Origin of the sequence: Streptomyces africanus (assembly GCF_002150735.1) — a bacterium.
Lineage (GTDB): Bacteria > Actinomycetota > Actinomycetes > Streptomycetales > Streptomycetaceae > Streptomyces > Streptomyces africanus.
In genome coordinates, this window is record NZ_MUKA01000054.1 from 1 (window position 1) to 57,671 (window position 57,671).

The window sequence follows — 57,671 nt, forward strand, 5'->3', positions numbered from 1 at the left end:
CGGAACGCCGGGGGCGCCCGAGCCGAGCCCGGCGAGGAAGCCGGTGAGGTACTGGCGTTCCTGGGCGGACAGGACCGGGGGAGGGGAGGGCTGGAGGCCGAACGGGTCGGTCCCGGCGGGGGTGACGGCCGTGGGCGTCAGCGTCCCGGCCGGTTCCTCGCCCACGGAGCCCGCCGCCTCGTGCCCGGACGCCTCTCGCACGGGCGTCGCCACCTTCGCCAGCGACACCGCGCACACCTTGAACTCCGGCTGGAACGACAGCGGATCCACCGCGTCGCTCGTCACCGCGTTGATGCTCAGGTACTCGCCGAACAGGTCGTTCCAGTGGAAGGGCGCGAAACAGCAGCCCGGCCGCACCCGGTCCGTCACCACCGCCGGCAGCACGGCCCGCCCGCGCCGCGAGGCGACCTCGACCAGATCGCCCTCGGCGACCCCGAGCGCGTCCGCGTCCCGCGGGTGGAGCTCCACGAACGGACCGGGGTTCAGCTTGTTGAGCTTGGCGACCTTCCCGGTCTTGGTGAGCGTGTGCCACTGGTGCTGCACCCGCCCGGTGTTGAGGACGAAGGGATAGTCGTCGTCCGGCAGCTCCGCGGCGGGCAGATGTGGCCGGGCGAAGAAGACGGCACGACCGCTCGCCGTCGGGAAGCGCAGCCCCTCGTCACCCACGTACCGGACGGGATTGCGCTCCGGCCCGTCCTCCCGCGCCGCCGGCCACTGCACGGGCGTCCGGCGCAACCGCTCGTAGGAGACACCGCGCAGATCCCACTGCGTCTTCGGGTTGTAAAACCGCCGGATCTCCTCGAAGACCTGCTCGGCGCTGTCGTACGAGAACCCCTTCTCGTACCCCATCGCGCACGCGACCTCCGCGATGATCCGCCAGTCGGCCATCGCCTCCCCGGGCGGATCCGCGGCGGCCCGGGTCAGGGTGAGGTTGCGCTCGCTGTTGACGAAGACGCCCTCCGCCTCGGTCCACATGGCGCCGGGCAGGACCACATCGGCGTACGCGTTCGTCTCGGTGTCCGCGAACACGTCCTGCGTGACGACGAACTCGGCGGCCTCCAGGCCCTCGATGACCGTACGGCGGTTGGCGACCGAGGCGACGGGGTTGGTGCAGATGATCCAGCAGGCCTTGATCTCCCCGTCGGCCATCTTCCGGAACATCTCGACGGTGCCCTGCCCGACCCCGTCGGCCCGCAGCGTCCCCGGCGGCAGCTCCCACACGTCCTCGGTGAACGCCCGCTCCTCCGGCACGAGCACCGACCGCTGCCCCGGCAGCCCCGGGCCCATGTAGCCCATCTCGCGCCCGCCCATGGCGTTGGGCTGGCCGGTGAGCGAGAACGGCCCGGCGCCCGGACGGCAGATCGCGCCCGTCGCCAGATGCAGGTTGACCAGGGCGTTGGTGTTCCAGGTGCCGTGCGTGGACTGGTTCAGCCCCATCGTCCAGCAGCTCATCCACTGCCGGCCGGCCTCGCCGATCAGCCGGGCGGCCCGGCGGATGTCGTCCTCGGCGAGCCCGGTGATCTCCGCGACCGCCGCCGGGGCGTAGTCGGCGAGGAACCCGGGCAGGTCCTCCCAGCCCTCGGTGTGGGCCGCGACGAACTCCGGGTCGGTGTGCCCGTCCTCGTGCAGCAGGTGCAGCAGGCCGTTCAGCAGCGCGAGGTCGGTCCCCGGCCGGATCTGGAGGAACAGGTCCGCCTTGGCCGCGGTCGCGGTCCGCCGCGGATCGACGACGATCAGCCTGGCGCCCGCCTTGACCCGCTCCATCATCCGCAGGAAGAGGATCGGATGGCAGTCGGCCATGTTCGAGCCGATGACGAGGAAGACGTCCGCCTGATCGAAGTCCTCGTACGAGCCGGGCGGCCCGTCCGCGCCCAGCGACAGCTTGTAGCCGGTGCCCGCGCTCGCCATGCACAGCCGCGAGTTCGACTCGATCGCGTTCGTCCCCACGAACCCCTTGGCCAGCTTGTTCGCCAGGTACTGCGCCTCCAGGCTCATCTGCCCGGACACATAGAAGGCGACCGCGTCCGGCCCGTGCGTGTCGACGATCGCCCGTAGCCGCGCGGCGGTCTCGGCGATCGCGTCGGAGACGGGCGAGGGCACCGGCTCCTCGCCCCGGTCGTCCCGGACCAGCGCGCTGGTCAGCCGGCCGGGGGCGGCGAGCAGGTCGGCCGTGGTCGCGCCCTTGGTGCACAGCCGGCCCGCGTTCGCCGGGTGAGCCTTGTCACCGGACGCCTTCAGGACCGTGCGCCGCCCGTCCGGCCCCATGGCGACATCGAGCACGAGACCGCAGCCCACCCCGCAGTACGAGCAGACGGTGCGCACCGCTTGCGTCTCCTGCTGGGGACGGGGCGTCGTGGTCATGCCGTCGACGGTACGAACGCCCCGTTACGCAGGTGTCACATCGCTTGATCACGAGGAGTTACGCCCGTCACACAGCCGTCTTCCGGCCGTTGTGAGGTGCATCGAGGTGGCGGAGCGTGTCGCAGTTGGGCCGAACGGGTGACCGTACGCAAGAATTGGCCGATGGAGACAGCCAGCGCGAGCCAGGACGGAGCATGCCGGTGAACAGCCACGATGTCACCGACGAACAGTGGGAGGGGCTCGCCCAGGTCGTGCCGCTGCGGGGCCGGGACGCCTGGCCGTCGTCCGTCGGCCACCGGTCCATGCCCGAGGCCGAGACGGAGGCGCGACGCCGCTTCGTCCTGTTGCGGGTGAACGTCTTCGCCGACGCCCGTGACGTCGCCGAGACCCTGATGGCGGGCGTGCCGGTGCTGCTCGACCTGACCGGCGCGGAGACGGAGGTCGCCAAGCGCGTCCTCGACTTCAGTACCGGTGTCGTCTTCGGCCTGGCGAGCGGAATGCACCGGGTGGACCGCAACGTGTTCCTGCTGACGCCGGCGGGGACCGAGGTGACGGGACTGATGGAGGGGGTCGGGGTTCCCGGGGTGTGACGCCCGTCGGGGGCCGGGTCGCCCGATCGTAGGAAGCCCCAGGAGACGGAACGGTTCGTCCCGCGGGCGGAGTCCTACGGTCCGGACATGACCCAGCCCCCCGCTCCCACGCCTCCGGCCTCGCTCGTACGGCCGCGCATCACCGAACTGCGGCTCTCCGCCTTCGCCGGCCACCGGCGCGCCGCTCTCCCGCTCGGGCCGCTCACGCTCCTCGCTGGTGCCAGCGGCTGCGGCAAGTCGACCGCGCTGCGGGCGTACGAGGCGCTCGCCCGGCTCGGGGGAGGCGCGGCGCTCGGCGAGGCGTTCCCGGACCCCGTCGCCTGTGTACCGGAGCGGGCCCGGCCCGACGCGCAGCGCCGCCGCGGCTTCCGTATCGGCTGTACGGCCGACGGGCCCGCCGGCCCGGTCCGGCTCGATGTCGCCGTGCAGGCCGAGCCTCAACTGCGCGTCGTGGGCGAGCGGTTGACGGCCGACGGGCTGGTGCTGCTGGAGACGGCCCTGCGCGACCCCGGGAAGCGGGCCGTGCAGGCCGCCTGGCACACGGCCGGACCGACGCCGGTGACCCGTGGCCCGCTGCCGGACGACCGGCTCGGCACCGCCCTGCTGCCGCTGCGCGTGGCAGGCCGGACGCCCGGGCAGCGCAGGGTGCTGTCCGCAGCCGAGCAGATGGTCGTCGCCCTGCGCTCCGCCTTCGCCTGCGATCCCGACCCCGGCCGGATGCGCGGCCCCGTGCCGGCCGGTTCCGGGCGGCTCCTGCGTGGCTGCGGCAACCTCGCCGACGTCCTGCTGCGCACGCGCTCCGAGTGCGGACACCGGCACACGCAGTTCGTCGCCGCGGTCCGGGCCGGCTGCGCGGGGCCGGTGGCGGACGTGCTCGCCGAGCCACTGGACGACGGGACGGTGCGGGCGGTGCTCGACCGGGGCGACGGCGTCCGGACCGGGCTGCGGCGGCTCGGTGACGGTGAACTGCGGTACACGGCCCTGGCCTTGGTGCTGCTCACCGGCCCCGGGGTGCTGGAGGTCGACCCGGCCAGTGAGGTGCCCGCCGCCCTCCAGACGCTCACCGTCCTCGCCGACGGCTTCGACCGGGGACTCGACCCCGGCCAGCGGGGCGAACTGCTGCGGCTCGCGGTCCGGATGTGCGAGCGCGGTCACGTCCGGCTGGTCGGCGCGGTGAGCGACCCGTCGTGGGCCGCCGGGACCGACGGGGTCACGGTGGTACACCTGAAGCCGTGACAGAACCTCTCGACGTGGCGAAACTGCAGCGCCGGCTGGCCGAGTTCGCGGCCGCGCGGAACTGGCAGCCCTACCACACCCCCAAGAACCTGGTCGCCGCGCTCAGCGTGGAGGCGTCCGAACTGGTCGAGATCTTCCAGTGGCTGACGCCCGAGGAGTCGGCCCGTGTCATGAGCGATCCGGACACCGCGCACCGGGTCACGGACGAGGTCGCCGACGTGCTCGCGTATCTGCTCCAGCTGTGCCAGGTGCTCGGCATCGACCCGCTGGCCGCACTGGACGCGAAGATCGACCGGAACGAACGGAGGTTCCCGATCTAGGAGTCGCACAGTCCACTTGTACTCTGTGTAACCAAAATGCAGCCCGAATCCGAATTGTTGTCCGCAGATTTCCGTCTTCCTCTGGCTTTTCGTCTCACACCCCTTCACTCTGGGTAGTGAACAAGGGAGTCGGGCGGACGGACGCGCGAAGCGCGTCGGACAGGACGGGGGCAGCGCATGGACGCGGTGCGGCTCATCATGACGAGCAGGCGGTCCCTGGCGGCGGGCGGCGACGTGCCGGGAATCCTGGCCGAGGTGTGGCAGGCGCAGGCCCTCGCACAGGCGATAGGAAGCCGCCTCGCGGTCGCCGGCCCGCCCGAACTGCGCGGCGAGGCACTGGGGTTGACGGAGCTGGCGGGCCGCGGCTGCGGTGTCCTCGACCCGCCCGAACTGGCCCCCGGTGAGCTGCGGGCGGGCCGGCTCACCGAGTTGGGCGACGCCCGCCACACCCTGATGTGCCTCGGCGGCCTCCTCGGCGAGGTCGGCATCGCCCTCGTGGGCCTCGCCAGCGCCGCGGACGACGAGGGCGCGTACTGGCAGTGCATGGAAGCCATCGACGCGGCGGACGAGTCCCGGGACCGCGTCCTGGAAATGCTCCGCAGACTCGCGGACCGGGAACAGGCGCTGCCGGAGAAGGAGGCGGGGTAGCGGCCGCCGAAGGCCGGTCCCGGCCCGCCCCGCCGGAGCGGACCTCAGCCGACTGGCTCCTCCTCGCCCGGCCTCCGGTCGGCGTCCCCCGCCGCCTGAAGATCCGCGTCCAGCGCCGACAGGTCCGCGTTCAGCGCCGCCATCAGCTCCTCCATCTGCTGCAACAGCCCTTTCGGCTGCCCGGTCCCGCCCTGCTGCGGCACGGTCTCTTCGGACATGACGGCCTCCTCGGCCCCTGGCCCCCGGGGAGGCCGACGCGGGTGACGCCCCGGCGCTCACCGGCCGGTGCGGAAGCCGGGGGCTCCGGCTCCGCCCGAGCCAACGATCATCAACGGGGCCGGTCACTGGCCCGGTCACGCGGGACCCGCGGTATGGACGTAATTTCACCCGACCGGGGACCGGGCGGGGCGGGGGTCCGATCGCGTCGTCCCACGGCCCGGCGTGCAGGATGGAAGCATGGATCTTCGCATCTTCACCGAGCCCCAGCAGGGGGCCACCTACGACACTCTGCTCACCGTGGCCAAGGCCACGGAGGAGCTCGGCTTCGACGCATTTTTCCGTTCCGACCACTATCTCCGCATGGGCTCCGTGGACGGCCTGCCCGGCCCCACCGACGCCTGGATCACGCTGGCCGGACTCGCCCGCGAGACCAAGCGCATCCGGCTCGGCACCCTGATGACCGCCGGCACCTTCCGCCTGCCCGGCGTGCTCGCCATCCAGGTCGCGCAGGTCGACCAGATGTCCGGCGGCCGGGTCGAGCTCGGCCTCGGCGCGGGCTGGTTCGAGGAGGAGCACAAGGCCTACGGCATCCCGTTCCCCAAGGAGAAGTTCGCCCGCCTCGAGGAACAGCTGGAGATCGTCACCGGCCTGTGGTCGACGGACCTCGGCAAGACCTACGACTTCCACGGCACCTACTACGACCTCACGGACTCTCCCGCGCTGCCCAAGCCCGCGCAGGAGAAGATCCCCGTGCTCGTCGGCGGCCACGGCGCCACCCGCACCCCGCGACTGGCCGCGAAGTACGCCGACGAGTTCAACATCCCGTTCGGCTCGATCGAGGACAGTGAGCGCCAGTTCGGCCGGGTCCGTGCCGCCGCCCAGGAGGCCGGCCGCAGCGGTGACGACCTCGTCTACTCCAACGCCCTCGTCGTCTGCGTCGGCCGGGACGACCAGGAGGTCGCCCGCCGGGCCGAGGCGATCGGCCGCGAGCCCGGCGAACTGAGGCTCAACGGCCTGGCGGGTACCCCGGCCGAGGTCGTCGACAAGATCGGCCGCTACGCCGAGATCGGCGCGAGCCGCATCTACCTCCAGATCCTCGACCTGGACGACCTCGACCACCTGGAGCTGATCTCCTCGCAGGTGCAGTCCCAGCTGTCGTAAGGCCTGTACGGCCCGACAGCGGGACGGCCGTCCGGCGGATCGGGCGTGGAGCGCGATCCGCCGGACAGCCGTCCGTCGAGGCCCGCGCCGCCCGTCAGGGCTTGCGGCCGACCGCCACGTAGAGGGGCATCTCCTCGCCCTCGCCGCCGGTCTGTTCCCCGAGCTCGGGATGCCACCGAGCGGCCAGTGCCACCCCCGGCTCCACCAGCTCAAGTCCCGTGAAGAACGCCGAGAACTCGGCACGGGAGCGCACCTGCGCCGCCGTCCCGCCCTTGCGGTAGACCTCGACGACCCGCTCCCAGGTCTCCGGGTCGAAGTCGCCGGTGGCGTGCGAGAGCGTCACGTAGCTTCCGGACGGCAGGGGTTCGAGAAGCTCGCGGACGATCCGGGCGGGCTCGTCCTCGTCCCCCACCAGGTGCAGCAGGGCGACGAGGGACAGCGCGATCGGCTGAGTGAAGTCGAGGGTCTCCCGTGCCGCCGCGATGATCTTCCCCGGTTCCCGTACGTCGCCGTGGACGTAGGCGGTCCTTCCCTCCGGCGTGCTGTGCAGCAGGGCCTGGGCGTGCCGGAGGACGATCGGATCGTTGTCCGCGTACACCACCCGGGCCTCCGGGACGGTCTCCTGGACGATCTGGTGCAGGTTCGGCTCGGTCGGAATGCCGGTTCCGATGTCGAGGAACTGCCGGACGCCTCGCCCGGCCAGCAGCCGGGAGGCGCGGTGCATGAACAGGCGGTTGGTCCGCGCCAGTTCCCTGGCGGCGGGGAAGAGGGATATCACCTGCTCCGCCGCCTCCGCGTCGACCGGGTAGTTGTCCTTCCCGCCGAGGTAGTAGTCGTACATGCGTGCCGAGTGGGGTTTGCCGGTGTCGATGTGTCCCCCGCTGGTCCCGGCGTCTGTCACGTGAGGCCTCCGCATCTGCGCGTGGGCGCCCTCCCGAATCCCCCTCGAACGCCCGGTCGATCAGGAGGCTAGCGAAAATTCCCGGGTGCCGCCGGTGCCCGCTCTGTACGGTGGGGCGTATCCGCAGTTCAGACCACTGATCAAAGGTCGACCCACCGTGTTTCTGACCATCACGACCACCGGCACCCCGGAGCACCCCGCCACCGAACTCGGCTTCCTGCTGCACAAGCATCCCGAGAAGGCGCAGGCGTTCTCCACCTCCTACGGCACGGCCCACGTCCTCTACCCCGAGGCCGACGACCGGCGCTGCACGGCGGCGCTGCTGCTGGAGGTCGACGCGGTGGCCCTGGTCCGGCGCGGCAAGGGCAAGGGCCGGGGCGGCGCCCCGGACGCGGCACTCGCGAGTTACGTCAACGACCGCCCGTACGCCGCCTCCTCCCTCCTCGCCGTGGCGCTGAGCGGCGTGTTCTCCAGCGCGATGAAGGGCGTCTGCAACGCCCGGCCCGAACTGCCCGCCGTGCCCCGGCCGTTGCGCATCGAGGTGCCGGCGCTGCCCGCCCGGGGCGGCCCCGCGCTGGTACGACGGCTCTTCGAGCCGCTGGGCTGGACGGTCACCGCCGAGCCCGTGCCGCTGGACACCGCATTCCCGCAGTGGGGCGACTCGCGCTACGTCCGGCTCGAACTGGAGTCCGCGGACCGCACCCTCGCCGAGGCCCTGCGCCACCTCTACGTCCTGCTGCCGGTCCTGGACGACGCCAAGCACTACTGGGTCGCCTCCGACGAGGTCGACAAGCTGCTGCGCGCCGGCGAGGGCTGGCTGCCCGGCCACCCGGAGCAGAAGCTGATCACCAGCCGCTACCTCTCGCGCCGCTGGTCGCTGACCCGGCAGGCGACGGAGCGGCTGGAGCTGGTGCGGCTGGCGGAGGCGGACGACAGCGAGGTCGAGGAGATCGACAACGCGGTGGAGGCGGAGACCGAGACCGAGGAGCGGCCGACCCCGCTGGCCGTGCAGCGCCGGGAGGCGATCACGGCCGCGCTCAAGTCGTCCGGTGCCGCCCGGGTGCTCGATCTCGGCTGCGGCCAGGGGCAGTTGGTGCAGGCGCTGCTCAAGGACCCGGCGTTCACGGAGATCGTGGGCCTGGACGTGTCGATGCGCGCGCTCACCATCGCGTCCCGGCGGCTGAAGCTGGACCGCATGGGGGAGCGGCAGGCCGCGCGCGTCAAGCTCCTCCAGGGCTCGCTCGCCTACACGGACAACCGGCTCAAGGGGTACGACGCCGCCGTGCTCAGCGAGGTGATCGAGCACCTCGACCTGCCCCGGCTGCCCGCCCTGGAGTACGCCGTGTTCGGCGCAGCACGGCCCAGGACCGTCCTCGTGACGACCCCGAACGTCGAGTACAACGTGCGCTGGGAGAGCCTCCCGGCCGGCCACGTCCGGCACGGCGACCACCGCTTCGAGTGGACCCGTGCGGAGTTCCGGGCCTGGGCGCAGGCGGTGGCCGAACGGCACGGATACGGGGCCGAGTTCGTACCCGTCGGCCCGGACGACCCGGAGGTGGGACCGCCCACCCAGATGGCCGTGTTCACCCTGACCACCCCGAAGGAGGCGAAGGCGGCATGACCGACGTACGCGAGGGGCGGGTCCTGCCCGTCACCGACCTCTCCCTGGTGGTGCTCGTCGGCGCCTCCGGCTCCGGCAAGTCCACGTTCGCGCGCAGGCACTTCAAGCCGACCGAGATCATCTCGTCGGACTTCTGCCGCGGTCTCGTCTCGGACGACGAGAACGACCAGAGCGCCACCAAGGACGCCTTCGATGTCCTGCACTACATCGCGGGCAAGCGCCTCGCGGCCGGCCGCCGCACCGTCGTGGACGCGACCAGCGTGCAGTCCGACGCCCGCCGTCAGCTCGTCGAGCTGGCCAGACGGTACGACGTGCTGCCGATCGCCATCGTGCTCGACGTGCCCGAGGAGGTGTGCGCCGAGCGCAACGCGGCCCGCACCGACCGCGCGGACATGCCCCGCAGGGTCATCCAGCGCCACACCCGCGAACTGCGCCGCTCCCTCAGGCACCTGGAGCGCGAGGGCTTCCGCAAGGTGCACGTCCTGCGCGGCGTGGAGGACGTCGAGACCGCCACCGTCGTCACCGAGAAGCGCTTCAACGACCTGACCCACCTCACCGGCCCCTTCGACATCATCGGCGACATCCACGGCTGCTCCGCCGAACTGGAGTCGCTGCTCGGCAAGCTGGGCTACACCGACGGCGTCCACCCCGAGGGCCGGACCGCCGTCTTCGTCGGCGACCTGGTCGACCGGGGCCCCGACAGCCCGGGCGTCCTGCGCCGCGTGATGGCCATGGTGAAGTCGGGCAACGCCCTGTGCGTGCCGGGCAACCACGAGAACAAGTACGGGCGGTACCTCAAGGGCCGCAAGGTCCAGCACACCCATGGCCTCGCCGAGACCATCGAGCAGATGGCGGGCGAGAGCGAGGAGTTCGCCGCCGAGGTACGGCAGTTCATCGACGGCCTCGTCAGCCACTACGTCCTCGACGGCGGCCGCCTGGTCGTCTGCCACGCCGGGCTGCCCGAGAGGTACCACGGCCGCACCTCCGGCCGGGTCCGCAGCCACGCCCTGTACGGCGACACGACCGGGGAGACCGACGAGTTCGGCCTGCCGGTGCGCTACCCGTGGGCGGAGGAGTACCGGGGCCGGGCGGCCGTCGTCTACGGCCACACCCCGGTCCCGGAGGCCACCTGGCTCAACAACACCATCTGCCTGGACACCGGCGCCGTCTTCGGCGGCAAGCTCACCGCGCTGCGCTGGCCGGAGCGCGAGCTGGTCGACGTCCCCGCCGAGCGGGTCTGGTACGAGCCGGCGAGGCCGCTGCGCTCCGAGGCCCCCGGCGGGCAGGACGGCCGCCCGCTGGACCTGGCGGACGTGCGGGGCCGGCGGGTCGTGGAGACCCGGCACCAGGGCCGGATCTCGATCCGCGAGGAGAACGCGGCGGCGGCCCTGGAGGTCATGAGCCGCTTCGCGGTGGACCCGCGGCTGCTGCCGTACCTCCCGCCGACGATGGCCCCGACCGCGACCTCAAACGTCGAGGGCTACCTGGAGCACCCGGCGGAGGCCTTCGCGCAGTACGCGGCGGACGGTGTCGCCCGGGTCGTGTGCGAGGAGAAGCACATGGGATCCAGGGCGGTCGCCCTGGTGTGCCGTGACGCGGAGACGGCCCGCAAGCGCTTCGGCGTCGACGGCCCCACGGGTTCCCTCTACACCCGCACCGGCCGCCCGTTCCTCGACGACGACGCCCTCACCGAGGAGATCCTCGGCCGAGTGCGCACGGCGATCGGCGAGGCCGGGCTCTGGGACCAGTTGGAGACGGACTGGCTGCTGCTGGACGCCGAGCTGATGCCCTGGTCGCTGAAGGCGTCCGGGCTGCTGCGGTCGCAGTACGCCGCCGTGGGCGCCGCGTCCGGCGCGGTGCTCCCCGGCGCGCTGGCCGCACTGGAGGGAGCGGCGGCACGGGGCGTCGACGTGACCGGGCTGCTGTCCCGCACCCGCGAACGGTCCGCCGACGCGGCCGCGTTCACCGAGGCGTACCGCCGCTACTGCTGGACCACGGACGGCCTGGACGGCGTCCGCCTGGCACCGTTCCAGATCCTCGCGGTCCAGGGCCGCAGCCTCGCCGGACTGCCGCACGACGAGCAGCTCGCCCTGCTCGACCGGCTCGTCGAGCACGACGGCAGCGGCCTGCTCCAGACCACCCGGCGGCTCTACGTCGACACCGCCGACCCGCAGTCCGTGCGGGCCGGTGTCGACTGGTGGCTGGAGATGACCGGCCGCGGCGGCGAGGGCATGGTCGTCAAGCCCGTCGGCGCACTCGTGCGGGACAACCAGGGCCGCCTGGTGCAGCCCGGCATCAAGTGCCGGGGCCGCGAGTACCTGCGGATCATCTACGGCCCCGAGTACACGCGCCCGGAGAACCTGGCCCGCCTGCGCTCGCGGTTCCTCAACCACAAGCGGTCCCTGGCGATCCGCGAGTACGCGCTCGGCCTGGAGGCCCTGGACCGGCTGGCCGGGGGCGAGCCGCTGTGGCGGGTGCACGAGGCGGTGTTCGGGGTGCTGGCGCTGGAGTCGGAGCCGGTGGACCCGAGGCTGTGACCCGTGGAGCCGACTTCCGGCCGGAGGCGCGCACCTGGCGCGAACCTGGCCGGAAGTCGTGAGCCCGGTCCCAACCGTCCCTGGTGAACCGTTGGTTGCCGTGCTAACTTCGCTGGTCGGTCAGGCAGGTGAACCGACTCAGGGGGAAAGTCGGTGCGGACAGGTGCGGCCGCCGGCGATCCCGGTGGCGACGGCGGGCATCAGCCGCCCTTCGAGCTGCTGTTACAGCTCACCGAAGTCCTCAGCGAGCTGGGCTGCGTGGAGGACGCGCCGAGCCGGGTGCAGTTCGCCGGCCTGCTGGGAGGCCAGCTCGGCCGGCAGGTGGACATCCGCGGCGTCAGGCTCCGTGAGGACGTCGTGACTCTGGTGACCGCCGCGCTGAGTGTGGCGGGCGGGGAACACGTACTGGTCGGCGTGGTCCGCATCCTCGAAGGCGCCCCGGCCGGAGACGAACTCGCACGGCTGATCGCCCCCGCCCCCGCCCTGCCCGGACCGCTGTCCAAGGAGGACGAGAAGAGCGCCCGCGTCGCGCTCACCCGCGGCGACCTGCCCGCCGCACGGTTACGGGACGGTCTGGCCGAGGAACTCGTCGGCGTCGACCTCCCCGACGGGCTCACCCCCGAACAGCTCTTCGCGCACCTTCTCGAATGGAACGCACAGGACGACGGCCTGCCGCCCGCCGTCGTCCTCCTCGATCACGCGGCCCGTCTCGCCCGGACCCTCGACCACCGCCTCGCGCTGACCGCCTGGGTCGAGGACTGGGCCGGACGCGAGGGCCTGACCGCCGAACTGGCCGGACGCCGGGAGAGACGTGCCGAGGTGGTGTGGTCGCCCGACATCCCGCGCACCCTCGTCGTCGCCGTCGAACCGGCCCGGGACGGCAGCACGGACGTGGTCGTGCGGACCTGGACCAACGCGACCCCGGGCCGGTGGGACCCACGCCCCGGGGAGCCCGACACGATCCCCCTGGACGGCCTCGGCGAAGCGGTGGACGAGGCGCTCCGGAGCGGCACCCGGCTCTGGCTGGTGCCCCGCGAACCGGACCGGAGCGGACTCCAGGAGCCGCCTGCGTACATAGAGTTCATCCTTCCGTACGACCTGCTGAACCACGATGTGGCGGGGTTGACGTTCGCCATCGGCGACGGTCAGCCCACTCCGCTCGGCCTGCGGTACGGGGTCCATCTACGCAGTCTCGAACGCATGCGTACGGACAACGCCGTGGTCCGGCAGCAGTGGAAGCGGCGTTGGGCGGCTCTGAAGCAGCACGGGATCACGGTGCACGCCTGGAGACAAGCGGACGCCCGGCGGCTGCGCGCGTGGCAGATCGCGCTCGCCGGGGAATCGAGAAGTACGGCAGTGCTGTTGGACGCGCCGACCGGGGCGCCGGCCCGGGAGGCACTCAAAGCGGCGATCGCGGAGGGGATCGGGCTGGCTGTCTGGGACCGCAGAGGTGTGTTCATAGAGGAACGGCGCGAAGTGGTGACCGCGGTCTTCGCGGCCGTCACGATGCCCGTGCAGCTTCCTTCCGTCATTCACCGCATGCGCAGGAACGCCGAGAGTGGCGCGGAGAACGCTGTCCAGTACCTGGCCCGGAACGTCGGATTCCTGTGGGACGACCCCACCCGAGTCGTCGACATCCAGGCCACCGACCCCGGCGATCTCGCCAGCTGACCTAGGAGGCTTCGGCATGAGCGCACAGGAACGGACGGCAGCGGAGGACTGGCGGGTGTTCCACGCCACCGGGGGCCCGCGCGACGCCCCGCCCGTGCTGCCGGACCCGCCGCCCTGGCGGAGGTTCCGAGGCGGCCCGGTCGAGACCCCGCCCCCGGACGACGCCGAGGCCGAGCTGCGCCGCCTGGGGTCCGGCGGTCTCACACCCCAGCTCGACGAGGAGCAGATAGACACGGTCAACGCCGCCCTGCTGCTGCGCCGCCCGCTGCTGATCACCGGCCCTCCCGGCGTCGGCAAGTCGACGCTCGCCTACCTGATCTCGCGTGAGCTGGGGCTCGGCCGGGTGCTGGAATGGAACATCGTGAGCCGGACCAGCCTGCGTGACGGCTTGTACGTCCACGACGCCATGGGCCGTGCCCAGGCCATCGCCGCCTGGCAGGCGGGCCTGCGCGACGCGGACCGGACGCAGCCGGTGTTCGAAGACGGCGAACAGACCGTCAACCACACGACGCCGTCAAAAGATCGTCAACTTGCGCCGGTTATAGGCGAGTTCATTACACTGGGGCCCCTGGGAACCGCCTTGCTGCCCTACGAACGGCCCCGGGTGCTTCTCGTCGACGAACTCGACAAGAGCGACATCGACCTGCCGAACGACCTGTTGCACGTTCTGGAGAATGGAAGTTATGAGGTTCCGGAGCTGGTGCGCGACGCCGCCGACACCGCGAGCGTGCACACCAGCGACCCGGGGGGCCGGGCCGTGGTGCGCGGCGGGCGGGTCGAGTGCCGGGAGTTCCCGGTCGTGGTGATCACCAGCAACGGGGAGCGGGAATTCCCCGCCGCCTTCCGCCGCCGCTGTCTGCCGATGGAGATGCACACACCCACCCGGGAGCAACTACTGGCCATGGTGGAAGGGCACTTGGGACTCAGGCCGCGAGGCACCGAAGACCTCGTCGACCTGTTCGTTCAGCGGATCCAGGCGGGTGGTGTCCACTCCCTCGACCAGTTGCTCAACGCTGTCCAGATGACTACCGCGGGTGGTTTTCAGGCGGACGGTGACGGGCGTAAGCTCGTCGAAATGCTGCTCCGCGACCTCGCGAAGGGCCGCTGATGACCCGGGAGCGCGCATCCGGACCGGGCGACGGGGATCCCGCATCGGGATCGTCGCCGCCTCCTTCGGTGTCCCCCGAGCCGCTCGCGCGTGCGAGCGAGCGCGGAGACCGGGTCGCCGCTCCCGATCACTTCGTCCCGCGCTGGCAGGAGTTCGCCGACGCGGTGTGGCTCGCCGCGCACTGGAGCCGGTACGCAGGTCCCGGCAGCGCGCCTCCGGAGGCGCCGGCCCAGGCGGCAGAGGACGCGAGCCCACAGGGCGCAATCCCGCAGGACGCACTCCCGCAGGAAACCGACGCCGACGCCGGACGACCGGACCGGCCACCGGCGGACGACGACGCACTCCCCGGTCTGCCCGCGGCCGGCGACGCCCTCCCTCCCCAGCCGCCACCCACGAGCCACGCCCCCGACGCGCCGGTCCCTTCCGCCGACCGGACCGTCGCCCGGGCCGTGAGCCGCTTGTTACCCCACCCCGAAGGCCGCTTCACCCTGCGCCTCGGGCCGCCGCTGCTGCCCCAGGCCGGACCCGACCCGTCCGGCCCCGGCCGCGTCACGGCCCTGCTCGCACGCGCCCTGCACCAGCTGGCCCGCCGCATCCCCTCCCGCGACAGGCTGGAGCTGGACGAGGAGACCACCGCCGAACAGGGCCTCGTCGACGGGCTGTGGATGCCGTTTCTGCGGCCCGCCCGGGTCTCCGCCTTCGACCTGGTGCTGCTGCTCGACGACGCGCCCACGATGCGGATCTGGGAGGAGAGCGCCGCGCGCCTGGCCCACGCTGCCGAGCACAGCGGTGCCTTCCGGAGCGTGCGCACCCTCCGGGTGAACGTGCCGCGCACCGGTACCGCCACCCTGCGCTGGTCCACGGGACGGGCCGTCACCGACCCCGCCGAACTGCTCGACGGCCGGGGCAGCCGGATCTTCCTCGTCGTCACCGACGGACTCGCCCACGGCTGGGCCGCCACCGCCGCCGACCAGCTCCTCGGCCGCCTCGCCCACGCCGGCCCCACCGCCCTCGTCCATCTGCTGCCGCCGCATCTGCGCCACCGCTCCTCGCTCTACCCGTACCCGGCCGTCCTGGAGGCCGGCGGGTTCGGAGCCCCCAACGGCAGCCTCGGGCACTGGGCGCCGCCCGGCGGCCCCGACCCCATGCGGCCCCTGCCCGAAGCGGGCGACGGCTCCGTCGCCGTCCCGGTGCTCTCCCTGAAGCCCGCCTCCCTCGCCGCCTGGTCCGATCTGGTCACCGGTGGGCGCGGCGTGCGCCGTTCACTGCCCGTGGTGCTGGCGGGCGCCCTGAGCAAGGGCGCGCCCGCTCCCGGGCTGCGCGCCCCGCGCCTCCCGCGCGCCGCCACGGCCGCCGTACGGCGCTTCTTCAGCCTGGCCACCCCCTCCGCCCGCCGGCTCGCCACCCAACTCGCCGCCGTGCCCTTCGACTTCGACCTCGTCGAGCAGCTGCGGCGCCGCGTCATGCCGGAGGCCGGCCCCGACCACCTCGCCGAGATCCTGATGGGCGGGCTGATCGACTGGGAGGGCGGAGAGGAGGGGCGCCCCGAGTTCGCCGAGGGCGTCCGGGAGGCGCTGCTCGCGACCACCACGCGCAGCCAACTCGCCCAGACGGTCAGCGTGGTGGGCGAGCTGCCCGCCGCGGGGGAGCGGGGCGTCGCCCTGCGCGCCGCCCTGCACGACCCGCAGCGGACCCGGCTGCCCGACCCCGCCGACCGCGGCTGGGCGCGCAGCGAACTGGCCGTGATGCGAGCCCTGTCGGGGCCCTACTCCGAGCGGGCCCGGCGCATCGAACCGAATCTGTCCCGGAACCCGCCCGCCGCCGCGGCGGAACAGGTGGAGAACAGCGCGTCCGCCCATCCACCCCCACAGGTGAATAATCCGGACGAAGCGACTCCATCCAGCCCAACCGACATCAACCCGGAATCGGCTCAGTCCGATCCGACCGGAGAATCCGCGCCGTCCGAGACGGCCGGCGCCCACCCACAACAGACCCCGGAGGCAGAGCCGCTCATGCAGCGCACCACGACCGCAACGCCGGCCCTACTGGTGAACGTGCCCATGCGCAACACCTCGTTCGTCGGCCGTCAGGCGCTGCTGAGGGCCGTGGAGGAGCAGCTCGCCGCCCAGGACACCGCGGCCGTGCTGCCCAACGCCCTGCACGGCCTCGGCGGCGTCGGCAAGTCCCAGCTGGCGCTGGAGTACATCTACACCCACCAGCGCGACTACCGGATCATCTGCTGGATCCCCGCCGAGCGCGAGAGCCTCATCCTGGCGGCGCTGTCCTCCCTCGCCTCCCAGCTGGGCGTCGCCCCGGCCGGTCAGGACAGCCTGGGCGCCGCCGCGGCCAACACCGCCGTGCCCGCCGTCCTGGAGGCGCTGCGCACGGGGACGCCGTACGACAACTGGCTGCTGGTCTTCGACAACGCCGAGGACATCGAGGCGGTGCGCGGCTACTTCCCGCACAACGGGCCGGGCAAGGTCATCGTCACCTCCCGGAACCGGGGCTGGGAACGGGTGGCCACCTCGCTGCCGGTGAACGTCTTCGAGCGCGACGAGTCCATCGAACTGCTCCAGAAGCGCGCCAAGGACCTGCCCCGGGACGACGCCGACCGGCTCGCCGAGGCGCTCGGTGACCTGCCGCTCGCCGTGGAGCAGGCGGGCGCCTGGCTCGGGGTGACCGGCATGGAGGTCGACGAGTACCTCGAACTGCTCGCCCAGCGCAGCCCGGAGATCCTGGAGATCGAGCAGAGCCCCGACTACCCGGTCTCCGTCGCCGCCGCCTGGGACATCTCCCTGGAGCGCATCAGGGAGAACAATCCGGGCGCCCGCCAGCTCCTCGACATCTGCGCCAGCATGGCTCCCGAGCCGATCCCGAGGTCGATCCTGCGCAGCAGCCGGGGCGTCAACATCACGCCCGAGATCGACCCGATGCTGCGCGAGCCGATCAAACTGAACCGCGCCATCCGCGACCTCAGCCAGTTCTCCCTGCTCAGGGTCGACTCTCGCGCGGGCACCCTGCAGATGCACCGCCTGCTCCAGACCGTGCTCCTCGCCAAGCTGAGCGAAGAGGAACGCGAGAGGATGCGGGACGCCGCCCACCAACTGCTGTCCGCCGCCAACCGGGGCCCCTACGGATCCTCCCAGGAGTGGCGCGACTACCAGGCGCTGCTGCCCCACGTCCTCGCCTCCCAGGCCGTGACCAGCACCGACCCCTATGTGCGCGACCTGGTCTACGACACGATGTGGTTCCTCTACTACTGGGGCGACCACGAGGGCGCCGCGGCCTTCGGCCGGCAGGCGTGGAGCGCCTGGCTCGCCGCCTCGGGCGAGGAGGACATCTATGTCATCCGCATGACCAAGGGCTTCGCGTTCCTGCTGCGCCAGGTGGGTCAGATCGCCGAGTCGATCCCGCTCACCGAGAAGGCGCTGGAGGTCTCCCGCCGCGTGCAGGTCGAGACGGAGGAACTGATCGACTCCCTGTGCGAGATGTCCGACGCCCACCGGTACCAGGGCCGGTTCCAGGAAGCGCGGGACCTAGGCAAGGAGGCCACCGAGCTGGGCCGTTCCCTGTTCGGCCCCGAGGATCCGGCCACGTTGCGGGGCAGCCACAGCTGGGGCGTCGACCTGAGACTGTGCGGGGAGTTCAGGGAGGCGCTGCCACTGGACGAGGAGACCGCCCGCCAGCGCGACATGCTGCTCGGCGAATCCAGCTTCTTCACGCTCAACACCCTGCACTGTGTCGCCATCGACATGCGTGAGGCGGGCCAGTACCCCAAGGCGCGCGAATGGCAGGAGGACGTCTTCCGCAGGGCGTTCACCGCGCTCGGCGAGAAGCACCCCCTGACCCTGCGTATCGCCCGCGACCTCGCGGTTTGCCGCCGCCGGGACGGAGACCTCGCCGAGGGCGCCAAGCTCGCCGAGGAGACCCTGCTCAACTTCAAGTCCCGCTACGGCGACGAGCACCTCGACTCGCTGACCACGGCGACCAACGTCTGTGTCGACCGCCGTCTGTCCGGGGACCTGGAGGGTTCCCGGCGCCTCGCGGAGTCCACCGTGGCCAGGCTGGTGCGGCGCCTCGGACCGGACCACGCGCACACGCTGGCGGCCAGGGCGAACCAGGCCGCCACCGAGCGGGCCCTGGGCGCCCTGGACACCGCGCAGGAACTGGAGGACGACGTCGAGCGCCGGCTCGGTGACACGGTCGGGGCGCACCACGTCATCACCCTCACCGTCGGCATCGGCCGGGCCAACACCGCGTACGCCCGGCTCGACTTCGAGCGGGCGCACGCCATCGACTCCGCCAACCTGCCGCTGCTGGAGGAGGTGGCGGGCGGGGACCATCCGCTCACCCTCTCCTGCACCTCCAACCTCGCCCTCGATCTGCGGGGCCTCGGACGGGCCGACGAGGCGGACGTGCTCCAGCGCAAGGCCGTGGAGGGCCTCGCCGCGGTGCTGCGCAACGACCACCCCTGGCTCCAGGCCGCCCGCCAGCGCCGCCGCATCGAGTGCGACATCGCGCCCATGCCCATGTGACCACCGGTATCCAAGGGCAGTCGTGTCACGGGGGGGCGTATGACGGCGGTGGTCTTCGTTCATGGGACCGGGGTTCGTGAACCGGGCCTGGCCGCGCTGGTGGGGCGGGTGACGGCCGGACTGGCCGCCCAGCGTGCGGGGGTGCGCATCGTGTCCTACGACTGGGGAGCGGCACACGGTGCCAGACTCATGGCCGGCGGGGCGAGCCTGCCGCCCCGGTCCGGTACGACGCGCGGTCCCGCCGACGGCCCGGGGGCGGACCCGGGCGACGAAGCGGCCGCGGCCTGGGCCGCTCTCTACGCCGACCCGTACGCCGAACTGGCCCTGGCCGCCGCCCGGTCCGGTCCGGCCGCCGAACGCCCGCCCGGCTCCATACCGCCGGAGCAGCGCATACGGGCGCAGCTCACCGCACTCGCCGCCGGAGGCGACGCACCAGGAGCCGAGGTGGGCCCCGGGCTGGCCCGCGCCGCCACCGACCTGACCGCCCGCCTCATCGCCGACGCCCTCGACGCCGACTCCCCGCTGGTGCCGGTCGGTGAGACACGGGACGCCGTCACCGACCGGATCGCCGAGGCCCTCGGGGCACCGCCCCGGGGCACGGAACGGGGCCTGCGCTCCTACCTGCTGCGGTCGGCCGGAGCCATGGCCGCGCGGGCCGTGGAACGCCGTCGAAGGGCCCTCACCGAGGCCGCCCACCCCGCCGCCGGTGACATCCTGCGCTATCTGAGCCGGGGCGCGGCCTTCCGCGACGGCCTGCGCGCCCTCGTCGCCGGCCTGGAGCCGCCCGTCGCCCTGGTCGGCCACAGTCTCGGCGGCATCATCGCCCTCGACACGCTGATCTCCGCCCCGCTGCCGCAGGTCGGGCTCCTGGTGACGGCCGGCTCCCAGGGGCCCTTCCTCTACGAGTCGGGCTGCCTGCCGACCCTCGAACACCCCGCGCCCCTGCCGTCGTACGTCCCCGCCTGGCTGAACCTCTACGACCCGCGCGATCTGCTCGGCTATCTCGGGGCGGAACTCTTCCCGGGCCGCGTCAGAGATGTCGCCGTCGACAGCGGCCAGCCGTTCCCCGCCGCGCACAGCGCCTACTGGACGAACCCCGCCGTGTACCGCCACATCGTGGACCGCCTGCCGTGACCGGGCCCATGCCGTCCGTCGACCCCACCCGGGTGCACGCCCTCGTCGTCGGGATCGAGGCGTACGAGGCCGGGGACGCCTGGCGGCTGCCCGGGCCCGCGCGGGACGCCGTACGGTTCTGGCGGCTGCTGCGGGACGCCGGGGTCCCCGAGTCCCAACTGCGGCTGCACCTGAGCCCGTTGTCCCCCTACGACCCGCACGTCCCCTACGGGCGCGCGGACCAGGCGACCTTGCGCCGGGTCCTCGTGCGTGAACTGTCCCCGCAGCAGGGCGACCTGCTGTGGGTGTGGTGGGGCGGGCACGGTGTGCTGGACCGGGCCGGGCGGCTCCGGCTGTTCTGCGCGGACGCGGGTGCCGCCGACAAGGTGGGCATCGACCTGGACAGCGCGCTCGCCCGGTACGCGGGCGACGCCGTGCCGGGGCTGCGTGAGCAGATGTGGATCGTGGACGCCTGCGAGACCTTCGAGCAGGACCTGGCCTTCCAGGAGGCGCTGCCCGCCGACGCCCTGCCGGTGGGCCGGCCCAACCACGCGCACCGGCAGACCGTGCTGCGCGCGGCCGGCCGGGGCAGGGTCGCGGCCAACGACCCCGTCCGTGCCACCGGCCTGTTCTCCGACGTCCTGCTGGGTCTGCTGGCCGACCGGGCGGCCGTTCTGCCCGCACCGCCCGATCCGGAGGAACTGTTTCCGGCCGTTCGAGCGCGCATCGCGGCCCTCAGGGAAGAGGGCCGTACTCTTCAGCATCCCGAGATCCGGCTCCAGGGACCCGACCGCACCGAGACCCTGCCCCCCGCGGGACCGCCCGCCGGCTCGCGCCCCCTCGCGGCCTTGCAGCGTGCGGTGGAGGCCCTCCTCGCGTACTCCCTCATGCACGACCCCGACGAGCGACAGACGGTCGTCGCCGCGCTGAACCCGCGTGTCACAGCCGTACTGCGCCGTCACAGCAGGGCGCGCACCGACGTCGTCAACATCCTCGGCGGGCTCGCCCGGCGGAATCCGGAGGCACTGTGGGACCTGTTCGACGCCGTGGTGTCCGTCGACGACGACCCGGAACTGAAGGACGAACTGGGCGCGGCACTGACCGAGTTGGTGGCCTCCTCGGCGCGCCGGCGTGATCGGGAGTGATCAGTGGCGTGATCGTACGGTTTTCGCTCCGTGAGGTATTGGCCATGATGGAAAGACACGGGGCATCGAGTGCCACCGTGCGAGAAGGGGGAGCATCTTGGTCCAGCCGCCCGCTCTGCACCACGCCGGAGCCGCCGCCGCACCTGAACCGGTCGTCGCCACACAGGGGACCGATGTCTGGGAATCCGATCTGGCGGACCTCGCGGCGCTGCCCCTGAGCGCCGTGGACGGTCTCCCCGCCCTGCCTTCCACCACGCGCCTGCTGACCGAGGTGCTGCGCGCCCGTAGCAGCATGCGGAGCGGCGAAGGAGGAGGCCAGGGCGCCCGAGCCGACTAGCCGTCGACCGCGTTCCGACGGCAGTACCCCGGTGCGACACCCGCACGCGCACCGGGGTCCCCGCATGTCCGCCAACCCGTCCGGAGGTCCGCGACGATGACCAGCGAGCAGCACCTCGCTCCCTTCCGCATGCCGGACCGGCTCTTCGCGGAGTTGGCCGCCGGAGGTGGTTCGGCAGCGGCCGTCGCCTTCCTCGAACGAGCAGAACGCGCGCGGCGGTTGCTGCTCCTGCGCACCCTCCTCGGTCACCTCGACGCCCTGCCCACCCCCCTCACCCCGGTCGCCGAAGCCTGGCGGGTGCTCAAGGATGCGGCCGAGAAGGCGCCCGAGCCGGTCGAACGCCTGCTGCTGGCCCCGGCGACCGGCGGCTGGATCTCCCACATGCTGCGCCGGGTGCACGGAACGGCGAGCGGACCGCCCCTGTGGGCGGAGGCGGGTCACCTCAGCGCACTGGCCCTCTCGGCCTCCTTGCACGCGGGCACCGAGACGGCCCTCGACGTTCCCCTCACCAGCGGGCGGTTGCCCCTGCCCGGTCTCGGCATGATCCAACTGCCCGACGCGCAGGAGGGCCTGGCGGTCGGCCGGGTCACCACGGCCGGGGGAGAGGTGACGGTCACCGGGCCGGGGCACCCGACCGGCTCGGTGCGGGTGACCTGCCGTCCGTTGACGCGGTGTGCCGACGCCGAACGGGGCACCTGGCTCCCGCTGCGCACCCTCACCCACACCGGCCCCGACGGCAGAGCCCCCGTCACCGTCGTCCTCGACGACCTCGACCCCTACCGCGATCTCGACGACCACCTGCCCCCCGCCCGGCTCGACGAGGACGAGGCACAGGAGTGGCAGCGGTTGTTCGGGGAGGCCGCGCGGATCCTCGCACGCCCTGGCGTACCGGGCCCCGGCCGGGTCGACCCCGCCATGATCCGGGCGATCGTGCCCTTCGGACGCACCGCCGCCAGCCCGCCCCCGCCGCCCTTCGTGCAGGTGTCGGCCTCCAGCGGTGACTCCTTCGGCGGCATGCTCATCGTCCGGCCGGCCTCCGCGCTCGCCCTCGCCGAAACCCTGGTGCACGAGCTCCAGCACAGCAAACTGGCCGCCCTCCTCCACCTGTTCCCGCTGCTGGAGGACGACCGGGCCGAGCGCTACTACGCCCCCTGGCGCACCGACCCGCGCCATCTCACCGGCCTGCTGCACGGCGCCTACGCCTTCACCGGCGTCGCGGGTTTCTGGCGGGACCGGCTGGCCGGTGCGCAGGAGGGTGAGGCGGTCGAGCGGGCCGCCTACTTCTTCGCGCTGCGCCGGCTGCAGAGCCGCGTCGCCGTGCGCACCCTGCTGACCAGCGGCCGCCTGACCCCGCAGGGCCGCGCCCTCGTCTCGGGCCTCGCCCGCACCCTCGACGGCTGGCTGCGCGAACCGGTCCCGTACGCCGCCCTCACCCGTGCCCGTACGGCCGCCGCGCTGCACCGCACCGAGTGGCGGCTGCGCAACGTCGACCCCGCGGTGGAGATACCGTCGGACGGCCCCCGCTTCCGCCCCGACCGCAGCTCCTGGCCCGACGTGCGCACGCACGCCTTCGCCACCCGCGTCGCCGCCCCGCGCACCGGCGACGAGCACCTGGCCGCCGGGGACGCGGCCGCCGCACTCGCCCGGTACGCCGGGCAGCTGGCCGCCGACCCCGCCGAGCCGCACGCCCTGGCCGGCTGGATCGTCGCCCGGGCCGTGCTCGAACCGGGCCGGGCCACGCGGCGCATGCTGGCCCGGCCGGAGCGGCTCCAGCCGCTGCCCAGCGGCTGACCCGCCCGGGCTGATTGTCGTCAGGCAGACGCAAACGAGAGTTCGCCGAAACGCGCGAGCAGCGCGTCAACAGGCGCTCCGATGGTCAGGATGGAGACATGGCTTACCACGTCCACTCCGAGGCCGGGCGGCTGCGCCGCGTCATCCTGCACCGGCCCGATCTCGAGCTCAAAAGGCTCACCCCCAGCAACAAGACCTCGCTGCTCTTCGACGACGTGCTGTGGGTGCGCAGGGCCCGCGCCGAGCACGACGGGTTCGCCGACGTGCTGCGCGACCGGGGCGTCGCCGTCCACCTCTTCGGTGACCTGCTGGCCGAGACCCTCCAGGTCCCGGCGGCCAGGGTCCTCGTCCTGGACCGGGTCTTCGACGAGAAGGAGTACGGCCCGCTGGCCACCGACCATCTGAGAGCCGCCTTCGAGAACCTGCCCGGGGCGGAGCTGGCCGAGCTCCTGGTCGGCGGCATGACCAAGCGGGAGTTCCTCGACGTGCACCCGGAGCCGACCTCGGTGCGCTTCCACGTCATGGAACTGGACGACTTCCTGCTGGACCCCCTGCCCAACCACCTCTTCACCCGCGACACCTCCGCGTGGATCTACGACGGCGTCTCCATCAACGCGATGCGCTGGCCCGCCCGGCAGCGCGAGACCGTGCACTTCGAGGCGATCTACCGGCACCACCCGCTGTTCCGCGACGAGACCTTCCACCTCTGGTCCGAGGGACAGGCCGACTACCCGTCCACCATCGAGGGCGGGGACGTGCTCGTCATCGGCAACGGGGCGGTGCTCATCGGCATGAGCGAGCGCACCACGCCCCAGGCCGTCGAGATGCTCGCGCACAAGCTGTTCGCCGCCGGTTCCGCCGAGACGATCGTGGCCCTCGACATGCCCAAGCGGCGTGCCTTCATGCACCTCGACACCGTGATGACGATGGTCGACGGCGACACCTTCACCCAGTACGCGGGGCTCGGCATGCTCCGCTCGTACACCATCGAACCGGGCGTCGGCGAGAAGGAGCTCAAGGTCACCGACCATCCGCCGGAGCACATGCACCGCGCGATCGCCGCGGCGCTCGGCCTGAACGAGATCCGGGTGCTGACCGCCACCCAGGACGTGCACGCGGCCGAACGAGAGCAGTGGGACGACGGCTGCAACGTCCTGGCCGTCGAACCCGGCGTCGTGGTCGCCTACGAGCGGAACGCCACCACCAACACCCACCTGCGCAAACAGGGCATCGAAGTGATAGAGATCCCGGGCAGCGAGCTGGGGCGGGGCAGGGGCGGGCCGCGCTGCATGAGCTGCCCGGTCGAACGGGAGGCCGTTTAAGCACCCACGCGACGTATAGGCATGCTGAGTTTCGTATAGTATTCCAGCAGTCCTGTCCGTCCCCGTACCGCCGTATCCCTGGAGCGCCCCATGGCGACAGTCCCGACCGCCCTCGCCGGCCGCCACTTCCTCAAGGAGCTGGACTTCACTGAGGAGGAGTTCCGCGGTCTGGTGGAGCTGGCCGCCGAGCTGAAGGCCGCCAAGAAGGCCGGGGCCGAGACGCAGTACCTGCGGGGCCGTAACATCGCGCTGATCTTCGAGAAGACCTCCACCCGCACTCGCTGCGCCTTCGAGGTCGCGGCCGCCGACCAGGGCGCCTCGACGACGTACCTCGACCCGTCCGGCTCGCAGATCGGTCACAAGGAGTCGGTGCGGGACACCGCGCGGGTGCTGGGCCGGATGTACGACGGGATCGAGTACCGGGGCGACAGCCAGCAGAAGGTGGAGGAGCTGGCCGCGCACGCCGGGGTGCCGGTCTACAACGGGCTCACCGACGACTGGCACCCCACCCAGATGCTCGCCGACGTGCTCACCATGACCGAGCACTGCGCCAAGCCGCTGACCCGGATCGCCTTCGCCTACCTGGGCGACGCCCGCTTCAACATGGGCAACTCCTACCTGGTCACCGGCGCCCTGCTCGGTATGGACGTGCGTCTCGTCGCCCCGAAGGAGTACTGGCCGGCCGAGGAGGTCGTCGACCGGGCCCGCGCGCTCGCCGAGACCAGCGGCGCCCGCATCACCCTCACCGAGACCGTGGACGAGGGCGTCCGGGGCGCCGATTTCGTCGCCACCGACGTCTGGGTCTCCATGGGCGAGCCGAAGGAGGTCTGGGCCGAGCGCATCACCGCCCTCGCCCCGTACGCCGTGACCATGGACGTCCTGCGCGCCACCGGCAACCCGGACGTGAAGTTCCTGCACTGCCTGCCCGCCTTCCACGACCTCGGCACCAAGATCGGCCAGGACGTCCACGCGGCCCACGGCCTGAAGTACATGGAGGTGTCGGACGAGGTCTTCGAGTCGGCGCACTCCGTGGTCTTCGACGAGGCGGAGAACCGTCTGCACACCATCAAGGCGGTGCTGGTCGCGACGCTCGGCTGAACCGCGTCAGACCGACGAGCGGCGCTGGGCCGGTACCACCGGCAGCCTGAACCACACCGCCTTGCCGGACTCGGTCGGCCGGTGCCCGCACGAGGAGCTCAGGGCGCGGATCAGCAGCAGACCGCGTCCGTGCTCCTGCCAGGGGTCGGGCAGTGAGCCGGAGGGGCACGTCAGATCGCCGGGCGGCTTCGGGTCGGTGTCGTGCACCTCGACCTGGCAGCCCGACGGCCTCAGCTCCACCACCAGCTCTATCGGCGTCTCGCCGGAGGTGTGCTCCACGGCGTTCGCCACCAGCTCCGCCGTGAGCAGCTCCGCGGTGTCGCGGTCGGCCCCGTGCTCCAGCTCGGCCAGAGCCGTACGGACCAGGGCGCGGGCGACGGGCACCGCCGCTGCGGTGTGCGGCAGCGCGACGCGCCAGGAGGCGGGGGCTGAGGGGAGTTCGTACAAGGCGGGTCCGTTCATGGAGCAGGACATCCTGCTTTCAACCTTATGAATGGTACGGGGCCACTCCTGTGTGGCCTCCGAGGGGCTCTGCCGAGGGCCCTGCGGCCCCCTTGCCGCACGGCTTACCCAGGTGAACGCGGTGCCGCGCACAGCTGCTCCCGCCGTTACGCCGGTGTGGACGATCTGTGACGGATGTGACCGGCCCGGTTCACGCCCGGCTCCCCAGGAAGAGTTACCCGGACGGCCTATCGCGCACTCATGACGACAGTCACGAATGAGTGATAACTTCGTGGGGTAGAGCTCAGTGAGGCAGTGCCCGCCCGAGGAGGCCGCCCGTCATGAGTCCCTTCACCGGCTCCGCCGCCCGCACCCCGAGCTGGGAGCACCTGCGCGTCGACCTCGCCGACGGCGTCGCCACCGTCACCCTGGCCCGCCCCGAGAAACTCAACGCGCTCACCTTCGGCGCCTACGCCGACCTGCGCGACCTGCTCGCGGAGCTGTCCCGGGAGCGGTCCGTACGGGCCCTGGTGCTGGCCGGCGAGGGCCGCGGCTTCTGCTCCGGCGGCGACGTCGACGAGATCATCGGCGCCACGCTGGCCATGGACACCGCCCAGCTCCTCGACTTCAACCGGATGACCGGCCAGGTGGTCCGCGCCCTGCGGGAGTGCCCCTTCCCGGTGATCGCGGCGGTCCAGGGCGTGGCGGCCGGCGCCGGAGCGGTCCTCGCCCTGGCCGCCGACTTCCGCGTGGCCGACCCCACGGCCCGCTTCGCCTTCCTCTTCACCCGCGTCGGCCTCTCCGGCGGCGACATGGGCGCGGCCTACCTCCTGCCCAGGGTCGTGGGCCTCGGCCACGCCACCCGCCTGTTGATGCTGGGCGACCCCGTCCGGGCCCCCGAGGCGGAGCGCATCGGCCTGATCAGCGAACTGACGGAGGAGGGCCGCACCGACGAGGCAGCCCACCACCTGGCCCACCGCCTGGCAACGGGCCCGGCCCTGGCCCACGCCCAGACGAAGGCCCTCCTCACGGCAGAACTGGACATGCCCCTGGCGGCATCGGTGGAACTCGACGCCTCCACCCAAGCCCTCCTGATGACAGGGGAGGACTACGCAGAGTTCCACGCGGCGTTCACGGACAAGCGCCCTCCCAAATGGAGCGGACGGTGAGCGCGTCACCCTCAGGGGCGCGGGGAACTGCGCGATCAGCCCCCACGCACCCGCAGCCGCACCACGACACAAGCCACCCCCTACGCGTGGCCATCATCGGCGGCGGCCCCGGCGGCCTCTACGCCGCCGCCCTCCTCAAACGCCTCGACCCCACCCGCGACATCACCGTCTGGGAACGAAACGCCCCCGACGACACCTTCGGCTTCGGAGTCGTCCTCTCCGACGAAACCCTCGGCGGCATAGAACACGCCGACCCCCAGGTCTACGAGGCCCTCCAGAGACACTTCGTCCGCTGGGACGACATCGACATCGTGCACCGAGGCGTACGGCACACCTCGGGCGGCCACGGATTCGCCGCACTCGGCAGAAAGCGCCTCCTGGAGATCCTCCACGCCCGCTGCCGCGACCTCGGCGTCGACCTCCGCTTCCACACCGAGGCCCCGCACGACCTCCCACGCACCCACGACCTGGTCATCGCCGCGGACGGCATCCACAGCACCACCCGCGAGGCCCACGCGGACGTCTTCCGCCCCCGCGTCACCACCCACCGCTGCCGCTACATCTGGCTCGCCGCCGACTTCCCCTTCGACTCCTTCCGCTTCGAGATCGCCGAAACGGAACACGGCGTGATGCAGCTCCACGGCTACCCCTACGCGCCGGACGCCTCCACCGTGATCATCGAGATGCGCGAGGAGGTCTGGCACGCGGCCGGCTTCGACGAGCTCGGCGAGGCGGAGTCGGTCGAACGCTGCGCCAAGATCTTCGCGGAGGCACTCCGCGGACGCCCCCTGAAGTCGAACAACTCCACCTGGACGACGTTCCGCACGGTCGTCAACGACCGCTGGTCGCACGGCAACGTCGTCCTCCTCGGCGACGCCGCCCACACCGCCCACTTCTCCATCGGCTCCGGCACCAAGCTCGCCGTCGAGGACGCCCTGGCCCTTGCCGCCTGCCTGGAGGAACAGGACACCCTGGACGAGGCCCTGACCGCGTACGAGGCGGAACGGCGGCCTGTCGTCGCCTCCACGCAGCGCGCGGCCCGGGCCAGCCTGGAGTGGTTCGAGAACCTCGCCCTGTACCTGGACCAGCCGCCCCGCCAGTTCGCCTTCAACCTGCTCACCCGCAGCCGCCGCGTCACCCACGACAACCTGCGGCTGCGCGATGCGCGCTTCACGGAGGCGGTGGAGCGGGAGTTCGGCTGCCCGCCCGGCACGCCCCCGATGTTCACGCCGTTCCGGCTGCGCGGCCTGACCCTGCGCAACCGGGTCGTCGTCTCGCCCATGGACATGTACTCGGCGGTCGACGGCGTCCCCGGCGACTTCCACCTCGTCCATCTGGGCGCGCGGGCGATGGGCGGGGCCGGGCTGGTGATGACCGAGATGGTGTGCGTCAGCGAGCAGGGCCGGATCACGCCCGGATGCGCCGGCCTCTACACCGGCCGGCAGGCCGAAGCCTGGCGGCGGATCACGAACTTCGTGCACGAGCAGGCGCCCGGCACCGCCATCGGCGTGCAGCTCGGCCACAGCGGCCGCAAGGGCTCCACGAAGCTGATGTGGGAGGGCATGGACGAGCCGCTTCAGGAGGGCAACTGGCCGCTGGTGGCCGCCTCCGCGCTCCCGTACAAGCGGTTCAGCCAGACTCCGCGCGAGCTGTCCCGCGCCCAGCTCACCGACCTCCGCGAGCAGTTCGCGGCCGCCGCCTGCCGCGCCGCCCGGGCCGGATTCGACCTCCTCGAACTGCACTGCGCCCACGGCTATCTGCTCTCCGGCTTCCTCTCCCCGCTGACCAACCGCCGCACCGACGCCTACGGCGGCCCGCTGGAGAAGCGGCTCCGCTTCCCGCTGGAGGTGTTCGACGCCGTACGGAACGTCTGGCCGGGGGAGCGGCCCATGACCGTACGGATCTCCGCCACCGACTGGGCCGAGGGCGGGACCACGGCCGAGGACGCCGTCGAGATCGCCCGGGCCTTCGCCGCGCACGGCGCCGACGCGATCGACGTGTCGACGGGGCAGGTCGTGGCCGACGAGCGGCCCGAGTTCGGACGGTCGTACCAGACGCCGTTCGCGGACCGGATCCGCCGCACCACCGGCATCCCGGTGATCGCGGTCGGCGCGATCTCCTCCTGGGACGACGTCAACTCCCTGATCCTGGCGGGCCGCACCGACCTGTGTGCCCTGGCCCGCCCGCACCTCTACGACCCCCACTGGACGCTGCACGCGGCGGCCGAACAGGGCTACACGGGTCCCGGCGCCGTCTGGCCGGCCCCGTACCGCGCGGGCAGCCGCCGCCCCCGGACGGGCCGCACGGACGCGCCCAAGCCGCGCCTCACTCTGGGGCGCTGAGCAGCCCCGTGAACTCGGCCCCCGCGTCCCGCAGCCGCTCGTGCAGGCCCTGGAACACCGCCGAGGAGCGGGTGCCCGGCCAGTCCCGGGGGAGCAGTTCGGACGGCAGGCCCGGGTCGGTGTAGGGCAGGTGGCGCCAGGAGTCCAGGGCGAGGAGGTAGTCGCGGTAGGCCTCCTCCGGCGGGGTGTCCTCGCGCTTCTCCCAGTCGCGCAGGACGCGTTCGTGGCGGTCGAGGAATGCCTCGTGCTCCTTGGCGATGGCGGCCAGGTCCCACCAGCGGGCCACGGCCTGCGCGGTCGGGGCGAAGCCGAGGTGGTCGCCGCGGAAGAAGTCGACGTACGCGTCCAGACGCAGCCGCTGGAGCGTGTGCCGGGTCTCCTCGTACAACCGTGCGGGCGCGATCCACACGCCCGGCGCGGCGGTTCCGAAACCGAGGCCGGCCAGCCGGGAGCGCAGCACGTGCCGCTTCTGCCGCTCCGACTCCGGCACGGAGAACACGGCGAGCACCCAGCCCTCGTCCCCGGGCGGCGCCGTGGTGTAGATGCGCCGGTCGCCGTCGTCGAGCAACTGGCGGGCGTCCGGGGACAGTTCGTACCCGGCCGCGCCCTGGGCGGTGCGGGCGGGCACGAGCAGTCCGCGTCTCTTCAGCCGTGACACCGAGGAGCGTACGGACGGGGCGTCGACACCGACCGCGGCGAGCAGCCGGATCAGTTCGGCGACGGGCACGGGACCCGTCGCGAAGCGGCCGTACGCGCCGTAGAGCGTGACGATGAGAGACCGTGGTGCATGCTGGTCGGACACGTTGATCATCTTAGGTCGTACGGGTCACTCCCGGTCGTCTTCGGTGCCGCCGTCCGGGAGGAGCTCTCCCGTGCGCAGCCTGAACCGCTGGAGCTTGCCGGTGGCCGTGCGCGGCAGCGCGTCCAGGAAGACGATCTCCCGCGGGCACTTGTACGGTGCCAGCTCGCTCTTGACGAAGGCGCGCAGCGCCCCGGCGTCCCGGCCGGCGCCCTCCTTGAGGACCGCGAAGGCCACGACGACCTGCCCGCGCTCCTCGTCGGGCCGCCCCACGACCGCCGCCTCCACCACGTCCGGGTGCCGCAGCAGCGCGTCCTCGACCTCCGGTCCGGCGATGTTGTACCCGGCCGAGATGATCATGTCGTCGGCGCGGGCGACATACCGGAAGTAGCCGTCGGGTTCGCGGACGTAGGTGTCGCCGGTGACGTTCCAGCCGCCGCGCACGTACTCCCGCTGCCGCGGGTCGGCGAGGTAGCGGCAGCCGACCGGGCCGCGCACCGCGAGCAGCCCCGGCTCCCCGTCGGGCACCGGCTCGCCGTGCTCGTCCTGCACGCGCGCGTGCCAGCCCGGCACGGGCACGCCCGTCGTGCCGGGGCGGATCCGTTCGTCGGCGGCGGAGATGAAGATGTGCAGCAGTTCGGTGGCGCCGATGCCGTTGATCAGCCGCAGGCCGGTGCGCTCGTGCCAGGCCTGCCAGGTGGCCGCCGGCAGGTTCTCGCCGGCGGAGACGCAGCGGCGCAGGGACGAGACGTCGTACCCGTCGAGTTCGTCGAGCATCGCGCGGTACGCCGTGGGGGCCGTGAACAGCACGGACACCCGGTGCCGGGCGATGGCCGGGAGCAACTGCTTCGGGCCGGCCTGTTCGAGCAGCAGGGCACTCGCCCCGGCCCGCAGCGGGAAGACCACCAGCCCGCCGAGCCCGAAGGTGAAGCCGAGCGGGGGGCTGCCCGTGAACACGTCGTCGGCGCGCGGGCGCAGCACGTGCCGGGAGAAGGTGTCGGCGACGGCCAGGACGTCCCGGTGGAGGTGCATGCAGCCCTTGGGGCGGCCGGTGGTGCCGGAGGTGAAGGCGATCAGCGCGACGTCGTCGGCCGCCGTGTCGACGGGCTCGTACGGGGTGCCGGGCGCCGGGCGGTTGAGGAGGTCGTCCGGGGCGTCACCGCCGTAGGCCGTGATCCGCAGGTCCGGGATCTCGGCCTTGGCGAGGTCGTCGACGGCCCGGATGTCGCACAGCGCGTGCCGGACCCGGGCGATCTCGCACATCGTGCTCAGCTCGTGCGGGCGCTGCTGGGCGAGCACGGTGACCGCGACGGCCCCCGCCTTCAGCACCGCCAGCCAGCAGGCCGCGAGCCACGGTGTGGTGGGGCCGCGCAGCAGCACGCGGTTGCCGGGGACGACGCCGAGTTCGCCGGTGAGCAGGTGCGCGACGCGGTCGACGCGGGCGCGCAGGTCGCCGTACGTCCACGGCTCGCCGGTGGCGGTGAGGAACGCCGGGCGGTCGTCGGGCGGGCCGCTGAGCAGTTCGGCGGCGCAGTTGAGCCGTTCGGGGTAGCGCAGCTCCGGCAGGTCGAAACGGAGCTCGGGCCATTGGTCCGGGGGTGGCAGATGGTCACGGGCGAAGGTGTCGACGTGGGCCGTACCCCGTGGATTCATACGATTCGCCCCCTTGGCGTGGTGGGCTCGCTCCAGGAGCGTATCGTGTTGGTGACGGCAGTCAACGGTCCGCGATAACCTCGGAGTGGCCCGGCCGGGAGGCTGGGTGGCGCAGAAGGGACCGGCGATGACCGCATTCTCGCTCGAACCGGCACAACTCGCCTGGTGCGCCGAGCTGCGCGCCCTCGCCGCGGAGCGGCTCCGCCCGCTGGCCGAGAAGGGTGAACCGGGCCGGGTGAACCGGGCCCTGGTCGCCGAACTCGGCGGCCTCGGCCTGCTCGGCCGCCTCTTCACCTCCGGCGCGCTCGACCTGTGCCTGATGCGCGAGTCCCTCGCCCACGCCTGCACGGAAGCCGAAACGGCCCTGGCCCTCCAAGGCCTGGGCGCCCACCCGGTCCACGCCCACGGCACGCAGGCCCAACGGGCGCGCTGGCTCCCCCGGGTGGCCGACGGCACGGCGATCGCGGCCTTCGCCCTGAGCGAGCCGGGGGCGGGGTCGGACGCGGCGGCGCTGGACCTGACCGCCACCCCCGACGGTCCCGCCGGCTGGCGCCTCTCCGGCGAGAAGTGCTGGATCTCCAACGCCCCCGAGGCCGACTTCTGCACCGTCTTCGCCCGGACCACCCCGGGGGCGGGCGCGCGTGGCGTCACGGCGTTTCTCGTCCCGGGCGATCGGCCGGGCCTGACCGGGGCCGGGCTCGACATGCTCTCCCCGCATCCCATCGGCACGCTCGACTTCGACGCCGTACCCGTGACGGCCGACGACGTGCTCGGCGAGGTCGACCGGGGCTTCCGGGTCGCCATGGGCACGCTCAACCTGTTCCGGCCCAGCGTCGGCGCCTTCGCGGTGGGCATGGCGCAGGCGGCCCTCGACGCGACCCTCGCGCACACGGCCGGGCGGGACGCCTTCGGCGGCAAGCTGCGGGACCTGCAGGCCGTCTCCCACCAGGTCGCCGAGATGGCCCTGCGCACGGAGGCGGCCCGGCTGATGGTCTACGCGGCGGCGACGGCGTACGACCAGGGCGCCCCGGACGTGCCCCGGCGCGCCGCCATGGCGAAACTGCTCGCCACCGAGACCGCGCAGTACGTCGTCGACACGGCCGTCCAGTTGCACGGCGCCCGTGCGCTGCAACGCGGTCACCTGCTCGAACACCTCTACCGGGAGGTGCGCGCCCCCCGCATCTACGAGGGAGCCAGCGAGGTTCAACGCGGCATCATCGCCAAGGAGTTGTACGCAGCCCACCAGGAGGCCCGGTGACCACCGAACGCGTCAATCCGCCCGGTCTCAGCCCGCCGGCGGGCTTCTCGCACGCCGTCGTGGCCTCCGGGTCCCGGGTGGTGTTCCTGGCGGGGCAGACCGCCCTCGACGGCGACGGCAAGGTGACCGGGGCGACCCTGCCGGAACAGTTCGAGAAAGCCCTCGCCCACCTGCTGACCGCCCTCGCCGCGGCCGGCGGCACACCCTCCGACCTGGCGCGCGTCACCGTCTACGCCACGGACGTCGCCGCGTACCGTGCCCACGCCCCCGAACTGGGCCGCCTCTGGCGGAAACTGGCGGGCCGCGACTACCCGGCCATGGCGGTCGTCGAAGTCGTCCGGCTGTGGGACGAGGAGGCGCTGGTCGAACTGGACGGCTTCGCGGTGCTGCCGTAGAGGGGGGCGGACTCGCCACCGAAGGGGTGAGGGTCACGGGTGCCGGGCCGAAGGCCCGGTACGAGTGGAAGCCGAAATTCCACTCCGCTCGGGAGGTTCCCCCATGCGTCCACGTCCCCTTCTCGGCGCGGCGGCCGGTGCCGCGCTGCTCCTGCTCACCGGCGCCGCCGCGACACCCGCCACCGCCGCGCCCACCCCCTCCGAGGCCGTGACCGTCGACTCGGTCGGCCGGATCGCCGCCGACGGCACCGTCACCCTCTCCGGCACCTACCGCTGCCAGAGCTCCAGCGGCCCGGTCTTCGTCAGCTCCTCCGTGAGCCAGGGCTCCTCCGCCAACCGCTACGGCATCGGCGGCACCCGGGCCGTGTGCGACGGCGCGAAGCACCGCTGGGTGAACACGGGCCGCCCCCTGCCCGTCGCGCTCGTACCCGGCGAGGCCCACGTCGAGGCCACCATCACGGAACTGCGCACCTTCAGCGGCCTGCCGCTGCCCTACTTCCACGCGGTGCACGAGCGGGCCGTCACCCTGACCCGGGGCTGAGCGCGAGGTCCCCTCTTGGACGGCCGCCCGGCCCGGCTGCCGGGCGGCCGTCGCGGCGTCTCGGCCATGTGACGCGCCGGTGTGCGTCACTCCTGCGCGTGCCGGATGGCGTCCAGCACGATGTGCGCCACATGGTCGTCGGTGAGGGTGTACCGCGTCTCGCGGGCCTGACGCCGGGCGGCGACGATCCGGGACGTGCGCAGTACCCGCAGATGCTGGGAGACCAGCGGCTGGCTCACGCCCAGCGCGGTCACCAGCTCATGGACGTACTTCCCGCCGCCGGACAGTTCGCGCATGATCCCCAGGCGTACGGGCGAGCGCATGTATTGTCCGGGCGACCGGCGCCGCCCGCGAGCCGAGAGCGGCGCAGGGGGAACCGGGGTCAGCGAACCGCGACGACCACGCAGCTGTCGCCGTACTGCCAGACCGGGCCCGCCGTGGCGAAGCCCGCCTGCCGCAGCAGCTCCAGATGGGCGAAGAGGGACAGTTCGGCGGGGCGGGCGGTGCCGAGAGGCGCCTCGCGGCGGCGGCGCTCGGCGAGCAGGTCCGTCAGCTCGGGGTCGTCGGCGACGGCGGCCCACCAGGAGCCCCAGTCCTCGTGCGCGAACACCCGCTGCCGGTCGGCCCGGCACCGCCCGACATGGGCGGCGATCCCGGCCGGGCCCGTGTCGTCCTGGGGGAGATGGTCGCCGTTGACGAGGACGCCGCCGGGCCGCAGCAGCGCGGCGAGCTGCCGGTAGACGCGCAGCAGGGTGTCGCGGTCGAGGTAGTGCAGGGCCGTCGTGGAGACGGCCGCGTCCAGGGGCCGGTCCAGGTCCAGGGCCCAGGTCCAGCCGAGTGCCCCGATCTCGGCGTCGACGTAGCGGGCCGCGTCCGGGTGGTGCGTCCGGCCCAGCTCCAGCAGCACGGGATCGCGGTCCACGGCGACGATCTCCGCGTCCGGCAGCCGCCGGACCAGCCGGGCCGCCAGGGAGCCGGGCCCGCAGCCCAGGTCGACGACCAGGGGCCGGGGGTCCTGTCCGGCCGTCACGTGCTCGACGACATCGGCGATCACCGTGAACCGCTCCTCGCGGTCGACCGCGTACCGCTGCTGCTGGAGCTCCCAGCGCTCCACCCATCGCTCCGCCGTCGCCAGACTCAGCCCCATCCGGTCGCGCCACCTTGCCGTCTCGCACCTGATCCTTGCCGGTCCGAGCCTACAGGTGGAAACGGTTCCCATTACGTATAGTCGGCGGAGTCACGCGAGTGAGGCGAGGACGGACAGCAACCGGTCGATCTCCTCAACGGTGTTGTACACATGCAGACTCACCCGGACCGAACCGGTCTTCTCGCCCGCGTCGCCCTGGCAGTGGTGGTCCGAGCGGACCATGAAACCGTGGCTGAAGAGGATGAACCCCAGGTCGCCCGAGTCGATGGCGCGATGCCGCAGGGTGACGATGCCCTGGCGCCGCTGCACGGCCGAGTCGGCGGCCAGGCTCAGCGGGCAGCCGAGGATCTCGTAGGCGTCCAGATGGCGCAGCCCCTCGGTGAGCCGGGCCGCCAGGGCGACCGTCCAGTGCTCGACGCGCTCCACACCGGCGGCGTCCAGCCAGTCCAGCGCCGCTTCGAGGGAGGCGATGCCGACCGTGTTCGGGGTGCCGCTCCACCCGCCGGGCGTGAACGCCGGGCCGCGCGCCTGCCGGGCCCACACCGCCCCGGAGCCGGGCAGGGCCAGCGCCTTGTGCCCGGAGAAGACGACGAAGTCGACGTCCAGCCCGGCCACGGACACCGGCAGATGCCCGACGCTCTGCGCCGCGTCCAGACAGATCACCGCGTCCGGTCCGACCGCCCGGCGGATGCGCTGCACGTTCATGTCGCCGCCGTAGACGTGGTGCACATGGGTCGTGGCGACGAACCGGGTGCGCGGCCCGGCCCGTTCGGCCAGCGCGCGATGGTCGTAGTCCCCGGAACCGCTCTGGTACGGCATCGGCACCACCCGGACGTGAGTGCCCTCGCGGGCGAGCAGCCGCTGTGCCTCCCGCCAGGGCGCGATGTTGGCCTGGTGGTCGGCGTCCGGTACGACGATCTCGTCGCCGTCGCGCAGGAACCCCGGCAGCCAGTCGCGGGCGATCGTGCGCAGCCCCTCGGTCGTGCCGCTCGTGAAGTGGACGGCGGAGCGCTCCGGTTGCCGGTCTCCGAGGAACCGGGCGACGCGTTCGCGCGTGCGCTCGACCAGCTCCGTCGTCCGGTTGGCCCACGTGTAGGTGCCGCGTGCCGCGTTGGCGTTGCCGGTGGTGAGATAGCTCTGCACGGCGTCTAATACGGCCTGCGGCTTCTGCGCCGTGGCCGCGCTGTCCAGGTACGCCAGCTCCGGGTGCCCGGTGACGATGGGGAACTGGGCGCGCAGCGCCTGCTGCCACGAGCGCAGATCGTCATGGATCGCGGGTGCGGTCATGGCGGTCAGTCCCGCACCAGGGGCGCGCCCGCGTCCCGCCAGGCGATGATGCCGCCGGCCAGGCTGCGTACGTCGGGATGGCCCATCCGGGTCAGCAGCGCCGCGTACCGGGCGGACTGCTCGCCCACCGGGCACGCCAGCAGCACCGGCCGGCTCCGGCTGAACGGCAGGCCGCCCTGGAGGAGTTCGGCGAACATCTCGTCGACGATGTTGACCGACCCGTCGATGTGCAGCGCCGCGTACGCGAACGGGCTGCGCAGGTCGACCACGAGCGGCCCCTCGGAGTCGATCCACCGCCGGGCCTCGGCCACCGTGACCGACGGCGCCCCGCCGACCTCCGCCTCGGTCAGATCGGCCGGCGAGTTCTTCCGGGGCGGCCGGCCCAGCAGATCGGGCCGCCGCTGCCGGACGTAGCTCAGATAGCTCTCCACGCGGTCGCAGACGATGAACACCGCCGTCCGGCGCTCCGTCGACTCCTCGTCCACGGCGCGCAGATGGCGGACGGCCCCGTGGTAGGCGGCGCCGCCGGTGGGTCCGCCCAGGATGCCGCAGCGGCGGTTCAGGGTCAGCATCCCCTCGATCGCCTCGTCGGAGCTGACCGACTCCATCGAGTCGTACGTCTCCGGGTCGAACAGGCCGACCTCCTGCACCTCGTCGATGGTGCGGATCCCGGGGATGAAGTCGGACTTGGCCGCGACCAGCCCGACCACCCGTACCGAGGGATCCTCCTCCCGCAGCGCGCGGGCCACGCCCGTGGAGGAACCGGCCGTGCCCACACAGGCGACGAACCAGTCCGGCACCCGGCCGTCCAGGTCCTTGACGATCTCCGGGCCGGTGCCGGTGAGATGCGCCTCGGTGTTGCGCGGGTTGAAGTACTGGTCCGTGTGGAGAAAGGCGGTGCCGGAGGCGGACAGCGTGCGGTGGAAGAGGGTCAGCGGATCGTCCGTCGCGGTCGGGTCCAGACACTCGCTCTGTCCCGGCAGCTCCTCGATCTCCGCTCCGAGCAGCAGCAGGAGGTCCTTGATCTCCGGCACCCGCATCCGGTTGGTGACGCTCTTGAAGCCCAGGCCGTGCATGCCCGCCAGGACCGCCAGTGCCTTCGCCGTGTTGCCGCTGGACAGCTCCACGACCTGGCTGCCGTGTCCGACCGCCTCGGCCAGCAGCGGACGCGCCATGTTCCAGGCAGCCCGGTCCTTGACCGAGCCGAAGGGGTTGAGCATCTCCAGCTTGGCGTACAGGTCGATGGTGCGCAGGCCGTGCACGGCCGGGTCGATCCGCACCAGCGGGGTGTTGCCTATGGCCTCGGTGATGCTGTCGTACCTCACTGGGCTCCCCCCTAGGGCGTGATCGGCCAGAACTGCTCGTCGAGGCACCAGCGCCAGGCGTCGCCGTCCTGCCAGGCGGCGACCTTGCGGGCGGCGGGCTGGTGCTGGGCGCGGGTGGCGTGGAAGTCCATGGCGTAGCCGGCGGTGTTGGCGAAGGCCAGCAGGTCGCCGGGGACCGGACGGCGCGGCAGGAAGACCGTACGCCGGGTGATCAGGTCGGTCTCCAGGCACAGGCCGCCGAAGAGGTGCACGGCGACGGGCCCGCCGCCCGGCCCGGCTCCCCTTCCGGGGATGACCACCGGGTCCATCAGCACTCCGTGGTCCTCCAGGGCGATGTCGTCCGCCTTCGCGGCCAGCCGTACGAGCAGTGCGCCGCCCGTCTCCTCGGAGCGGACCTCCAGCACCCTCGCCAGCGTCAGCCCGCACTGGTCCAGCAGCGCCCGGCCGGGCTCGCTGTGCAGGTCGTATAGGTGCTCCAGCAGCAGCGCGGCCAGCGGGCGGCCGCCCAGCGAGGCGGCGGGCTGGGCCAGCAGCTCGTCCAGATAGGCCGGGCCGGCGACGGACCGGTGGGCGGGGTAGAGGCCGAGCGCGCCGCGCAGGGTGCCGGACTCGTTACGCAGCCCGTAACCGTGCCCGCCCCAGGTCAGGGGCGGGCGGCGGCCCAGGACGGCGGCCGTGAGCGCGCTCGTGTACGCCTCCCACTGCTCCCGCTCGGCGAGGTAACTGACGCCGAATCCGCCGCCGACGTCCACGGCCCGCGGCCGCAGCCCCCGGCTCCGGCACGCCTCCAGGGCCGCGAGGGCCCCTTCGAGGGCGGTCGCCTTCTCCGCGACGCTCGTCGTGTCCAGGTGGTAGGCCACGCCCGTCAGCTCGACCGTGTCGCCGTGCCGCTCGACCGCATCCAGCAGTGGCTTCAACTCCCGTACGGGCGTGCCGAACCGGCTGCGCCGGCTCAGCACCTTCACCCCCGACGTCTCGAACCCCGACAGCCGCGGCAGCACCCGCACCGGCGCGAGCGCGTGCCCTCGCACCAGCGCGGCGACTTGGTCCAGCTCGGCGATGCCGTCGACGGCGACCGTGACGCCCGTGCGGGCCGCGAGCCACAGGAACTCGGGGTCCTTCGGACCGGTGGCCGTGATCCGGTCGGCGGTGAAACCGGCCCCCAGCGCATGCTGCAACTCGCCCAGCGACGCGACGTCCACGCCCGCGTCCGTGGCGGCGAGCCGGCGCAGCAGCGCGCTGGAGCGGTTCGCCTTGTGGGCGTAGTAGACCTGGCCGGACAGGTGGTGCCCGCGGTACACGGCGCGGAACCGCTCCAGGTTCTCGGCGATCTGGTCCGGTACCACGACGTGCAGGGGCGAGCCGAGCGCGTCGGTGAGCGAGTGCAGCGTCCCGGTCGCGGCCAGGAGCGAACCGAGCCGTGGTTCCAGTCGGGGTTCGAGATACAAGGGCCGGCCGTCCATGCGCGCTCCCTCCCCCTGTAGCGGCTGGGCCCGGCATCCGGGCACGTCCGACACTCCCCGCGTTTCGCCGTATAGCCCCTATCCATTCTTCGGTCGCTTTACGCCCTGTAAGACCCGGGCCTGCCCCCGCGCCGGTGTGAAGCGGACCACGGACGGGCCGGGCGGCGCGCGCCCGGCGCGGGGCCGCGGCATCCGCCGTTCGGCGCCCTCCCCGGCAGTCCGGGAGGGGTCCCGGCGGGGGCTCCCTACCCTGACGTCCCGCGCCGCCGCATCGGCGGGCGGGCGCAGGGGGACCGGCGACGTCGCGGGTGGATTCACCGGTGGGGAAGGTGCGTGAGCACGTGCTCGACCGCACGCAGGACACGGCGACGGGCGTCGCCGAGGCCGCCGGCCTGCTGGAGGAGACCACCGGCCGCTGCCCGCCGCTGCGCGAGCGGCATCCGACACGGCTCATGACCTGGCGCCGGGGGGTGATCATGTGACCACGCCGGTGCGGGAGTTCGACCGTTTCGAGGAACTGGCGGGCACACAGCTGTACCGCAGGAACGTCTTCGCCGTGACCGGCCTGCCCACCCGCGCGAGCGGACCGGCCGTGCGGCGGCACCGGCAGAAGGCGGAGGCGCGGCTGGCCGTCGAGGACCGCTGGCCCGGAGCGCCGGACCTGGCCCCGGCCGGCGGCTACGGCAAGGACGAGGTGCGGGCCTCCTTCGAGGGCCTCCAGGACCCGCGCCGGCGCATGGTCGACGAGCTGCTGTGGCTGTGGGACACCCCGGACTCCGGCTGCGACTGCGCCCCGGACGTGCACGAACGGCACGACACCGCCGTGCTGCTGCACGCCCGGGTACTGGAGGCGGAGACCGGGCGGTCCCCGCTGCCCGTCGAGCAGCGGGCGCCCCTGTGGGAGGGCGCGGCGTCCGCCTGGGGCCGCCTGCTGGCGGACGGGGCACTGCGGCGGCACGTCCGGCACCGGATCAGGGCGCTCGGCGACCCCCGGCTCGACGAGGGCGCGGCCGACGACCTCCTGGCCGGGCTGCCCCGACTGCTCGTCTCGCCCTTCCCCCAGCTCTTCGCCGACCGGGCCGACGCGACCCGGCTGACGCCCGTCTGCTCGGCCTGGGCCGGATTCCCGCCCTTCGCCGGCCTGTTCTCCGAGTTGTTCGAGGGCGCGGTGGAAGAGGCGTACGAGAAGATCCACGGCGACCTTCTGACGGCGGAGCGGGAGCGTGAGGCCGCCCACTACCGCGAGGCGTTCCTGCTGCTGCGCGACCACGTGGTGCCCGCCTTCGAGGACATGGCGCCGCTCAGAGCGTTCGTCTCCGACTGGCGCTACGACGAGACCGCCCACATCGTCGCCGTCGGGCTGAACAACCTCGCGGTGGAACTCCTCGGCGTGTCCGTGCACCGCCCGCCGAGCGCCTCCCGGCGCGAGGAGATGCTCTGGCTCGCGGAGAAGGCGTACGAGATCGGCCCGGACCGCGACTCGGACGGGCTGAAGGAGAACTGGGAGTTCATCTACGACCACCTCACGGGCACCGGTCGCCGCCCCGCGCGGGTCAGGCGGCCGTTCCCCTGGTTCTGGTTCCTGCTGGTGCTCGCCGTCATCGGCGGCTCGCTCTCCGCCCTGATCGAGATCTACGGCATCGTCCCCGTGCTCATCGTCGGGCTCGGCGGCATCGGCGTACTCGGCTACTTCGTCCAGATGGTGGTGTCCTTCGCCGACGCCGCACGCAGCGTACGGAGGAGGAAATGAGCTTCCCCTCAGGCCGCGGAGGCCGGACCGGCCGCGGCAGCCGGGTGCGCGCCGCCCTCGGCCAGTTGCGGCACCCGCCCGAGTTCCGCGTCCCGCCGCCGTTCCTCGGCACCGGCCAGGCGGACTGGGTCGCCGGCGTACTCGCCGACGCCGGGACCGCCACGGACGAGCCCGCTCCGGCCGGCGCGGACGCCGGCACGCTGCTCGCCGCCGCCACCGGCATCTGGCGCGCCCAGCGCAAGCTGGACCAGCGCGCCGGCGAACTGTCGGCCGCGGACCTCAGGCAGGTGCGCCGCTATGTCCAGGCCGGCCGGCAGGCGCTCGCCGACGGCGGACTGGAGATCCAGGAGCACGACGGCGCCCCCTTCGACCCGGGCCAGTCCCTCGAAGTCCTCGCCTTCCAGGACGAACCCGGACTGACCCAGGAGGTGGTGCTGGAGACCCTCCGGCCCAGCGTCTACTACCGCGGCGAGCGGATCCAGATGGGGCAGGTCGTCGTCGGCCGGCCCGCGCCCGGCCCCACCCACGGCATGTGAACGACCAAGGAGACGACCGCAATGCGCGAGACCATCGACTTCGGCATCGACCTCGGCACCACCAACAGCGCCATCGCGGTGGCGGACGACGACGGCGTACGCGTCATCAAGAACAACGACGGCTGGGACTGCACCCCGTCCGCCGTGTGGATGCCCAAGCCGGACGTGATCCACGTGGGCCGCCGCGCCCGCGAGCGCACCGACACCCAGCCCGACGACGCCCACGCCGAGTTCAAGCTGGAGATGGGCGTGGCCGGATACCACCGGCGGTTCGGCCGCGCCCAGGTGTCCCTCACCCCCGAGCAGCTCTCCGCCGAAGTGCTCAAGTCCCTGCGCCAGGACGCCGCACACGACACCGGAAGCCCGCCGGAAGCGGCCGTGATCACCGTGCCCGCCTCCTTCGCGCTGCACCAGAACAGCGCCACGTCCGCCGCCGCGGTCCTCGCCGGCCTCGGCGAGCACTGCCCCCTGGTCCAGGAACCGACGGCCGCCGCCATCGCGTACGGCGTGCAGGACGCCTCCGAGTCCACCCACTGGATGGTGTTCGACCTGGGCGGCGGCACCTTCGACGCGGCCGTGATGAGCAAGCGCGACGGCGAACTGCAGCTGCTCCAGCACGCCGGCGACCCGCGCCTGGGCGGCAAACTCATCGACTGGGCCATCGTGGAGGACCTGCTCGTCCCCGCCGTCCGGCGCGACCTCGCTCTGCCCGACTTCGCCCGCCGCAACCCCCGCCGGCGAGCCGACTTCGCCAAGCTCAAACTGGCCGCCGAGGACGCCAAGATCGAGCTGTCCCGGCGCGCCGCCCACGACATCGTCCTCGACCTCTCCGACGGCGAAGGCGGCACGACCCCCTTCGAGTACACCCTCACCCGGGGCGCCCTGGACGACCTCGCCCAGCCCTTCTACGCCCGCGCGATCAGGCTCTGCCGGGACGCCCTCGCGGAGAGCTCGCTGCGGCCCGACCACATCGACCGGCTGCTGCTCGTCGGCGGGGCGACCCTCGCGCCGGGGCTGCGCGACCTCCTGGCCGATCCCGTCGAAGGCCTGGGCATCCCGCTCGACCACAGCCAGGACCCGACCACCGTGGTGGCGCGCGGCGCCGCCGTCTTCGCCCGTACCGTGCGGATGCCGAGCAAGCCGCGCACGGCCGCGCCGGGCGAGTTCACCGTGGAACTCCACTACGAACCCCAGTCGCTGGAGACCACCGGCATCCCCGTCTCCGGCCGGATCAGCGGCGGCACCGCCGTGCCCGACTGGACCCGCTACACCGTCACCCTCACCAACCCCGACGGCCACCCGCCCTTCCGGGGACCGCAGACCAGCCTCACCCCCGACGGCGCCTTCTACACCGAGGTGACCATCGACTCCGGCACCCGGTCCCGGTTCACCGTGGAACTCTCCGACGGCACCCGCACCCGGCAGCGGCTCGCCCCGGACACCCTGTCCATCACCCACGCCCGGGTGCTGCCCGGCGACGCCGTGCTCACCAGCACGCTCGGCATCGGCAAGGCCGACGGCTCCTTCGCGCCGATGCTGCGCAAGGGCACCGCCCTGCCGACCTCGATCACCAAGACGTTCGAGACGTCCATCCCGCTGCGCCGCTCCCAGCCGGACGCCGTCATCCGCATCCCGCTGCTGGAGGGCGAACGCCGGCGCGCCGACCGCAACACCCGCGTCGGGCTGCTGGAGATCCGGCCCCGGGACGTCCGCTTCGACCTGCCCGCGCAGACGCCCGTCGAGGTGACCTTCGAGATCAACGCGACGAACCGGGAGGTCACCGTCACCGCCGACATCCCCGTCGCCGACGCCCAGTTCGAGGCGACCATCGACCGCTCCCAGCTAGTGGCGCCCACGCACGACGAGCTGGTCGACCGGCTGCACGACCTGGAGCAGCGCACGCACGCCCTGCGGGAACGCGCCGAGGAGGTGCACTCCGAGCAGGCCCTCACCCGGCTCGACGGCCTGTCGGACGAGAAGGCCTTCGTCCACCTGCGCAAGGAGGTCGACGCGGCGGCCGTCGACACGGGGGCGGCCGGGACGGGCGACCGGCGCATCCGTGACCTGGAGGCCCAGCTCGACGACGTCGAGGAGGCCATCGACATCCCCGGCCTCCAGCACGAACTGTGGGACCTCCTCAACAACTGCGAGGACCTCATCGAACAGACCGGGGGCGGGCCGGCCGAACGCCGCGAACTGGAGAACCTCCGCACCCGCGCGACCAGCGCCGGCGAGGACGGCAGCCCGGCCGGACTGCGCCGGCTCGCCGACCGGGTGCGCGACTTCCAGGTCGACCTCCTGCGCCGCAGCGACCAGTGGGACTTCCTCGTCTTTGACTCCCTCGTCGAACTGCGCGACGAGATGATCTCCCGCGCGCAGGCGGACGCCGCGATCGCCGACGGCCGCCGAGCCGTCGCCGCGGGCGACCGCACGGCCCTGTCCGCCGTCAACCAGCGCCTGCGCCGCCTGCTGCCTCCGGGTGTCTCGGAGGAGCGGCGGATCGGCGGGGTGCAGGAGAGCCGGTGAGCGACATGAGCGACCAGGCCGGCGCCGAGGGCTCCGCCGCGCCCGGCGTCGTCCTGCTCGTGTCGCGGGCCCGGGGGCTCGCCCGGGCGGGCGAACTGGAGGACGCCCTACGGCTGTTGCGGGAGGCCGAGGCCACCGAACCCGGCACCCATCGGGACGTGCTCGACCTGCGGGCGCGGGTGCACGCACAGCGCGGGGAGACGGCCGAGGCGGCGGAGTGCTGGCGACGGGTCCTGGCCCGGCACCCGGACGACCCGGCGGCCCGAGCGGGACTCGCCCGGCTCGGCCGCACCGGGCCGGTGGCGGCGCTCGGCCGGCACCGCGCCCGTACGGCCCTGGTCGCGGCGGCGTGCGTGACCGCCGTCGCGGTGGGCGTGCTCACCACCCTGGACGGCCCACGCCCGGCCCGAGCGGACACGGACCGGGCGGCGGGCGGCCGGCAGATCCCCGGTGCGGGCGGTACCGCCGACGCCGGGCAGGACAAGGACCAGGCCGAAGCCCGTCGGGCCGCCGCGCTCGCCGATGACCTGCGCGCACCCGGTCTGCGCGTCACCGTGCACGGCGGGTCCGTCGAAGTCGCCTTCGCCCAGGGGCTGTTCTCCGAAGGCGCCCGACTCACCCCGGCGGGAGCCCGTCACCTGGCCCTGCTCGGTGAGCGGCTGGCCGGGCGGCACCTGTCCGTCACCGTGCACGGCCACGCGGCCACCGTCCCCGGCGCCCCGCGCAGCGGCGGTTCCGTCGTCGCGCTGTGGCGCGCCCTGGTCGCCGCCCGCGAACTCGGCGCCGCGAGCGGCGAACCCCTCACGGCGTTCACCACGGACAGCGCGGACCAGCGCGACGCCCCGTACCCGGACCCGGCCCGCAACCGCACGGTCACCCTCGTGATCTCACCTGGCTAGGGCTGTGCGGGCGACCCGTCCTGGAGTTCCGGAGTGCCGGGGGTGTCGTCCATCAGGTCGAGGTCCGGCGGCACCAGCGTCGTCGACTCGACCAGGCCCTTGAGCAGGTTGTGCAGCAGCGTGTTGTCGTAGGGCCGCCGCTCCTCCGTCTTGTCGTGCACCAGCGGGTACTTGAAGCCGGTGCCGTGCAGGCGGTGGCGTACCACCTCGATGCGGTGCTCGATCCTGCGTTCCGTCCAGTTGCCGTCCGGACGCAGGTGGACGAGCTGCCGGGCGGCCATGGAGTACGTCAGGGGGCGTGGGTCCTCCTCGTACAGCAGGTACCGCTGGCCGAGGACGACCAGCAGCAGCCGTTCGTCGTCGTCGAGCGCCCAGGTCTCCGGCCGCAGGGTCGCGGCCGGGCGGCGCGACACCGGCCCCTGGTCGTCGTGGTCGGCCACGTACAGCTCGATCAGGTGCTCGCGGTAGCCGGAGCCCTTCACGAACAGCGGGGTGTAGCCGGTGGCGAGGGGGAGCGGCTCGGTGGTGGTGTGCATCATCCGGCCGCGCGGCAGCCGCACCAGCTGCCGCCCGGTGTTGCGCAGCCACCACTGCCCGCGCAGGTACGTCAGTTCCCCGTGCCGGCGGCTCACCCGCAGGTCGTCCACGCCGACCTCCAGGTCCACGTCCGGCCGCTCGCCCCGCCCGAAGCGGACGGTCAGTCCCGGACGCGGCGGGGCACACAGGTCGCCGGTGACCGTGCGCGCGTGCAGGGTTCCGGGCGCGGTGGGCGCGACACCGCGCGCGAGGCTGGCGGAGAAGGTCATCGCTGGTCTCCTCGGTGCGTGGGCGTGCAACTCGTCCTGCGACTCGTCCTGCGACTCGTACGGAATCGGCACGGTGCGGCCCCGGCGGGGCGGGCCCCGCCGGACGTACCCGTCAGCGTGGCCCGACCCGCTCGGGACCCCTCCCCATGGCTTCGGGGATCAGCGCGTTCGCAGCTTCGCTGACGCGGAGGCGGCGAGCTCCGTGGCCAGATGGCACAGTTCGCCGCTGGACCGCTGCCCGCCGACGTGCAGCCGCAGCATCTCGACGGCCGTCTCGGCGTCCCGGCCACCGTACTCGCGGAACGGGACGAACACCGTGCAGGTGCCCTCGCCGTTGCCCTCCGGTTCGACGACGGCGTCGTAGCCGCTGAGCCGGACGATGCGGCCGTTACGCGCGGACTTGGGTTCGTCGCGGAAGAAGGCGATCTCCGCCTCCAGGTCGTCGACGTCGCTGAACCACTCGCAGTCCCAGCCCGCGACACCGGCCTCCGGCACGTCGGCCCTGATGCCGGGGACGACGGACAGCGCCTCGGCGTCGAGCAGCGCGCAGGCGCTCCGCCAGGCCAGCGAGGCGGCCGGGTAGGGCGGGGAACGGCGGGGGAGCGGGCCGCGGTTCAGGACCTCGGCCGCGCTGCGGGCGGCGGTGTCGGCGACCGCGCACAGCGCCGCGGCACCGCCCGCCACCGTGCCGTGCCCCACGTCGACACGGACCCCTACGAACATGTCACCGCCGGTGCTGCGGGGGCGGTCGCTGCCGCCGGCCGCGTCGTCCCGGGACAGCAGCAGCCCGCACTCGCCCTCCTTCGGCGGCGCCTCCCGTACGGCGATGCCCCCGATGGTCCTGACGGGATCCGACGCCTCGGGCGGCGAGCCCCGGCGCACCTGGACCGACACGTCGATACGGGACCTGTCGTCCGGGTGGACGAGCACGTCGCAGCGGTCGAAGTTGCCGTAGTCGACGTCGACTTCGCTCTCCCCGAACCGGTCGAGCGCGTCGGCGTCGGCCAGGGCGCACACGTCGGCGGTGCGCGGATCACCGATCAGGGCCCGCGTCCCGCCGTTCGAGGGGTCCTTCGGCAGCTGTCTCCCGGCGGACCCACGGGTGCCCTTCCGGCCGTCGCCCGGCTTGTCGCCGTCCCCGGGAAGGGCGACGAGACTCAGGACGACCGCGGCGCCGACGCCGAGGGCCGCCGCGATCAGGGCCCGGCGCCGCCGCCGCGGGCGCCCGCCGCCGGGCGGGGCGGGCCGGCCGTCCGGGGCCGGCGTCCGGTGTTCCGCCACGGCCGCCAGCAGCCGCCCGGCCTCGGCCGCATCCGGGCGCTGCCCCGGGTCGCGACGCAGCATGGCGCCGAGCACGGGGTGGAGGGGGCCCAGCGCATCGGCGTCCATCTCGACGACGCCCTGCTCGGCCTTCCAGTACGTCAGACGGTCCTGGTCCTCCCCGGCGGCCCCCGCCCCGTCACCGTCCGCCGGGGGCTCGCCGCCGCGCGGCGGGGAACCGGTGACCAGGGCGTGCAGGGTGGCGGCCAGGCAGAACACGTCGGAGGCCGGCCGGGGGACGTTTCCCCGGGCCAGCTCGGGGGCGGCGTAGTCCGGGGTGAAGCTGTAGGGCCCGTTGGCCGTGATGGTCTCGCCGCCGCCGGCCCGGTAGGCGGCACCGAAGTCCAGCAGCTTCGCGGCCCCGCGCCGGGTGAGGCCGACGTTGGCGGGCTTGACGTCGCAGTGGACGATGCCCGCCTGGTGCAACGCGGCGAGCGCGTCGGCGAGCTGGGCCCCGATCCGGGCCACGCGCCCGGGGCTCATGGGCGGCTGCCGGTCGAGGCCGCCGCCGGGCACGTACTCCATGACGAACCAGTACGTCTCGCCGCCCCCGCCGGTGTCCCCGCCCGTGTCCTCGCCCGAGGGCACCGTGACGACGTCGAACAGCGTCACGACATGGGGGTGATCACGGAACTTGGCCAGGGCGCGCGGCTCGCCCAGCAACTGCCGCACCGCGGTCTCGCGGTCGCCCTCGGCCCGCTCCGGCTTCAGCGCGACGTCCTGCCCCACCACCGTGTCGTGGGCCAGCCACACGTCGCCGCCGCGCCCTGCGCCGATGACCTCCTTGAGGACATAGCGGCCGGCGAACTCGTCTCCGGGACGCACGTCGTTCTCCCCCTCGCATCGGCCCAGAACGCGCGCCGCCACCCTCGCGCGCGTAGAGCGAACCTACTGCGTACAGGGGGCGTTACTCACGGTATCCCCAGAGCCTCCATCAGCCGCACGCATGCGCGAGCCGACGCCCTGTGACGCGCCGGTGACATTCGGGACGAACCCGTAGCGGGTGAGCAGGGCAACGTATGCGGGGGGTGGCGGGTCGTAGTGGGTGCAAGGGCTGAAGCCCGCGCGTTCACACGCAGACCCATGGGGGAAAACATGCAGGTCCGTATCCGAGGCATCCGTACCACCGTGGCGGCGCTGGCAGCGCTGTCGGCCATGGCCGGTGTCACCGCGGCAGCCCTCCCGGCCGCCGCCGCCACCGCACCGGCTTCCGACGCACCCCGGTTCCTGGAGCCGGCCGAACTGCCGCCGCACCCGACCTCGCCCTGGTACGCCGGTCAGGTCACCGCGGGTCAGCCGGACCCGCTGCCGGCCTGTGTGGGCGAGGCCCTGCCGTCCACCGCCTCGTACCGCTCGTACTGGACCGACTACGACACCAACGCCCAGCAGATCACGGTCCAGGAGCGCAGTGTGCAGCGGGCCAAGGACTTCGCGGCGCTGCTGCGCAAGGACCTCGCCGGCTGCGCGAAGAAGCTGATGCAGCAGGACCCCGACATCACGGCGACGCAGAAGAACTACGGCCGGCTGGACGTCGAGGAGGGCGCCTACGTCTACGGCGTCCACACCGCTTCGACGTGGGGTTCCTCCGACATCAACCTGTTCTCGGTCGGCCGCGACGGCACGACCGTGACGGTCGTCCGGTGGGGCCAGATGGGCACCTTCCAGCACGCCCAGGTGTCCGACTTCAAGGCCACCACCGTCACGGCGGTCGACAAGCTGCTCTGAGGGGCTCAGCCAGGACCGTCGTACACGACGAGCCCGTCCTCGCGCAGACGGGCGCCGGGCGTCGGCGCATGAGCGCTGAGGCGCCCGTCGTGCATGAGGTGGTGCACCGGTACGCCGCGCGCGAGTACCGCGAAGTCGGCGATCAGCCGGCGGTGGCAGCGCCACCAGACCGCCTCGCTGCACATCACGGCGGTACGGACATCCGCGGCCTCGCGCAGCACCCGGTCCATCGCGGTGACGAACTCGGGGGCGCGGGTGTGGGCGGCGTAGCCGCGGAAGGAGGCGTTGCGCCAGACGGTGTCCGGGCTGTCCACGGGAGGTGTGCGGAACCCGCCGAGGGCGGGTTCCCACCGGTAGGCGATGCCGAGGCCCGGCATCCACTCGGCGAGCCGCCGCCGCGACAGATCGGGGTCGCGGCGGCTGCCGGGAGCGGTCCGCACGTCCACGACGGCCGTGACGCCGGCGTGACCCAGCAGCTCGGCGATCCGGTCCCGGCCGGCGGTGCTGTGCCCGAAGGTCACCAGGTCCACGTCCACAGCCCCGGACTTTCCCGTTCTCGCGGATCCACACGTGCCCCTGGCGGGACAGCGCGGTCAGGTCCGAGCGGGTCCGTAAGGAGCTGTCAGGAAACGCGCTGCGACCGCCAGCCATGCCGCCGCGGCGACGCACACGAGCGGGCGCTCGACGGCCGTCAGGGCGGTCGTTCCTCGTACGGTGGCGAGCTGGGCGGTGGCCGTGGTGTACATGCCCAGGGGGAAGACGATGCACCAGAGGGTGAGGTCGTAGGGGAGGGGAACGCGGTGGTACAGGTGCCGCCACACCCCTGCGGCCAGCAAAGGGACGATCAGCACCGTGGCCCAGGACCACAGGACGGTGACCGCGGTGTCGAGAGGGACTCGGGCGGGGCGAGGCAAGAGCCGTTCAGATGTGATCAGTTGGGCGCCCGCGAGGGTGCTGATGGCGGCGGCACCCATGGTGATCCAGTAGGTGGGCGCCAGGTGCGCCGCCTCGGGCGGATCGCGCAGCAGCCGAAGGACGACCGAGGTGAGGGTGACCGTGTACATGAGGACCCCGGTCGCCCAGAGCGCGAGGGTGGCCGTGATGACGGCACGACCGGGGTGCAGGCCGACGACGGTGAGGGCAAGGGCCTGCAGGCCGACGGTGGCCAGAAACCAGGTGCCGTCGGCGTACCGCAGCATGGTGCGTCCACCCGAGCGCGCGAGGGCGACGGCCGCGCCGGCCAAGGCCGTCCACACGACCGCCGCGACGCAGAGCAGGGCGTAGGCGGCGCCTCGGGTGGGGCCGTGGACGAGCCGCGTGGCTAGGACCCCGCTGGCGGCGACGAACGTGAAGTGGCCGAAGAGCCGGGCCGGGTCGCGGAGTTCCGCCCTGAGGGCGTCCCGGTGGTGGAGTGCCTTGAGGACGGTGGCGGCCAGGAGTGTGACGTAGGCGGCCACCGCGATGCCGAGCAGCAGGGCGGACGTCGTACGTGCGTCGGACTGCGCCAGGACACGGGAGACGGCGCCGGTGGCCATCACGGGCGCGAAGCAGGCCGGGGGAAGCCGTCGGCACCGGTCGAGGAGCGCCGGCCGCGTCACCGGCGTACGGCGGCGGGCGGTGCCGGCTGCTGACCCGGCCGGTGCGCGGTCGGGGCGCGCCGCGTGCCGCGGGAGCGGTAGACGACATAGGGGCGGGCCAGGTAACCGAGGGGTGCGGTGAAGGCGTGGACGAGGCGGCTGAAGGGCCACAGCGCGAACAGGGCCATGGCGAGCAGGGCGTGGACCTGGTAGGCGAGCGGTGCGTGGGCCATGGCGGGCACGTTCGGGTCGAGGGTGAACAGGGAGCGGAACCACAGCGAGACGCCGAGGCGGTAGTCGTAGGGGTGCGGTCGGAGAGTGGTGGCCGTGGCGGTGAGTCCTGCCAGCAGGACGCAGACCAGGATCGGGTAGACGGCGCGGTCGCTGCGGCTGGTCGCGGCCCGGACGGCGGGCACGCGCAGCCGCCGGTGGAGGAGGATCGCCAGGCCGGCGAGGGTGGCGAGGCCCGCGGTGCCGCCGACGATCAGGGCGTTGGCGTGGTACAGCCTCTCGTGCACATGGACGCGTTCGGTGAACGACTCGGGTACGAGCAGGCCGATGACGTGCCCGGCCGCCACGAACAGCAGCCCGTAGTGGAACAGCGGGCCTCCGATGCTCAGCAGGCGGTGTTCGTGCAGCTGGCTGGAGCGGGTGGTGAAGCCGAACCGGTCGTAGCGGTAACGCCAGGCGGTACCGGCGACCAGGACGGTGAGGACGAGATAGGGCAGTACGCCCCACAGGGCGATGTGGAGATGGTTCACCGGGAAGTCTCCTCGACGTGCGGGACCGTCGGGCGCGCGGGAAAGGGCAGCAGGCCGACGGACTCGGTGGGCGGGCCGGAGCGGGCCAGGCGCAGGGCGGCGGCGCGATCGGCGGGGGAAGCGCCGGGCAGGGTGCCGCAGACCGCTTCCAGGATGTCGGCGTAGGGGCTGCGGTGCTCGTGCAGCGCGAGGCGGAGGAGTTCCAGTGCCGCGCGGTGATCCTGCAAGGCCCTGCGGCCCGGCTCGGGGCAGCGGGCGGCGAACTCCAGGGCCAGGGGCAGGAAGTCGGGCAGTTCGTCGGCGGGCGGCTGCCAGCCGTGCGCGCGGTACAGCTCACGCCAGTCCAGCAGCGACCGGCCGCGGCGGCGGGTGTCACCGTCCGTGTAGTAGGTCAGGTGCAGGGTGCGCCGCCGGCTGCGGTCGAACGTGGTCACATAGCGGGCCGACAACTCCAGGGCGGATACGCCCGTGACGGCCGCGCAGAACCGTGTCAGCGGCTCGGCCTGCGCGCGTGGCACGCCGCCCAGGGCGTCCGTGACCAGGTGCAGACGGCGGGGCCAGTCCCGGTCGGGGTGGAGCAGGAGCAGCGAGGCCGCCTGGTGGATCAGTGCCGTGCTCACGTCCGGTTCCCCCCGCCGCGCGGGAAGAGGCCGTCGGGACGCCCGCGCCCGTTCCAGTTCAGAAGGTTGACGCGGCCGCGCAGCGACGCCTGCGCGCCCTCCGGCTCGGGGGCGGGCGTGGCGTGAAAGGTGCCCGGGTCGTACATGCCCGGGCCGCCGGGGCCGTCGAGACCGCAGCCGCCCAGCTCGTCCTCGGGAGTGCCGGCGGTGTAGCCGGTGGGGATCACGTAGCGCTCGTCGTACTTGGCGAGGGCGAGCAGCCGGTACATGCCCTCGATGTCCTCGGCGTCCATGCCGACGGCGCGGGCGATGGCCGGGTCCCGCTCCTCGCCGAGGTTGACGCGCCGCATGTGGGAGCGCATCGCCGCGAGCCGGCACAGCGCGGCCTCCACGGGAGCCACGTCGCCCGCGGTGAAGAGCCCGGCGAGGTATTCCAGGGGGATGCGCAGGGAGTCGATCGCCGCGAACAGTTTCGCGGGATCCTCCCCGTCGTGGCCGGTGGCGGTGAGGGACTCCACGACCGGCGACAGGGGCGGGACGTACCAGACCATGGGCATCGTGCGGTACTCGGGATGCAGGGGCAGCGCGACCTTGTAACGGCTGATGAGGGCGTGCACGGGTGAGCGCCGGGCCGCGGTGACCCAGTCGTGCGGGATGCCGGCGTCCTCGGCGGCCCGCTGCACCGCGGGGTCGCCGGGGTCGAGGAAGCAGCCCAACTGCGCCTCGTACAGGTCCTGTTCATCGGCGGTGGCGGCGGCCTCGCCCACCTTGTCGGCGTCGTAGAGGATGACGCCGAGATAGCGCAGGCGGCCCACGCAGGTCTCGGAGCAGACGGTGGGCTGCCCGGCCTCGATGCGCGGGTAGCACAGCGTGCACTTCTCGGCCTTGCCGGTGGCGTGGTTGAAGTACACCTTCTTGTACGGGCATCCGGTCACGCACATGCGCCAGCCGCGGCAGCGGTCCTGGTCGACGAGGACGATGCCGTCCTCGATCCGCTTGTACAGCGCCCCGGAGGGACACACCGCGACGCACGAGGGGTTGAGGCAGTGCTCGCAGATGCGCGGGAGGTAGAACATGAACGCCTGCTCGTACTCCAGCCGCACCCGCTCGTTCATCTGCTTCAGGACCGGGTCGCCCGCGATGTGCTCGGGTCCGCCGCCCAGGTCGTCGTCCCAGTTGGGGCCCCAGGTCACGCGGGTGGGCTCGCCGTCGATCAGGGAGCGGGGCGGGGCTGTGGGGACGTCGTCGCCGAGCGGCGCGCTGATCAGGTTCTCGTAGTCGTAGGTCCACGGCTCGTAGTAGTCGTCGAGCGAGGGCAGGCCGGGGTTGGCGAACAGGCGGGCCAGGCGCCGGGCCCGGCCGCCGCTGCGCGGCACCAGGCGGCCGTGTTTGAGCCGCCAGCCGCCCTGCCATCGCTCCTGGTCCTCGTAGCCGCGGGGGTAGCCCTGGCCGGGGCGCGTCTCGACGTTGTTGAACCACACGTACTCGGTGCCGGACCGGTTGGTCCAGGTCTGTTTGCAGGTGACCGAGCAGGTGTGGCAGCCGATGCACTTGTCGAGGTTCATCACCATCGCCACCTGGGCCATGATCCTCATCAGTAGTCGACCTCCTGGGAGCGGCGGCGGATGACGGTGACGGCGTCGCGCTGGTTGCCGGTGGGGCCGTAGTAGTTGGGGGCGAAGGACAACTGCGCGTGGCCGCCGATGAGATGGGTCGGCTTGATCAGGAGCCGGGTGAGGGCGTTGTGGACGCCGCCGCGCCGGCCGGTGGCCTCGGACTTGGGGACGTTCACGAGGCGTTCCTGGACGTGGTACATGAACACGGTGCCCGGCGGCATGCGATGGGAGACGACCGCGCGGGCCACGACGACGCCGTTGCGGTTGACCGCCTCGATCCAGTCGTTGTCGGCCACGCCGATCGCGGCGGCGTCGTCCACGCTGATCCAGATGACCGGGCCGCCGCGGGCCAGGGTCTGCATCAGCAGGTTCTCCTGGTACTCGGAGTGGATCGACCATTTCGAGTGGGGCGTCAGATAGCGCACGGTCACCGAACGCCCTTCGTCGCCGCCGGTGACGCGCGGCTGCTCGCCGAGGACGTTCAGGTCCAGTGGCGGCCGGTAGACCGGGAGTTGTTCGCCGTACTCGGCGATCCAGGGATGGTCGAGGTAGAAGTGCTGGCGCCCGGTGAGCGTGTGCCAGGGCTTGAAGTGCTCGGTGTTGATCGTGAACGGTGAGTAGCGGCGGTCCGGTGCCTCCTTCCCCGACCACTCGAAGCTCGCCCCGACCTGCACCGGGCGGGCCTGCGTGTCGGAGAACTCCACGCGCCGCTCGGCCACCGACGAGGCCAGCTCGGCGAGGCCGGTGTCGGCGCCGCAGCGCTCGGCGAGCCGCTCGAAGCCCTCCGCGGCCAGCCTGCCGTTGGTCGTGCCCGACAGGGCCAGGATCGCCTCGCACAGCTTGACGTCCGTGTCGAGCAGGGGCCGTCCGCGCGCAGGGCCACGGGACGCCGTACCGCACCGCGCGGCGAGCCAGCCGGCTTCCTGTACGGGCGACACGGTCACGCCCTTCACCGTCATGCCCTGTTCCTCGGCCAGCGGGCCCAGTGCGGCGATCTGGTCGCCGATCGCGGTGTAGTCCCGTTCGACGACCGTGAACCGGGGGCCGGTGGGCCCGTCGGGCGGGGCCTCCCCGGGGGTGTCGTGCTGCAGCGCGGTGGCCACCAGGTCATGGGCCACGTCCAGGCGTCCCGCGGCCAGCCGGCTGACCTCGGCGGCCAGTCCGTGGAAGATCTCGAAGTCCGTGCGCGCCTGCCAGGGCGGGCTGATCGCCGGGGAGAAGGCGTGCACGTAGGGGTGCATGTCCGTGCTGGACAGGTCGTGCTTCTCGTACCACGTGGCCGCGGGCAGCACCAGGTCGGCGAAGAGCGTCGTGGACGTCATGCGGAAGTCCAGCGCCAGCAGCAGGTCGAGCTTGCCGCGGGGGGCCTCGTCCCGCCAGGTCACGTCCCGGGGCCTGAGTTCGGGCGGGGCCTCTTCGGCCGTGGCGTTGTCGGACGCGCCCAGCAGGTGCCGCAGGAAGAACTCGTTGCCCTTGGCCGAGGAACCGATCAGGTTGGCCCGCCACACGGTGAGCACCCGCGGCCAGTTGGCCGGATCGTCGGGGTCCTCACAGGCGTAGGAGAGCCGGCCGGCGTCCCGCTCGCGGGCCACCCACCGCGCCGGATCGACGCCCTCCTCATGGACGCGGCGCCCGAGCTCCAGGGGGTTGGCGCCGAAGGTGGGGGCGGACGGCATCCACCCCTGCCGGGCGGACCGTGCGACGAGGTCGGCCGTGTGCAGGCCGGTGAGGGCGCCGGGTGCGGTCGGCGAGGTCAGAGCGTCGGTGGTGAACCCCTCGTAGCGCCACTGGTCCGTGTGCAGATACCAGTACGGCGTGCCCGCCATCTGGCGCGAGGGGCGCACCCAGTCGGAGGCCGTGGCCATCTGCTGCCAGCCCGCGTACGGCCGCACCTTCTCCTGCCCCACGTAGTGCGCCCAGCCGCCGCCGTTGACGCCCTGGCAGCCCGTGAGCAGCAGGAGCGAAAGGAAGGACCGGTAGATCGTGTCGGAGTGGAACCAGTGGTTGGTGCCGGCCCCCATCACGATCATGCAGCGGCCCTTGGTCTGCTCCGCGGTCCGCGCGAACTCCCGCGCCGCACGCACCACCGCCATCGCGGGCACCGACGTGATCGCCTCCTGCCAGGCGGGAGTACCCGGCGTTGCCGCGTCCTCGTACGGCACGGGCCGGCCGTCGCGGCCCACACCGTACTGGGCCAGCATCAGGTCGAAGACGGTCGTGACCAGGCGGTCGCCCAGCCGCAGCGCCGGCACCGTACGCCGTACCGTCTCTCCCCGCTCGTCGAAGCGCGGCAGTTCGATGCCGGCCGGCACCGCGCCGGGGCGGCCGTGGAAGCTCAGCAGCGGCTCGGTGTCGCCGAGATCCAGGTTCCAGCGGCCCTCGCTCGACTTGCCCCAGCGGTCGCCCAGGGTGCCGTTCGGCACGACCGGCCGGTCGGACACCGTGTCGTAGAGCACCGGCATCCAGCGCCGTGCCGCCGCCTCGGCGTCCCTGGCCAGATCCAGGTCCCGGGCCGTCACGAACGCCCCGGGGGTGTGCGTGTCCGTCCCCCGCTCGTCTAGGGCGACGAGGAACGGCAGGTCGGTGAACCGCTTGACGTAGTCGGTGAAGTACGGGACCTGCCGTTCGACGAAGCACTCGCGCAGGATGACGTGCCCCATGGCCATGGCGAGCGCCCCGTCGGTGCCCGGATGGGGGTGCAGCCACTCGTCGGCGAACTTCGTGGCATCCGCGTAGTCCGGGGAGACCACCACGACCTTCTGGCCGCGGTAGCGGGCCTCGGCCATCCAGTGGGCGTCCGGGGTACGGGTGACCGGGACGTTGGAGCCCCACAGCATCAGATACGCCGCGTCCCACCAGTCGCCCGACTCGGGCACGTCGGTCTGGTCACCGAACACCTGCGGCGAGGCGACCGGCAGATCCGCGTACCAGTCGTAGAACGACAGCATCGGCGCGCCGATCAAGGCGTGGAAGCGGGCACCGACCGCGTGCGAGGCCATCGACATCGCCGGGATGGGGGAGAAGCCGGCGATCCGGTCCGGGCCGTACTCCCGCAGCGTGTGCACGTGTGCGGCGGCGGCGATCTCCAGCGCCTCGTCCCAGCCGATGCGCACCAGGCCGCCCTTGCCGCGTGCCGACTGGTAGCGGCGCCGCTTGTCCGGATCACCGGTGATCTCCGCCCACGCCGCGACCGGGTCTCCGTCCGCACGGCGCTTGGCCTCGCGGAACATCTCCACCAGCACGCCGCGTGCGTGCGGGTAGCGCACCCGTGTCGGCGAGTACGTGTACCAGGAGAACGAGGCGCCGCGCGGGCAGCCCCGCGGTTCGTAGTCGGGGCGGTCCGGGCCCGCCGAGGGGTAATCGGTCGCCTGGGTCTCCCAGGTGATCAGGCCGTCCTTGACGTACACCTGCCATGAACACGAACCCGTGCAGTTCACTCCGTGAGTGGAGCGCACCACCTTGTCGTGCGCCCACCGATCCCGGTACGGCTGGTCATTGACCCGCTGATCCGTGCGGAAGACCGCCCGCCCCTCCGGCGTGGTCGGTGCCCGCTGCAGCAACTGCCCTGCCGCGAACAGCCGTTCGGCCGCGTCCGAAGCGATCTGTTCCCACCTGGTCCTGGCACGTCCCACGCCCACGGACTCCCCTCAAGCGCGCACCCGTCTGCTGACGAGAGTCAGGTTGCGCCTTCAAGGGCCGGTACACCGATCTATTTTTAGCCAGTTGAATGTACCTAGAATTTGTTTTCCCTTCCTTTTGCAAAAGGGCTTTACAAATTCGGTCACCCAGGCGAAAAACGAGTGTTCGGGAATCACCGTGGCCGAATCTGTCGTTCAGACACAACTCCGACACCCAGAACACTGCGAAGACCGGCACCTGGACCAAGGCTGACATCGCCGGCCAGCAGGGTTACAACCACGAGACCCACGCGGCGGGTGCCGGCCCGGACGCCTTCACGTGGACGCTCAACATCCCCAAGGACGGCACGTACACCGCGTACG

The 57,671-nt window shown here is 72.8% G+C and carries 46 protein-coding genes and 1 pseudogene (1 of these 47 running past the window's edge); 28 read left to right on the forward strand and 19 right to left on the reverse strand.

What is annotated here, in order from left to right:
* The coding region (locus CCL05_RS07705; RefSeq protein ID WP_143589829.1) for a molybdopterin oxidoreductase family protein at window positions 1-2,361 on the reverse strand (2,361 nt) is incomplete at its 3' end.
* Window positions 2,362-2,555: 194 nt separating this feature from the next.
* Between CCL05_RS07705 and CCL05_RS07710 the strand changes: the two genes are divergently transcribed.
* From CCL05_RS07710 to CCL05_RS07725, 4 genes are all read left to right on the forward strand, one after another.
* Entirely contained in the window at window positions 2,556-2,951 is a 396-nt protein-coding gene (locus CCL05_RS07710) for a cell division protein SepF (protein ID WP_086559732.1), read from the forward strand.
* An 87-nt stretch (window positions 2,952-3,038) separates the two neighbouring features.
* Window positions 3,039-4,187 (forward strand): AAA family ATPase, encoded by a 1,149-nt coding sequence (locus tag CCL05_RS07715; protein WP_086559733.1) that lies wholly within the window; start codon window positions 3,039-3,041, stop codon window positions 4,185-4,187.
* Window positions 4,184-4,507 (forward strand): nucleotide pyrophosphohydrolase, encoded by a 324-nt coding sequence (locus tag CCL05_RS07720; RefSeq protein ID WP_086559734.1) that lies wholly within the window; start codon window positions 4,184-4,186, stop codon window positions 4,505-4,507. Before CCL05_RS07715 ends, CCL05_RS07720 begins: the two co-directional genes overlap by 4 nt.
* A 177-nt stretch (window positions 4,508-4,684) precedes the next feature.
* Window positions 4,685-5,155, forward strand: coding sequence for a DUF6099 family protein (locus CCL05_RS07725; protein WP_086559735.1), 471 nt, complete (start codon window positions 4,685-4,687; stop codon window positions 5,153-5,155).
* A 44-nt stretch (window positions 5,156-5,199) separates the two neighbouring features.
* Here the strand turns inward: CCL05_RS07725 and CCL05_RS45135 are convergent, their stop codons facing one another.
* Entirely contained in the window at window positions 5,200-5,373 is a 174-nt protein-coding gene (locus CCL05_RS45135) for a hypothetical protein (protein WP_167409526.1), read from the reverse strand.
* Between the two features lie 238 nt (window positions 5,374-5,611).
* Here CCL05_RS45135 and CCL05_RS07730 point away from each other — a divergent pair, with 238 nt between their 5' ends.
* On the forward strand, window positions 5,612-6,535 hold the full coding sequence (locus CCL05_RS07730; RefSeq protein ID WP_086559736.1) for an LLM class F420-dependent oxidoreductase: 924 nt from the start codon (window positions 5,612-5,614) through the stop codon (window positions 6,533-6,535).
* Window positions 6,536-6,629: 94 nt separating this feature from the next.
* Here CCL05_RS07730 and CCL05_RS07735 read toward each other — a convergent pair whose 3' ends face one another.
* Window positions 6,630-7,436 (reverse strand): SAM-dependent methyltransferase, encoded by an 807-nt coding sequence (locus CCL05_RS07735; RefSeq protein WP_279629925.1) that lies wholly within the window; start codon window positions 7,434-7,436, stop codon window positions 6,630-6,632.
* Window positions 7,437-7,593: 157 nt separating this feature from the next.
* Between CCL05_RS07735 and CCL05_RS07740 the strand changes: the two genes are divergently transcribed.
* The 11 genes from CCL05_RS07740 to argF all read left to right on the forward strand — a co-directional run bounded on the left by CCL05_RS07740 (window position 7,594) and on the right by argF (window position 25,714).
* The gene (locus CCL05_RS07740; RefSeq protein ID WP_086559738.1) at window positions 7,594-9,057 is read left to right on the forward strand and encodes a 3' terminal RNA ribose 2'-O-methyltransferase Hen1; all 1,464 of its coding nucleotides are present in this window, start codon (window positions 7,594-7,596) and stop codon (window positions 9,055-9,057) included.
* Window positions 9,054-11,594, forward strand: coding sequence for a polynucleotide kinase-phosphatase (locus tag CCL05_RS07745; RefSeq protein WP_086559739.1), 2,541 nt, complete (start codon window positions 9,054-9,056; stop codon window positions 11,592-11,594). Before CCL05_RS07740 ends, CCL05_RS07745 begins: the two co-directional genes overlap by 4 nt.
* A 153-nt stretch (window positions 11,595-11,747) precedes the next feature.
* A complete protein-coding gene (locus CCL05_RS07750) occupies window positions 11,748-13,265 on the forward strand; it encodes a VMAP-C domain-containing protein (RefSeq protein WP_086559740.1) in 1,518 nt (505 codons plus the stop codon).
* A 16-nt stretch (window positions 13,266-13,281) separates the two neighbouring features.
* Complete coding sequence (locus tag CCL05_RS07755) at window positions 13,282-14,373, forward strand: AAA family ATPase (protein WP_086559741.1); 1,092 nt, start codon at window positions 13,282-13,284, stop codon at window positions 14,371-14,373.
* Between the two features lie 68 nt (window positions 14,374-14,441).
* Window positions 14,442-18,908, forward strand: coding sequence for an FxSxx-COOH system tetratricopeptide repeat protein (gene fxsT, locus CCL05_RS07760; RefSeq protein WP_341868244.1), 4,467 nt, complete (start codon window positions 14,442-14,444; stop codon window positions 18,906-18,908).
* Between the two features lie 39 nt (window positions 18,909-18,947).
* On the forward strand, window positions 18,948-20,042 hold the full coding sequence (locus CCL05_RS07765; RefSeq protein ID WP_086559742.1) for a hypothetical protein: 1,095 nt from the start codon (window positions 18,948-18,950) through the stop codon (window positions 20,040-20,042).
* Window positions 20,039-21,166: an effector-associated domain 2-containing protein gene (locus CCL05_RS07770; RefSeq protein WP_086559743.1), complete on the forward strand. Its 1,128-nt coding sequence runs from the start codon at window positions 20,039-20,041 to the stop codon at window positions 21,164-21,166. Before CCL05_RS07765 ends, CCL05_RS07770 begins: the two co-directional genes overlap by 4 nt.
* 97 nt (window positions 21,167-21,263) lie before the next feature.
* Entirely contained in the window at window positions 21,264-21,503 is a 240-nt protein-coding gene (locus tag CCL05_RS07775; RefSeq protein WP_086559744.1) for a hypothetical protein, read from the forward strand.
* Window positions 21,504-21,599: 96 nt separating this feature from the next.
* Window positions 21,600-23,294: an HEXXH motif domain-containing protein gene (locus CCL05_RS07780; protein WP_086559745.1), complete on the forward strand. Its 1,695-nt coding sequence runs from the start codon at window positions 21,600-21,602 to the stop codon at window positions 23,292-23,294.
* Between the two features lie 98 nt (window positions 23,295-23,392).
* Window positions 23,393-24,616 (forward strand): arginine deiminase, encoded by a 1,224-nt coding sequence (locus tag CCL05_RS07785; protein ID WP_086559746.1) that lies wholly within the window; start codon window positions 23,393-23,395, stop codon window positions 24,614-24,616.
* 90 nt (window positions 24,617-24,706) lie between these two features.
* Window positions 24,707-25,714, forward strand: a complete 1,008-nt coding sequence (gene argF / locus CCL05_RS07790; protein WP_086559747.1) for an ornithine carbamoyltransferase — start codon at window positions 24,707-24,709, stop codon at window positions 25,712-25,714.
* 6 nt (window positions 25,715-25,720) lie between these two features.
* Here the strand turns inward: argF and CCL05_RS07795 are convergent, their stop codons facing one another.
* Window positions 25,721-26,188 carry an ATP-binding protein gene (locus CCL05_RS07795; RefSeq protein WP_086559748.1) on the reverse strand — a complete coding sequence of 156 codons (468 nt, stop codon included), beginning with the start codon at window positions 26,186-26,188 and terminating at the stop codon, window positions 25,721-25,723.
* 308 nt (window positions 26,189-26,496) lie between these two features.
* On the opposite strand from CCL05_RS07795, the gene CCL05_RS07800 reads away from it, so the two are divergent.
* Together CCL05_RS07800 and CCL05_RS07805 are read left to right on the forward strand one after the other, a co-directional pair.
* On the forward strand, window positions 26,497-27,324 hold the full coding sequence (locus CCL05_RS07800) for an enoyl-CoA hydratase family protein (protein WP_086559749.1): 828 nt from the start codon (window positions 26,497-26,499) through the stop codon (window positions 27,322-27,324).
* On the forward strand, window positions 27,309-29,666 hold the full coding sequence (locus CCL05_RS07805) for a bifunctional salicylyl-CoA 5-hydroxylase/oxidoreductase (RefSeq protein WP_086559750.1): 2,358 nt from the start codon (window positions 27,309-27,311) through the stop codon (window positions 29,664-29,666). The genes CCL05_RS07800 and CCL05_RS07805 overlap by 16 nt, the downstream gene beginning before the upstream one ends.
* On the opposite strand, the gene CCL05_RS07810 is transcribed toward CCL05_RS07805, so the two are convergent.
* Both CCL05_RS07810 and CCL05_RS07815 read right to left on the reverse strand, forming a co-directional pair.
* A complete protein-coding gene (locus CCL05_RS07810; RefSeq protein WP_086559751.1) occupies window positions 29,650-30,477 on the reverse strand; it encodes a PaaX family transcriptional regulator in 828 nt (275 codons plus the stop codon). The two genes, CCL05_RS07805 and CCL05_RS07810, sit on opposite strands and share 17 nt — an antisense overlap.
* 15 nt (window positions 30,478-30,492) lie before the next feature.
* Window positions 30,493-32,118, reverse strand: coding sequence for an AMP-binding protein (locus CCL05_RS07815; protein WP_086559752.1), 1,626 nt, complete (start codon window positions 32,116-32,118; stop codon window positions 30,493-30,495).
* Window positions 32,119-32,245: 127 nt separating this feature from the next.
* Between CCL05_RS07815 and CCL05_RS07820 the strand changes: the two genes are divergently transcribed.
* The 3 genes from CCL05_RS07820 (at window position 32,246) to CCL05_RS07830 (ending at window position 34,312) form a co-directional block, all read left to right on the forward strand.
* The gene (locus CCL05_RS07820; protein ID WP_086559753.1) at window positions 32,246-33,376 is read left to right on the forward strand and encodes an acyl-CoA dehydrogenase family protein; all 1,131 of its coding nucleotides are present in this window, start codon (window positions 32,246-32,248) and stop codon (window positions 33,374-33,376) included.
* Window positions 33,373-33,771, forward strand: a complete 399-nt coding sequence (locus CCL05_RS07825) for a RidA family protein (RefSeq protein ID WP_086559754.1) — start codon at window positions 33,373-33,375, stop codon at window positions 33,769-33,771. The genes CCL05_RS07820 and CCL05_RS07825 overlap by 4 nt, the downstream gene beginning before the upstream one ends.
* 103 nt (window positions 33,772-33,874) lie before the next feature.
* Entirely contained in the window at window positions 33,875-34,312 is a 438-nt protein-coding gene (locus CCL05_RS07830; RefSeq protein WP_086559755.1) for a DUF6299 family protein, read from the forward strand.
* Window positions 34,313-34,398: 86 nt separating this feature from the next.
* On the opposite strand, the gene CCL05_RS07835 is transcribed toward CCL05_RS07830, so the two are convergent.
* The 5 genes from CCL05_RS07835 to CCL05_RS07855 form a co-directional block, all read right to left on the reverse strand.
* The gene (locus tag CCL05_RS07835) at window positions 34,399-34,635 is read right to left on the reverse strand and encodes an ArsR/SmtB family transcription factor (protein WP_279629926.1); all 237 of its coding nucleotides are present in this window, start codon (window positions 34,633-34,635) and stop codon (window positions 34,399-34,401) included.
* 59 nt (window positions 34,636-34,694) lie between these two features.
* Window positions 34,695-35,459: a class I SAM-dependent methyltransferase gene (locus CCL05_RS07840; protein ID WP_086559756.1), complete on the reverse strand. Its 765-nt coding sequence runs from the start codon at window positions 35,457-35,459 to the stop codon at window positions 34,695-34,697.
* Between the two features lie 90 nt (window positions 35,460-35,549).
* Window positions 35,550-36,746, reverse strand: coding sequence for an aminotransferase class V-fold PLP-dependent enzyme (locus CCL05_RS07845; RefSeq protein ID WP_086559757.1), 1,197 nt, complete (start codon window positions 36,744-36,746; stop codon window positions 35,550-35,552).
* A 5-nt stretch (window positions 36,747-36,751) separates the two neighbouring features.
* Window positions 36,752-38,071 (reverse strand): pyridoxal-phosphate dependent enzyme, encoded by a 1,320-nt coding sequence (locus tag CCL05_RS07850; RefSeq protein WP_086559758.1) that lies wholly within the window; start codon window positions 38,069-38,071, stop codon window positions 36,752-36,754.
* 11 nt (window positions 38,072-38,082) lie between these two features.
* Window positions 38,083-39,534: an alanine racemase gene (locus CCL05_RS07855; RefSeq protein ID WP_086559759.1), complete on the reverse strand. Its 1,452-nt coding sequence runs from the start codon at window positions 39,532-39,534 to the stop codon at window positions 38,083-38,085.
* A gap of 320 nt (window positions 39,535-39,854) precedes the next feature.
* Here CCL05_RS07855 and CCL05_RS44740 point away from each other — a divergent pair, with 320 nt between their 5' ends.
* From CCL05_RS44740 to CCL05_RS07875, 5 genes are read left to right on the forward strand one after another with little or no spacing between them, the layout of a single operon-like run.
* Complete coding sequence (locus tag CCL05_RS44740) at window positions 39,855-40,016, forward strand: hypothetical protein (protein ID WP_158102426.1); 162 nt, start codon at window positions 39,855-39,857, stop codon at window positions 40,014-40,016.
* Window positions 40,013-41,284 (forward strand): hypothetical protein, encoded by a 1,272-nt coding sequence (locus CCL05_RS07860; protein WP_086559760.1) that lies wholly within the window; start codon window positions 40,013-40,015, stop codon window positions 41,282-41,284. The genes CCL05_RS44740 and CCL05_RS07860 overlap by 4 nt, the downstream gene beginning before the upstream one ends.
* Window positions 41,281-41,820 (forward strand): hypothetical protein, encoded by a 540-nt coding sequence (locus CCL05_RS07865; protein WP_086559761.1) that lies wholly within the window; start codon window positions 41,281-41,283, stop codon window positions 41,818-41,820. Before CCL05_RS07860 ends, CCL05_RS07865 begins: the two co-directional genes overlap by 4 nt.
* A 21-nt stretch (window positions 41,821-41,841) precedes the next feature.
* Window positions 41,842-44,346: an Hsp70 family protein gene (locus CCL05_RS07870; protein ID WP_086559762.1), complete on the forward strand. Its 2,505-nt coding sequence runs from the start codon at window positions 41,842-41,844 to the stop codon at window positions 44,344-44,346.
* Window positions 44,347-44,351: 5 nt separating this feature from the next.
* Window positions 44,352-45,245: a tetratricopeptide repeat protein gene (locus CCL05_RS07875; protein WP_086559780.1), complete on the forward strand. Its 894-nt coding sequence runs from the start codon at window positions 44,352-44,354 to the stop codon at window positions 45,243-45,245.
* On the opposite strand, the gene CCL05_RS07880 is transcribed toward CCL05_RS07875, so the two are convergent.
* Window positions 45,242-46,051 (reverse strand): FHA domain-containing protein, encoded by an 810-nt coding sequence (locus CCL05_RS07880; RefSeq protein WP_086559763.1) that lies wholly within the window; start codon window positions 46,049-46,051, stop codon window positions 45,242-45,244. The genes CCL05_RS07875 and CCL05_RS07880 overlap by 4 nt on opposite strands.
* A gap of 159 nt (window positions 46,052-46,210) precedes the next feature.
* A complete protein-coding gene (locus CCL05_RS07885; RefSeq protein WP_086559764.1) occupies window positions 46,211-48,196 on the reverse strand; it encodes a serine/threonine-protein kinase in 1,986 nt (661 codons plus the stop codon).
* Between the two features lie 270 nt (window positions 48,197-48,466).
* Here CCL05_RS07885 and CCL05_RS07890 point away from each other — a divergent pair, with 270 nt between their 5' ends.
* Entirely contained in the window at window positions 48,467-49,096 is a 630-nt protein-coding gene (locus CCL05_RS07890) for a hypothetical protein (protein WP_086559765.1), read from the forward strand.
* Window positions 49,097-49,101: 5 nt separating this feature from the next.
* On the opposite strand, the gene CCL05_RS07895 is transcribed toward CCL05_RS07890, so the two are convergent.
* From CCL05_RS07895 to CCL05_RS07920, 6 genes are read right to left on the reverse strand one after another with little or no spacing between them, the layout of a single operon-like run.
* The gene (locus CCL05_RS07895; protein ID WP_086559766.1) at window positions 49,102-49,632 is read right to left on the reverse strand and encodes a DUF488 domain-containing protein; all 531 of its coding nucleotides are present in this window, start codon (window positions 49,630-49,632) and stop codon (window positions 49,102-49,104) included.
* A 57-nt stretch (window positions 49,633-49,689) separates the two neighbouring features.
* On the reverse strand, window positions 49,690-50,694 hold the full coding sequence (locus tag CCL05_RS07900) for a tellurite resistance/C4-dicarboxylate transporter family protein (protein ID WP_143589830.1): 1,005 nt from the start codon (window positions 50,692-50,694) through the stop codon (window positions 49,690-49,692).
* Window positions 50,691-51,434, reverse strand: coding sequence for a respiratory nitrate reductase subunit gamma (narI, locus tag CCL05_RS07905; RefSeq protein WP_086559768.1), 744 nt, complete (start codon window positions 51,432-51,434; stop codon window positions 50,691-50,693). The genes CCL05_RS07900 and narI overlap by 4 nt, the downstream gene beginning before the upstream one ends.
* A complete protein-coding gene (narJ, locus tag CCL05_RS07910) occupies window positions 51,431-52,054 on the reverse strand; it encodes a nitrate reductase molybdenum cofactor assembly chaperone (RefSeq protein WP_086559769.1) in 624 nt (207 codons plus the stop codon). Before narJ ends, narI begins: the two co-directional genes overlap by 4 nt.
* Window positions 52,051-53,649 (reverse strand): nitrate reductase subunit beta, encoded by a 1,599-nt coding sequence (gene narH / locus CCL05_RS07915; RefSeq protein WP_167409528.1) that lies wholly within the window; start codon window positions 53,647-53,649, stop codon window positions 52,051-52,053. The genes narJ and narH overlap by 4 nt, the downstream gene beginning before the upstream one ends.
* Window positions 53,649-57,302 carry a nitrate reductase subunit alpha gene (locus tag CCL05_RS07920; protein WP_244204208.1) on the reverse strand — a complete coding sequence of 1,218 codons (3,654 nt, stop codon included), beginning with the start codon at window positions 57,300-57,302 and terminating at the stop codon, window positions 53,649-53,651. The genes narH and CCL05_RS07920 overlap by 1 nt, the downstream gene beginning before the upstream one ends.
* Window positions 57,303-57,511: 209 nt before the next feature.
* Here CCL05_RS07920 and CCL05_RS07925 point away from each other — a divergent pair.
* Window positions 57,512-57,671: pseudogene (locus tag CCL05_RS07925) on the forward strand (golvesin C-terminal-like domain-containing protein); its annotated part runs 1,736 nt beyond the window's last position; the annotation flags it as partial.

Coding starts and splice junctions, on each gene's coding strand:
- CCL05_RS07710 (WP_086559732.1), top strand. CDS start 2,556: ATGCCGGTGAACAGCCACGATGTCACCGACGAACAGTGGGAGGGGCTC.
- CCL05_RS07715 (WP_086559733.1), top strand. CDS start 3,039: ATGACCCAGCCCCCCGCTCCCACGCCTCCGGCCTCGCTCGTACGGCCG.
- CCL05_RS07725 (WP_086559735.1), top strand. CDS start 4,685: ATGGACGCGGTGCGGCTCATCATGACGAGCAGGCGGTCCCTGGCGGCG.
- CCL05_RS45135 (WP_167409526.1), bottom strand. CDS start 5,373: ATGTCCGAAGAGACCGTGCCGCAGCAGGGCGGGACCGGGCAGCCGAAA.
- CCL05_RS07730 (WP_086559736.1), top strand. CDS start 5,612: ATGGATCTTCGCATCTTCACCGAGCCCCAGCAGGGGGCCACCTACGAC.
- CCL05_RS07745 (WP_086559739.1), top strand. CDS start 9,054: ATGACCGACGTACGCGAGGGGCGGGTCCTGCCCGTCACCGACCTCTCC.
- CCL05_RS07755 (WP_086559741.1), top strand. CDS start 13,282: ATGAGCGCACAGGAACGGACGGCAGCGGAGGACTGGCGGGTGTTCCAC.
- CCL05_RS07765 (WP_086559742.1), top strand. CDS start 18,948: ATGACGGCGGTGGTCTTCGTTCATGGGACCGGGGTTCGTGAACCGGGC.
- CCL05_RS07780 (WP_086559745.1), top strand. CDS start 21,600: ATGACCAGCGAGCAGCACCTCGCTCCCTTCCGCATGCCGGACCGGCTC.
- CCL05_RS07785 (WP_086559746.1), top strand. CDS start 23,393: ATGGCTTACCACGTCCACTCCGAGGCCGGGCGGCTGCGCCGCGTCATC.
- argF (WP_086559747.1), top strand. CDS start 24,707: ATGGCGACAGTCCCGACCGCCCTCGCCGGCCGCCACTTCCTCAAGGAG.
- CCL05_RS07795 (WP_086559748.1), bottom strand. CDS start 26,188: ATGTCCTGCTCCATGAACGGACCCGCCTTGTACGAACTCCCCTCAGCC.
- CCL05_RS07800 (WP_086559749.1), top strand. CDS start 26,497: ATGAGTCCCTTCACCGGCTCCGCCGCCCGCACCCCGAGCTGGGAGCAC.
- CCL05_RS07805 (WP_086559750.1), top strand. CDS start 27,309: ATGGAGCGGACGGTGAGCGCGTCACCCTCAGGGGCGCGGGGAACTGCG.
- CCL05_RS07810 (WP_086559751.1), bottom strand. CDS start 30,477: ATGATCAACGTGTCCGACCAGCATGCACCACGGTCTCTCATCGTCACG.
- CCL05_RS07815 (WP_086559752.1), bottom strand. CDS start 32,118: ATGAATCCACGGGGTACGGCCCACGTCGACACCTTCGCCCGTGACCAT.
- CCL05_RS07820 (WP_086559753.1), top strand. CDS start 32,246: ATGACCGCATTCTCGCTCGAACCGGCACAACTCGCCTGGTGCGCCGAG.
- CCL05_RS07830 (WP_086559755.1), top strand. CDS start 33,875: ATGCGTCCACGTCCCCTTCTCGGCGCGGCGGCCGGTGCCGCGCTGCTC.
- CCL05_RS07835 (WP_279629926.1), bottom strand. CDS start 34,635: ATGCGCTCGCCCGTACGCCTGGGGATCATGCGCGAACTGTCCGGCGGC.
- CCL05_RS07840 (WP_086559756.1), bottom strand. CDS start 35,459: ATGGGGCTGAGTCTGGCGACGGCGGAGCGATGGGTGGAGCGCTGGGAG.
- CCL05_RS07845 (WP_086559757.1), bottom strand. CDS start 36,746: ATGACCGCACCCGCGATCCATGACGATCTGCGCTCGTGGCAGCAGGCG.
- CCL05_RS07855 (WP_086559759.1), bottom strand. CDS start 39,534: ATGGACGGCCGGCCCTTGTATCTCGAACCCCGACTGGAACCACGGCTC.
- CCL05_RS07865 (WP_086559761.1), top strand. CDS start 41,281: ATGAGCTTCCCCTCAGGCCGCGGAGGCCGGACCGGCCGCGGCAGCCGG.
- CCL05_RS07870 (WP_086559762.1), top strand. CDS start 41,842: ATGCGCGAGACCATCGACTTCGGCATCGACCTCGGCACCACCAACAGC.
- CCL05_RS07875 (WP_086559780.1), top strand. CDS start 44,352: ATGAGCGACCAGGCCGGCGCCGAGGGCTCCGCCGCGCCCGGCGTCGTC.
- CCL05_RS07880 (WP_086559763.1), bottom strand. CDS start 46,051: ATGACCTTCTCCGCCAGCCTCGCGCGCGGTGTCGCGCCCACCGCGCCC.
- CCL05_RS07890 (WP_086559765.1), top strand. CDS start 48,467: ATGCAGGTCCGTATCCGAGGCATCCGTACCACCGTGGCGGCGCTGGCA.
- narH (WP_167409528.1), bottom strand. CDS start 53,649: ATGAGGATCATGGCCCAGGTGGCGATGGTGATGAACCTCGACAAGTGC.